This is a genomic window from Actinoplanes sp. NPDC049548, assembly GCF_040676695.1.
Lineage (GTDB): Bacteria > Actinomycetota > Actinomycetes > Mycobacteriales > Micromonosporaceae > Actinoplanes.
In genome coordinates this window covers 281,375-336,442 of record NZ_JBFAPM010000008.1, presented here as the reverse complement: position 1 = coordinate 336,442, position 55,068 = coordinate 281,375, and the positions used below count along the sequence as shown (strand labels likewise).

Below are 55,068 nucleotides of genomic sequence, written 5' to 3'. Positions count from 1 at the left end.
CGACGATCACCGTCATCCAGGGTTTCCTATGTCTCGACACACCGGTTTCCGATGACCTGAGACATGGGTTTCCTATGTCCTGAGCCAGCACACTGCCGGGCGCGCCAGCAGCTCACCGCCTTGATCATCGATCATGGGTCCGTCTTCCGACGCTTACGTGCCCGATGCATGCCCGATGCCCGGTCGGTGCCGAGCGCGTCGAGGCGCTTCGCGTCCTGGGCGTCCCGCCCGTCGATCGGTCGGACACGTTGCCTCATTGTGACGCTCGCATCAGATAGCCCCGAGTCGGACGTCCAGTGGATGGTCGTGGCGCGGCGTGTCAGTTGATCGCCGGCGACAGCGTCGGTGCCGCGCGGTGGCTGGAGGGCCACTCCTGCTTGCGGGCGTACATCGCCATGTCGGCGCGGCCGAGCGCATCGCGTGCGGACTCACCGGGTGCGGCCAGGGCGTAGCCGACGGAGCCGTGACTTTGCAGGGGTCCGGTGCTCAGGCCGAACGGCGCGTTGAAGGCCGCGGTGAGCCGGGCCGCCGCGGCCGCTGCGGTGGTCTCGTCCGCGCCTGGCAGCAGCACGGCGAACTCGTCGCCACCCAGCCGGGCTACGGTCGCGGTCGGGTCGGCGTGCTGCCGCAGCCGCTGCGCCACGCCCTGCAGCAGCTCGTCGCCGGCGTGGTGACCGAGGGTGTCGTTGACCGCCTTGAAATCGTTCAGGTCGATCAGCATGACGGCGTACGGCTCCCCGCTGTCCGCGACGGCGGCGGCAAGCTGCTGATACATCAGCCGGTTGGGCAGACCAGTAAGCGTGTCGTGCGACGCCAGGTGGTGCAGGTGCTCCTCGTAGCGGCGCTGGTCGGTGATGTCGCGCACTTCGACGAGCACCCCGGAGGCGCCCGGGATCTGCTCGGCCAGCGGCTGCACGTCGACCACCACGCGGCGCCGCTCGCCGTCGTCGCGAACGAGTTCCAGCTCGGTGTTCTCCAGGTGGGTGTCGCCGCCGCGGGTGGCGACCGCGAGCGTCACCGGCGTGCCGTTGAGGTCCTTCAGGGACAGCTTGTCCAGCCCGCTGGCGTCGGAGCCGACGCTCATACCGGTGATCCTGGTAGCGGTCGGGTTGGCGAAGGTGACCGCGCCGTCGGTGTCGGTGACGACGATGGCGCTGGGCATACGGCTCAGTACCTCCTCCAGCAGCATCCGCTGCTGGGCCAGCTCCCGCTGGCCGCGCAGCATCAGGATGCGCACGGTGTACGCCATCATCGGCGAGACGATCAGGCCGATGACGGCGCCGCCGTCCACCGGCGAGTCGGTGAGTCCGACGGCCGTGGGCACCACCGACAGCATGACGAAGACGGCCACGATGGTCAGCAGGCGCGACAGAGACGCCAGCACCGAGCGGAACTGCGCCATGGCGAACAGGAGGGGCTGCAGTGAGTCCTGGGTGCCGAGGAGCACGGACACCCCTACCAGAGCCACGCCTTCCAGCGAGTCCATCCACAGCGGCAGCGGCGCTTTACGCCTGTACTCGACGATGCGCAGGGCGCCTATCGCAGCCACGATGAGCAGCGCGGACAATGGCCGGAAGCCCTCTATCTCCAGGTCCATCGCCTGCGGGAACTGCCCCCAGACCTGCAGCAGGACGTACAGCAGGAAGAACCGCTGGGCCATGCGCAACGGCTGTTCACCACGTCCCACCAACCACCGACGCGCTGATCGTGGCCATGTCATCGGCATCCCCATGGCACCATGGTCAGCAGCGACGGATGACATGGAGTCAACAGCACGGAGCACTTCGGTTGCAGCGGTTAACGTCCGTCTTCGACCTCTGCAGCTCGTCCTCGACGATCCACGCATCGCCCATGCCGACCGAACCGGGGCCGCTCGCGCCGCCCACCAGGGTCTGGCCTTCGCCGGCCCGCTGGACGACGCGGGACATCACGAAACCCGACACCGGGAGAGCCGACCGGTCGTTTCGGCACTTACGCCACCCTGGAATCCTCGCTCAGGCCGCGACCCGGTCCCGCCCTCCGCGCTTGGCCTGGTAGAGGTTGGTGTCGGCGGCTTGGAACAGATCGGCACCGGTCATGCCGGGGCGCAGCATCGCCACGCCGGTGCTGATGCTGATAGGAGTTCCTGGCGCTATGGGTTCGAAGTCCGTGAGAGCGACCGCCGTGCGGATCCGCTCGGCGACCTCCACCGCAGCCTCCAGGTTCGCGTTCAGGACGATGGTGAACTCGTCGCCGGCGTAGCGGAGTGCGGTGTCCTGGCCGACCCGGCAGTGCGCCCGGAAGACGCTCGCGAGGGCGCACAGGACCGCGTCGCCGACGGTGTGCGAGTGAGTGTCGTTGATGCTCTTGAACTTGTCGACGTCGATGACGAGCAGGCTGACCGGGAGCGTGACCGCGCCTGTGTCGATTTCCCGCAACAGCTGGTCGTGCTGGCGGCGGTTGCCCAGCCCGGTGAGCGGGTCGCGCAGCAGCGCCGCGGCTGCGCGCATCCCTTCGACCTCGAGTTCCTCACGTTGGCGAGCCTGATGCAGCATGGCGACGCGGTGCAGCCGTTGCTGCCACAGTTGCCGCGCGTGCTCGCTGAGCGCCTCCATCAGGTCGGCGGTTGCCTCGGCGCCGTGTACCTCACTGGCCAGGACGGCAAGCTCGTACTTGGCGATCCGCAACTCTTCGGGGGATCGCTCGGCGAGTTGGCGGGCGGCGACCAGCTCTCGGCGGGCGGCGGCGAGGTCACCCTTGGCGCGCCGGCCTATCCCCAGCGCGAGGTGGGCCGCCCACGCCGGCAGCCAGAAGACGCGTGAGCGCAGTGCGGCCACGATCGGCTCGGCGTCGGCGATCGCCTGGTCGGTACGGCCCAGTTTGGCGAGGGCCAATGCGCGGAGGGCGACGATCTCCCGGGCGTCGTCGGTGAGTTCTGTGTCGGCGTTGGCGGCCAGCCAGTTCGTGGCGATCTCGGTGGCGCGGTGCAGCCGGCTGTGGGCCTCGTGGAGGTGACCGAGCTGGTCGAGGCGCACACCCCAGATGAGCAGCAGGGTGATGTAGATCTGCTCGAAGAAGGTGCCGGGAACGCGGCCGTAGACCGCGTAGTGTTCGGCTTCGCGTTCCGAGGCCGCCGCTGCTACCTCGTACAGGCCGGCGGCCTGGGCTGCCTGGGCGTAAGTGCCCAGCGCGACGCCGTAGTAGCCCGCACGGCGGGTGGTGTGGTCCAGCAGCATCCCGGCGCGGGCGAGGTACCGCATGCCTTCGGTGAGCCGGCCGGCTCGCAGGTACACCCCGGCCACGTCGGCCAGCGTCTTGGCCTCGCCCACGACGTCGCCGGCCGCCTTGCGGAGCGCCAGCAGGACCTCTCCGGCCGCCAGGGCATCCTCGATGTGGTCGAGGTCCTCATGGGCGAACAACCGGCCCTGGAAAAGAAATCCGAGGGTACGGTCGTCGCCGAACGCGCGGACCAGTGGCTCGAACTCGTCCGCTGCCGCCAGCGCCTGTTCCTGGCGGCCGGCCCAGAGGAGCTCGCCCACCAGCTGCGCCAGCCGATTCAGCGGGCCCTGCCGCGAAACCGGTACCGGCAGCCGTCCCTCCGCAGCCATCCGCACTCCCGACATCCGCGCGCTTCCGCACTGACAGCGTTAGTCCTACCAGAGTTGTATCGGCCACCAGCCGAACCTCTTGAGGCGTTTCCGGGGACAGCCCATAAGTGCGTACGACCAGGTCGATCATGGTTGATATCATCCGGGCCGGATGACGGGGGCCGTGCACCGGCCGCGGAGAGATGTCGGGTAGGTCCGTATGGCGATGCTGGATAGGGTACGCGGCGAATTCATCGATATCGTCGAGTGGCTCGATGACAGCCGCGACACGATCGTGTGGCGGTTTCCGCGGTACCACAACGAGATCAAGATGGGCGCCCGTCTCGTGGTCCGGGAGTCTCAGGTCGCCGTTTTCGTGAACGAGGGCACGATCGCGGACGCGTTCGGCCCCGGCACGCACATCCTGCACACCCAGAATCTCCCCGTACTGTCCACTCTCAAGGGTTGGAAGTACGGGTTCGAGTCGCCTTTCAAGGCCGAGGTGTACTTCGTCAACACCCGGCAGTTCACGGACCTGAAGTGGGGCACCCAGAACCCGGTCATCGTCCGGGATCCGGAGTTCGGCATGGTGCGGCTGCGCGCGTACGGTGCGTACGCTCTGCGGATCAGTGACGCTCGCCGGTTTCTCACCGAGCTGGTGGGCACGAACCCGGATTTCCGTTCGGACGAGGTCTCCGGATATCTCCAGCAGCTGATCGTGAGCAGGCTGACCTCGGCGCTGGCCACCGCTCACGTCTCCCTGCTCGACATGGCGGCCCATCAGGAGGCCATCGGCGCGCAGCTCACCGAGGTGCTCGCCGAGCAGCTCGCTCCGATGGGTCTTCGGATCCCGACCGTCATCGTGCAGAACATCTCGGTGCCGCCCGAGGTGGAGCAGGCGCTCGACCGGCGTACGCAGATGGGCATCATCGGCGACCTGCAGCGGTACACGACGTTCCAGACCGCCAATGCCATCGAGGACGCCGCCCGGAACCCCGGGGCCGCCGGGCTGGGGACGGGGCTGGGCGCCGGGCTCCTCTTCGGTCAGCGACTCGGTGGAGCCATGGAGGAGAAACCCGTGCAGCCGCCGCCGTTGCCGGTGACACCTCAGTGGTACGTGGGTGCGGACGGCAGACAGCAGGGACCGTTCGACGTCGGCACTCTCACCGGACAGGTGAACGCCGGTGCGGTCACCCGGCAGACGCTCGTGTGGCGGGCCGGGATGGCTCAGTGGGCCCAGGCCGCCGACGTACCCGAACTTGCGCCCCTGTTCGCCCACACGCCGCCCCCGATGCCCCGATGACCGGCCCGGGGAACCCCACCGCCGTCTCCTCCAGCTGCCCGTCCTGCGGGGCCGGGATGGAGGTCGACCACGAGGCGGGCGTCATGCGGTGCCCGTACTGCCGTCGCGAGGTCCTCATGCCGGCCTCGCAGGCCGCTCAGACCGGCTGGCCCTTCGGCGCGCCGGGCGCGAGCATCCCGCAGATCACCATCAGCACCAAGGCGTTCACGCAACCGCCCGAGGTCGTCCGTCGCCAGAAGGTGGCGGCGGCGATTCTCGGTGTCGGCATGCTGGTGGCCGCCGGAGCCGTTCTGGTTCCGGTTCTCTGGTCCGGCTCGTCGTCCTCGTCGCTGAACACGAGTCTTGGCGCGGTACCGACCGAGCAGGTGAAGGAGGTGGCCGTCGGCGCCACGACGAAGGTTCAGGCGTTCGAGGCGACGGTCCGCAGCGTCGACTGCACCAAGAAGGCGATCACGAAGAAGGACGACCCGGCGACCTCGTTCGACGACACCATGACGGAGAAGGCCAAGGGCAAGTTCTGCGTGGTCTCCTTCTCCGTGAAGAACGTGGGCGCGAAGACGGACAGCTATCCGACGTGGGGCCTCGAGGCTACGAGCCCCACGGAACGCGTGCTCTACCGGAACACCCTCGCGGAGAGCTACGTCAACAAGGAGAGCGACAACCTCGGTCAGCCGATCGATCCGGGGAAGACCGTCGACCAGCGGCTGGTCTATGACGTGCCGGCCGACACGAAACTCGCGTACCTCAAGATCTATGACGGCATGCTGTCCGACTCCACGATCAAGGTGAAGTTCTGATCACAGCGGGCGCGCTGCGGCGATCGGCCGGGTCTCCACCCCGTACGTGTTCGACTCGCCGCTGTTGACGCTCCACCGGTAGCCGGCGAACCGGCCGGCGGCGTCGGCGTAGAAGAACATGTGGCCGATGCCGACGCCCTGGAAGTTCAGGGACTTCTGGGGGTCGCCGTCCTCCCAGACCATGCGGGTGTCCGGGAAGTCCTTGTAGGTGGCCCTCTGGTACTCGCCGTGCGCCTCGGCGGTGCAGTCGACGATCTCGATCGGGTACTGGGCGACACCGGGGTGGTCTGCCGGGCCCCCGGCGTACGGCGCCTTGACCTGGCGGACCATCACGATGTGGCCGGTGTTGTCCTGGGGCGTGCCGTTCTCGGTCGTGGAGTAGTCGATGGCGATCAGGTCGCCCGGCAGGAGATCGGTGATCTTCTCGACGCGGCGCATGCGGGGACCGGGGTTCCCGGCGAAGGCCTTGCGGTAGTCCTCGGCCTCGGGTGACGGGTCGTCGTCGAACCAGGTCCGGAAGTACTCGTTGGTCGCCCAGGGGTAGGTGTGCTTGAGGACGCCGGTGATGAACGACGCGCACCGCGCCCGGGCGATCCAACCGGCCGGATCGGCGAGGTCGGCCGGGTTTCCCCACGCGAACTCGGCCGCCGAGTGCAGGACGTACTGGTTGTTGTCGCGAGCCTTGCGGCCGGAGATGACCAGGACCTGGTCGTCGGTGAGGGCCCGCTGGTAGACGCGGACGTCGGAGATCTGTCCCCGCCACCAGTTGACCGTCGCGCCCTGCCACATCGCCTGACCGATGTGCAGGCTGCCGGTGGCCGCCCAGGAGATGGTGGTCGGGACCGGCTGCCCGGGGGCTCCGTTCACATACAGCTTCACGACGCCGTTGGCGCTGACCCCGGTCAGGTGTACCCACTTGCCGGCCTCGGCGGCGGTGGGCGCGACGGCCGACACCTTCACCGTCCCGGCGGCGTCGCGCACCTTGAACGCCCAGCCCAGGTCGGGATCGTACTGGAGCAGGAAGCGGCTGTTCTGGCCCGAGTCCTGGCTGACCGCCGTGTACATCCGGTCCAGCGCGGCGAGGCGGACCCAGGCCGAGACGGTGAACGGCGCGGTGGTGTTCACTGCCGCGGTCGTCTTCGCGTACGCGGTGGAGGTGCCGTCGAGGCTCAGCTCGCCACCGGCGCGCCACTCGGCGGTCCAGCCGGCGGTCGTCCCCAGGCTCAGCGTCCGACCCGCGCCGCTGTGGTCCGAGGCGGCGCCGGCGAGCGGCCAGTGTCCCGCGATGCCCTCGGGCAGGTACCCGGCGGCGAGCAGGCGCTGGTACTGCACCATCTGCTCAGCCTGCAGCAGGTGCGGGGCGGTAAGAGGGGTGAAGGGCTGGTCCAGCGGTTCGGCGAGCGCCGCACCGGGTGCCTGCGCGGCACCGGCCAGGGCGCCGAGGCCGGCCAGGGCCGTGCCGCCGACCAGGTGCCGTCGAGTCAAACGCATGCGAATCCCCCGATTCTCCTGAGCAACGGCGGGAGTCTAGCGGGCAGCCGCCAGGTGGGCGTTACGGCGCTCGATCAACTTCACCATGTACGGCCCCAGCACCGCATGACTCACCATCCCGACCGGAGCTACGAACTCGATGACGTCGCGCATCACCGTGACCTCCGCCTCGGGGTCCCACTGGAAGGTGTGCTCGTGCCACCACCGCCGGAACGGTCCTCGCACCTGCTCGTCGACGAACCGCAGCGGCCGCTCGTACGCCGTGATCCGGGACGTCATCCGCCACCGCACCCCGAAGTGGCGCGCCGACCACGTCACCTCGTCCCCGAGCTTCATGGGCCCGCTGCGCACGCCGCCCACGACCCGCTCGCCCGACTGCGCCATCGAGGCCATGTGGGCGTCGACGTCCAGGCTGAGGTCGAACAACTCCTCCGGCGCCGTGGGCACGGCGGTCGTCAGCTGGAAGCGGGGCACGGGTCGTAACTGACCAGGAGCATGTCTCGGTGGGCGGGCTCGTCGTCCGCCGGCGAGATCGGGGAGGTGTAGTGCAGCAGCGCCCGGTCGTCGAGGTAGAGCGAGTCCAGCGGATGCTCCAGCACACCCTTCAGCAGGTGCGTGCCGTCCTCCGCGCGCACCTCCGTCTCACCGCCGACGACGTTCTCGCGCTTCATCAGATGCATGGAGACGTACGCGAATCCGTCGCGATGCACGCCCTCGGGCACCGGCTCCCCGACCACGTCCCGCGACCCGACGATGCGCACCAGGTGGATGTTCACGTCCCACCCCGCCCCCGCCGGCGGCAGCTGGGCGATGTTGAACCGCAACAGCTCCAGGAGGAACGGGTTCTCACCGGCACGGGGAGTGACCGGCGCGAACGTCCGGTCGGTGCCGCCGAACAGCCTGTTGTCCTTCTCCGACTGGTAATACGGGCCGTCGGGCAGGCGCGTGATCTCCCCGCCGGCGCAGCGGTAGCGCGCATGCCGCCGGAAGCGGTAACGGTGCGGCTCGGCCAGGTAGGGGTCGGCGGGGAGGTCGTCCCAGGCCGCGGCCAGCTCGGCCAGCGCGGCCGGGTGCCCGGGACCGAGCCGGAGGTCGCGCCCCCGCAGGAGGCAGTAACCGCGCTCGGCCAGGTCGGTGGTGATGGATGGACGTGCTGAGATCACGGTCGTCGCCTCCACAGCGGATCTTCCCCATAGTACGGCGTCCGCCGAGGTCAAACGGCTTCGGGCGGCTCTTCGCCGGGCTCGCGTACCCGCCAGGAGATGTCGAAGCCCTGGTGCGGGAGGATCGCGTACGCCATGGTCCAGATGCTCTGCGTCCGGTCGCTGTGCACCTGCTTGCTGAAGGCACGCCAGGGTGCTCCCTGGAAGGCGGAGACCTCGAGCTCCTCGTCGTGCTCGATGTCGAGCTCCACGCTCTCGGTGGCCTGCAGCGCCCGCCAGAAGTTGACGTCGTTGGCGCGCTGGATCTTCGTCCGCCGCACCATGATCATGATCTCGTCGCCGGGGTCCACCCGCGGCGTGGGGATGTGGTACTCGATCGCGCTGCCGAGCCGCTCGGCGTACTGCGCGAGCTTCTCCTCGTCGAGCGTCTGGTCGTCGTCGGAGCCCACCCCGTCGGCGCGCAGGCGGTCACGCTGGCGGCTGGGCTGCAGACGCACCTCCGTGAGCCGGCCGTACCCGGGGAACCGGTCCTCGTAGTTGAAGTCCGACATGCAGTGCAGGTCCAGCACGCGGGACTCGGGCGAGGTGTTGCACAGCCTGTACCGCTCGAAGACCTTGATGCTGACGAACTCCGGCGCCTCGGCGAGCCGATGGATCTTGAGGCTGAGCCGGTAGTCGCGGTTCACCACCGGCACGTCGATGATCTGGCGCTGGATGGAGAGGAACACCGGCTCGGTGATCTTCTCCGCGAGCAGCGCCCGCACGCTCCCGCGTTCCAGCACGTTCTCGAGCATCCGCTCGGAGATCTCCCGCTGCTCCTCCGACAGCCGGCGCACGAACCGCTCCATGTCCCGGCGCGACGAGCGCTCCCAGGTGGCGAGCACGATGCCGGCCAGCAGGATCGTGGTGCTGACGTCGGACCAGATGCGGTCGACGACAGGCAGGTTCGTCTGCAGCTTCACGGTCTCGCGCAGGGTGTACAGCAGCAGGTAGGAGACGACCGAGACACTCAGCAGCACACCGGGGACGACCCACTGGTTGTTGCGCGCGTTCAACCGACCTCCCGGGCGACTCGCCTGCCGTCCACAGTGGCAGGGAAGGGCAACCTACCGCTCCTATTCGGAACACGGGAGATCCGGGCCGAACGGGTGCCGGCCGGCCGGCTCCGGGCCAGCCGCGCCGCATGCCGTTCCGCGAGCCCGTGTCCCCGGCGACGCTTGCGGCCCGGCCGGGCCGCCGCGGCGACTCCGCTTCCCCCATCACCCTTGCCATCGTCCGACGCTATCGGCCGCCCCTGACAATGTCGGTGGCCCCGGCCGGCCGGTCCCACTCGATCACGTGCCGGTGCATCCAGCCCATCATCTTCTCGGGGTCGTAGAACGCCCGCATCGCCAGCGGGAAGAGCAGATCGCGGAGCAGCCGCCCGACCGGCCCCGGCGCCTTGTCCCGGTTGACCCGGGCAGTCTGGGCGATCACCCGCTCGACCCGCGGCCGGCGCAGTGTCTCGTACGCCGCGAACGCCTCCGCCACGGGAAGGTCCCGCAGACAACGGGCCAGTTCGACGGCGCTCTCGATGGCCAGCGACGCCCCCTGTCCGGAGCTCGGCGAGGTGGCATGGGCGGCGTCCCCGACGAGCGCGACGGGTCCGCGGTGCCATACCGGCACGGGCGGCATGTCCTGCAGACCGCCGACGTTGACGAGGTGACCGGAGCCGGCTCGATCCAGGATCCGCAGGGCCGGCAGGCGATCTCCGGCGAACAGCTCGCGCAGCCGGCGCAGCCATTCGGCGTCCGGGATCGCCCGGGCCTGCGTAGCCGTCATCATCCGGGCCGAGGGCACGTTGGCGAACCACCCGGCCGTCCCGTCGTCGTCGATGCGATAACCCAGGAACGCCTTCTTCCCGTACGCCAGGTGCATCGCTCCCTCGGTGCTCGGCAGACCGACGTCGGGCACCCATCCGCCGAGCCCGATCAGTCCTGTGTAGCGGGGTTGCGGGGCATGGGGATCGAGCAGGGTGCGCACGGTGGACCGGATGCCGTCCGCCCCGACGAGCACGTCACCCTCCGCGGTGGTGCCGTCCGCGAAGGTGGCCGCGACGGAGTCGCCGCGGTCGGTGTATCCCGTCAGGCGCTTGCCGTACCTGATCTGCACGCCCTCGCCCACCGCCACGTCCAGCAGGGTGCGGTGCAGGTTCGCCCGGATGAACGTCCGGCTGGCCGGCAGCCCGGGCAGGTCCTCGAACGCCCCGAGCCTGCGGCCGGCTCCCGTCTCCATGACCATCCGCGGCGTGGCCGTGCCGACCGCGGCCACCGGCCCGTCGATGCCGATCGTGGCGAGGGCGGCCATGCCGTTCGGCGCCAGCATCAGCTCCCCGCCGATGCCGTCCGCTTCTTTCCCGTACGCCTCCAGCACCGTGGCCGTGAATCCGGCTCTGTGCAGGGCCACCGCGGCCACGGCCCCGGCGATTCCGCCCCCGACGATCAGTGCTTCGCGCCTCGCGCCCATGAGAAAATCCCCCGTCATATCAATTATCTCGGCCAGCCGAGATACTAGTGAAGGCGAGATACTTGTGTCCACCCCGCGTTCCGCCGCGGAACAGGCGATCGTCGAATCGACCCGCCGCGTCATAGCGTCGGCGGTCCTCTTCAGTCACCAGGTGGCGGAACACCTCAAGCTCGGGCCCAGCGACGCCCAGTTCATGACGCTGCTGGACATCCACGGCCCGCTCACCCCCGGCCGCCTGGCGGAGCTGACCGGCCTCAAGACGGGCACGGTCACCGGAGTCCTGGATCGCCTCGAGCGGGCGGGCTTCGTCCGCCGCGACCGCGACCCGCACGACCGCCGCAAGGTCATCGTGTCGCCCGAGGTGGCCCAGATCGCGAAGCTGATGGCACCGCACTACCAGGGCCAAGCCGATCGGATGCGCACGGTGCTCGGCCGCTACGACGACGACCAACTGGCCGTGATCGCCGACTTCATGGCCGCCGTCGCCGCGCAGGACTGACCGGACCGGTGATACTACGGTTGACGTAGTATTCCGCCGGCCGGTACGTTGCGGCCATGCGGCTGTCCGAACCCACCTTCTTCATCGTCACCGCGCTGGCCGGTGAGCCGTTGCACGGCTACGCCGTCATGCTCGCGGTGCGCGAACTTTCCGGCGGGCGGCTTCACCTGCGCCCCGGCACCCTCTACGGCGCGCTGGACCGGCTCACCGAGGAGGGTTTGCTCGCCGTCGACCGGGAGGAGGCCGTCGACGGGCGGCTGCGCCGCTACTACCGGCTCACCGACGCCGGAGCGGCCGCCCTGGAGGCCGAGATCCAGGTGCTGCGGGCCAACGCAGCGACCGCCGCGGCGAAGCTGCGCGGCCGCAACGCCGGGCCGGCCGTGGCAGGTGGCTGGTGACCGGGACCGAACGGCTGGCCCGGACCTACCGGCGGCTGATGTGGGCGTACCCGCGCTGGTACCGGCAGGAGCGAGGGCTGGAGCTGCTCACGACGCTGCTGGACGACACACCGCCCGGGCGTACGCGTCCCGGCGCCGGCGACGTCGCCGATCTGGTGCGCGGCGGCCTGGTGGCCCGGGTCCGACTGCCTCGCGGATCCGGGTACCGCGTCGTCGCCGTGCTCATCACGGTCGCCGCCGCGCTGATGGGGGCCGCGCTCGGGGTGCGGCTCGGTCCGTACCCGGGACCGCCGGACGAGGCACGTGCCGTCGGGGCCGCGCTCGTCGCCGTGCCACGGCAACCGCACAACGTGCCGGGTCCGGTCGTGCACTGCCCGGCGATGTGCCCGGACACGCCCGCCGGAGACGACGTCGTCTCGTTCGACCAGCAGCCCGACCACACCGACACGGTCGCCATCACGTACGCCTTCGCCCGGGACGACGCCGCGGTCACCGTCACTCACGGGCAGCAGCGGCTCGCCGCGGCGGGATGGACCGTCGGGCCCGTGCGGGCGCAGTCGGACGGCTTCACGTCGCTCGACGCCACAAAGGACGGCCTGACCCTGTCGATGACGTCGGCCGACGACGGTTCCGTGGTCGTCTCGGTGGCCAAGGACTTCTCCGCCGCGGCGGCGACCGCCCTGGCGCTGGGGGCGACCGGCGGCCTGCTCGCCGGCTGGCCGACCGCCGTGTGGCTGGTGCAGCGGTACCGGCGCCATCGCCGGCGACGCCAGGCGCTCGTGCTGGTCACCGGCATCCCGGTGCTCGTCCTCGCCGGGATGTGCGCAGCCCAGGCCACCCTGCTCACCGTGGCGATCGGCCTGGACGGTTTCACGCCGAAGGACATGCAGATCCCGGAGCTGGTCCTCACCCTGCCCGCACTGATCTACTTCCCCGCGCAGGTGGTGGTGGTCCTCGTGGCCTTGACGGCGACGGCACTCGCCGTGCTGCCCGGTGGCAGGCGGACGCCGCACGCCTTGGTGAGCGCGTGACGCGAGAGTGTGACATTTTTGCCGCTCCGGTGGATCACCCTGTAGGACCGATGCATGCTCCAAGCCGCAGGAGACCGCATCGGCTGGCGTGACCTGCCCGCTCCCGTACGCGAGAAGGCCGAGCACCTGATCGGTGACCGGGTCGCCACCGCGGTGTCGCAGCGTGGCGGCTTCTCCCCTGGAACCGCCGACCGCGTGGTCACCGAGCGCGGCCACCGGGCGTTCGTCAAGGCCGTCAGCGTGCACCTCAACGTGACGTCGGTGGAGCTGGCCCGCCGCGAGGCTCACGTGACCGGTCAGCTGCCCGATGCGGCGCCCGTGCCCCGGCTCCTCGGCAGCTTCGACGACGGCGAGTGGATCGTGCTCGTCCTGGAGGACGTCGACGGCCGTCATCCCCGTACCCCTTGGGTCGAGGACGAGATCGACGCGACCGTGACCGCGCTGCGCGACCTGGCCCACCTCCTCACGCCGGCGCCGATCGACGGTGTGCCGCAGGCGGGCCGGCGGCTCGCGGAGCAGTTCGCCGGGTGGGCCGCCCTGCAGGCCGACCCGGTGCCGGGCCTGGACCCATGGGCCGCCGCCCACCTGGACGAGCTGCGCGCGGCCGCGGACCGCGGCCTCGAGACCCTGCGGTCCGGCGCGACGCTCGCGCACTGCGACATCCGGGCCGACAACCTTCTGGTACGCGCAGACGGCTCGATCGCCGTGGTCGACTGGCCGTGGGCCTGTGCCGGACCACCGTGGCTGGACACGGTCCTGCTGGCGATGAACGTGATCGTGCACGGCGGCGACGGCGACCGGCTCCTCGCCGGCATCGATCCCGGCCACGCCGCCGACGTGTGCGCGGGTTTCGTCGGATATCTGATGCAACGCTCGCGGCATCCGTCGCCCGGGATCCCGCACGTCCGGGCCTTCCAGCGGGCCCACGCCGACGCCCTGCTGCCCTGGCTGCGGGAACGTATCCCCTGGTGAGGTCACGGCCTGACCGGCAAGTGGGACCTCCGGCACACCCGCGGGGTACGGGCAATCCGGGGCATTAGGCTGGGACGCCTGTGAGCTGGGCTTCGGCGTGGCGGCCCGGACGATTCGATTCCTCAAGGAAACGGAAAGTGATGATCGACCAAGCCAAGGTACGAGTTCTGCTGCTCGAGAGCATCCACCCCGACGCGGTGTCCCGGCTCGAGGCAGAGGGTTACCAGGTCGAGTCCGTCCGCAACGCCCTCGACGAGGTCGAGCTCCTCGAGCGCATCCCGGGCGTGCACCTGCTCGGCATCCGGTCCAAGACGCGCGTCACCGCCAAGGTGCTGGAGGCGGCCGACAGCCTCGTCGCGATCGGCGCGTTCTGCATCGGCACGGACCAGATCGACCTCGCCGCCGCCTCGCAGGCCGGCATCGCCGTCTTCAACGCCCCGTTCTCGAACACCCGCTCGGTGGTCGAGCTTGCCCTCGCCGAGATCATCGCGATGACCCGCCGGCTCACCGAGAAGAACGAGCTGATGCACAAGGGCGTCTGGGACAAGGCGGCCAACGGCAGCCACGAGGTCCGGGGCCGGCGGCTCGGCATCGTCGGGTACGGCAACATCGGCACCCAGCTGTCGGTGCTCGCGGAGAACCTCGGCATGCACGTGTCCTTCTACGACACCGCCGACAAGCTCGCGCTCGGCAACGCCCAGCGGTGCAGCTCGCTCGACGAGCTGCTGGAGTCCGTGGACGTGGTGACCCTGCACGTCGACGGCCGCCCCGGCAACTCGGGCTTCTTCGGCGCCGAGCAGTTCGCCAGGATGCGCCCCGGCTCCATCTTCCTCAACCTGTCGCGCGGCATCGTGGTCGACCACGTCGCCCTGCGCGAGGCGCTGACCAGCGGGCACCTGACCGGCGCCGCCGTCGACGTCTTCCCCAAGGAGCCGAAGGGCCGCGGCGACGAGTTCGTGTCCGAGCTGCGCGGGCTGCCCAACGTCATCCTGACCCCGCACATCGGCGGCTCCACCGAGGAGGCGCAGTCGGACATCGGTGACTTCGTGGCCAACAAGCTGGCGCACTTCGTGCAGGAGGGCAACACCACGCTGAGCGTGAACCTGCCCAGCGTCGCCCTGCCCGCCCAGACCGGCATGAGCCGCATCATCCACGTGCACCAGAACATGCCGGGCGTCCTGGCACAGGTGAACAGCATCCTGGCCGAGCACAGCGTCAACGTCGAGGGGCAGCTGCTCAGCACCCGCGGCGACTACGGCTACCTGATCACGGACATCAGCGGCAGCTACAGCGAGGACGTGCTCGACCAGCTGCGCGCGATGAGCCAGACGGTCCGGCTCCGCGTCCTGTCCTGAAGGACCCGGCCCGGGTGACCTACTTGGCGGTGTCGATCGACAGGAGGGTCACCCGGGCCTCGGCCTCGACGTCGTAGCGGTCGTTGGTGGCCCAGTCCTTCGGGGTCACGGTCGAGCCCGGCGGCACGTCGCGCAGCGTCCTCGTGCCCGCCGCGACAGTCTTGGCGCCGCCCTTCAGCTGCACCCGGACCGGGTTGCCGGCCGGTGAGGTCATGGCGAGCTCGTCGACCGCGCCGGTGACCTTCAGCGGTACGGTGCCCGCCGCCTCGGGCAGCTGGATCGCCGTACGCCGGGCACCACCCGCCACGTCGATGCCGGCGACCTTGCCGCCCTGCAGGTTGAGGATCTGCTCGTCGGCGGCACCGGAGAAACGCAGCGTCCAGGTCACCTCGGCGGAGAGTACGACCTCGACCTCGCCGGTGTCCCCGTCGCCACCCGGGGTGAGCTGCAGCCGCACGCTGTCCTGGGTCACGGCCGGCTCGGGCAGCACGCCGGAGCCGGGGCCGGTGGTCATCCGGTACAGGTCGTTGCCGAGGTCCTCGCTGCGGACGGTCACCCGGGTCACCGCGCTCACCAGCTCGAAGGCGGCCGCCGTACGCCCGTCCAGCGGCGCGGACACGGTGCGCTTGTCGCCGCGTCCGGCACCGAGCTCCAGGACGGACGTGAGGTCCTTGTCCGGGCCGGAGAAGTACGTCACGCCCGCGACCGTGGCGCCCATCAGCACCGCGACGGTGAGCACCGCACCGGCGACCATGACACCGCGGCCGCGGCGTGGCTCGGCCGGCATCCCGGCCGGGGAGACCGGCGCGGCGGGGTGCCGGGGTGCCCGGTGCTGGCGGATCTCGTGACCCGGCCCGTTCAGGATGTCGCCGATGCCGTCGTCCGCCCCGCCGGCGACGTGGGACAGCGGTCGACGGGCGGGGCCGGGCGCCGGTTCCCGGGACGGCGAGGGCAGCGGCCGCCGGGAGCGGTCGAGCACGGACTCCGCGGTGATCGACGCCGGCGGTCGCTTCTGGCCGAACCAGGCGTCCGCATCGGACGGTCGTTCCGCCTGGACCGGCTCGGTGGCGCTCCAGCCGGGCGGCACGGCGCCGTCCCAGCCGGGCGCCACGGCGCTGTCCCGACCAGGCGGCACGGTGGTCTCCCAGCCGGGCGGCACGGTGTTCTCCCGGGCGGACGGCCCGGTGGTCTTCCGGCCGGGCGGCACGGTGGTCTCCCCGGGCGGCACGGTCGAAGCGGCATCACGGGCAGATCGCATCGGAAGCGGCATGTCGGGCGTCGCGGGCGCGGGCGACGTGGGCCGCCCGTCGCGCCAGTTGCCGCTGATCGGACCGGCGCTCACACCGAACGACGTGCGCCCGGACGTGGCCGGCGGTGCGGGTCCGAACTCGGGTTCGGGCGCAGGTTGCCGCCTGCCCTCGGATGTTGCGGCGAACGCGTTCCAGCTCCCGGAGTCGGCCATGGTGTCCTCTACCTCGTCACGGAGCGGGTTCGGCGCGGAGGGGCGGCGGTAGAGCGAGTCCTTGTCCCGGTTGGCCCAGCCGGCACCGGAGTTCGACGGTAGATCCGCCAGCGCCACGGACACATCGGACGAATCTACGACCGGTCGTTCCACGCGAAGCCTCCCGCCCCACACCAGCGCCATCCCTGTACAAGGCGCTCCGGCGAGTGGTACGGATCCCGCGGCTTAGCGGATGAGTGCAACCGTGAATTACTCTGCGTTATGTCCGTCCGGGCGCAGCAGGCCCCTGCGGGTGGCCACGGCGACGGCCTCCAGCTGGCTGTGCGCGCCGAGCTTGCCGAGCACCGCCTTCACATAGCCACGGCACGTGTGCACGCTGATACCGAGCCGGCGGGCGATGGCGCGCGGGTCGAGGCCGGAGCCCATCAGGACCAGCACCTCGTGCTCACGCGCGGTGAGCCCACCGGCACGCGGTCCCACGACGGGCGCGGTGCTGCGCAGCAGACGGGCGAGAATGTCCGTCGACACCGTCATGCCGCCCCCGTGGGCGGTGCGGATCGCGTTCATCACGTCACCGAGCGGGCCGTTCTTCGACAGGAAGCCCGACGCTCCCGCGGCGGTCGCACGACCGACCAGAGCGGACTCGTTGTTCGCGGTCAGTATGACGAACCGCGTGTCGGGCTGACGGTGTCGCAGCAGCTCCGCGATGGCGATGCCGTCGGCGTCCGGAAGGTCCGGATCGAGGAGAACGACATCCGGGCGTACCTCTTGCACCATCCGGATGGCCTGCTCACCCGTTCGCGCATGTCCCACGTAATGCAGCTCGGGCTGCCCGGCCAGCGCCACACCGAGCAACTCGGCGAACGTCTGGTGCCCGTCCACCACGAGCACCGTGATCGCCTCGCTCACCATTCACGCCTCCTGATCCGCCAGCGCTGGAAGTCTATGTGTCCCCCGCGCCAAGCCAAGGCGTACCAACAGTCTGACAGCCCATCCGAGCCAAACCGATCGCAGTGGCCGCCTGCCGTGCGGATGAGACCGAGCGGCCGCCATAACTCGTATCTTCGGTGGAACCTACCCCTTGCTTTCGGGGTTCCGTTCACCGCGGCGGGGGCTTGTCGCGCGACCGTCCCCCCTTCAGGGTTGTACGCCATGTACGAAATCCAGCTCTTCGGTCGTCTCGAGGTTCGCACGCGCGGCGTGCGGCTTTCCGGCTCCGATCTGGGCGGCGCGGAGCCGCGGCAGATCCTGGCGTTGCTCGCACTGCACGGCGAGATGCGCACGAGCGAGCTGACCGAGCTGCTGTGGGGCGGCCCGGGCCATGAGGACAAGGTGGAGGGTCATCTGTCCCTTTTGCGCCATCGGCTGGACCCGGGCGGCGACGCCGGCGACTCGGTGATCACCGCGACCCCCGGCGGCTACGCGCTGGTGGCCGACCGGGTACGCGTCGACGTGGCCCGCTTCGACGAGCTGGTGGCCGCGGCGTCGGGCCGTACGGCTAGCCGGGCCTTGCGCCCCCTGACGGCCGCCGGCCACCTGGCCGCCCGCCCGTTGCTGGAGGACGTCGAGCTGCCGCGCTGGGCGGCCGAGGTGCGCGAGCGCTACCGCCGCCGCTTGGTGGAGGCGGTGCTGGACGCCGGTCGCCGCGCGCTCACGGCCGGTGACTTGCGGACGGCGCGGTGCCTCGCGGAGCAGGTGCTGGAGCTCGACCCGCAGTGCCCGATGGGCCGCGCCCTGGCCGACGCGGCGCGCGCGGCCGGTGAGGCCCATCACGAGCCCGCCCACGGAACGGCCGCATTCGCCGCATAAGCCCCGGCCCTCGCCCACCACGCGGTTAAATACCGCGCACGCCCCCCGGTACGCCCGGACAATCGCCGGGTGCGCACCGAGCTTCTACCCGTACCGCTGGCTCCGGAGATCTCCCTGCACCTGGCCGGCAGCGACACCGGGCTCTTCGACACGGCAGGCGGCGAGTTCCGCAGCGACGTCCCACCGCCGTTCTGGGCCTTCGTCTGGGCCGGCGGGCAGGCCCTCGCCCGTTATGTGCTGGATCATCCGGAGACGGTGGCGGGCCGGCACGTGCTGGACGTCGCCTGCGGGTCGGGGGTCGCGGCGATCGCGGCGGCCCGCGCGGGAGCGGCGAGCGTCCGGGCGGTGGATCTCGACCCCGCGGCGGTCGAGGCGGCCCAGCGCAATGCCGCCGCCAACGACGTGCCGGTCCAGGTACGGGCCGCGGACGTCACCGAAGCCGGACCGGCCGACGTGATCCTGGCCGGCGACGTCTTCTACACCGGCAGCGTGGCCGAGCACATGAGCGCCGCGTTACGCCGGTCCGCCGCCTCGGGTGCCCTGATCCTGGTTGGCGACCCTGGACGCGGGTATTTCCCGAATCGGCTCTTTGTCCGCAAGGCGGAGTACAGCGTGCCGGTCCCGGCGGCGCTGGAGGAGGCGGAGACGCTGGTCACGGGGGTGTGGGAGATGCGGAACACAATGCTTTCATCAAACAACAAGTTGTAGAGTGCACGCATACGACGGAAGGTGCGTGCATGGAGACCGCGGACGCGACCGGGCGGCTGGCCGACGAACTCATCCGGTTCTTCCGCCTCGGCCCGCGCGCCAAGGGCATTCTCAACACCGGAGACCTCGGTGCGGAGTTCTCGGCGCTGATGCTGCTGTTCCCGCTGCGTCACCTCGGTCCGATGCGGGTCACCGACCTGGCCGAGGTCAAGGGCGCCGACGCGTCCACGGTCAGCCGGCAGGCGGCTCAGCTGGTGAAGGCGGGCCTCGCCCGCCGGGAGTCCGACCCGGCCGACGGCCGCGCGTCCCGGCTGGCCGTCACCGACGCCGGGCGAGACGCCTGCGCCCGGCTGCACCAGGCACGACACGCACTGCTCAGCGAGGCGCTGGGCGACTGGCCGGCCGAGCGCGTCCACGCGTTCGTCGACCTCTTCGAACAATTCAACAGCTCCGTCGAGGCGCTCCTGCGCCGCGACCCAGCCGTATCAGCACGGGAGAACGCGTGAGCAACTCGAGCACCACCGCAGCGGAGGCGGCCGGGCCGGGGCCTGCCGCGAAGGGCGCGCCGCCCTCAGCGGACTTCACCCATCGGCAGATCATCACGATTCTGGCCGGCCTGATGATGGGCATGTTCCTGGCCGCGCTGGACCAGACCATCATGGCGACGGCGACCCGTACCATCGCGGACGACCTCAACGGCTTCAACCTGCAGGCGTGGGCGACGACGGCATTCCTCATCACGTCGACGATCTCCACCCCGCTCTACGGCAAGCTCTCCGACATCTACGGACGCCGGCCGTTCTTCCTCTTCGCGATCGGCATCTTCATCGTCGGCTCCATGCTCTGCGGGCTCTCGCAGAACATGTACGAGCTGGCGGCCTTCCGGGCGATCCAGGGCGTCGGCGCCGGCGGCCTCATGTCGCTGGCCCTGGCGATCATCGGTGACATCGTCCCGCCCCGCGAGCGCGCCCGGTACCAGGGCTTCTTCCTGGCGGTCTTCGGCACCGCCAGCGTCATCGGCCCGATCCTCGGCGGCTTCTTCGCCGGCGCCGACAAGATCCTCTGGGTCGACGGCTGGCGCTGGGTCTTCTACCTCAACGTGCCGATCGGCATCGCGGCCATGGTCGTGGTCGCCCGCGTGCTGCACCTGCCGCACCACCGCACCGACCACCGCATCGACTGGCCCGGCGCGCTCGCGCTCATCATCGGCCTCGTGCCGCTGCTGACCGTCGCCGAGCAGGGCCGCGACTGGGGCTGGGGCTCCGGCCGGGCCATCGCCTGCTACGTGGTCGGCGCGGTGGGCCTGGTCGCGTTCGTGCTCGCCGAGCGGGCGTACAAGGACGAGGCGCTGCTGCCGCTGCGGCTGTTCAGCAACCGTACGGTCGCCGTCGGCGCGTCCTCCAGCACGATCGTGGGCATGGCGATGTTCGGCGGCCTGATGACCGTCCCGCTGTACCTGCAGATCGTCAAGGGCAGCTCCCCCACGCTCGCCGGCCTGCAGATGATCCCCTTCGTGATCGGCATCATGGCCGGGTCGATCACCTCGGGCCAGCTCATCGCCCGCACCGGCCGCTACCGGATCTTCCCGATCATCGGCAGCATCCTCATGGCGGCGGCCCTCGCGCTGTTCGCGCTCATCGGCGCCGACACCCCGCTGTGGAAGACCATGCTGATCATGGTGCTGATGGGTCTCGGCCTGGGCGGCAACATGCAGCCGATGATCACGGCGGTGCAGAACGCGGTGTCGCCGCGCGAGATCGGGGTGGCCACCAGCTCGGTGACGTTCTTCCGCTCGATGGGCGGCACCCTGGGCACGGCGATCTTCCTGTCCGTGCTCTTCAACGTGCTGCCGGGCAAGCTCGCCGACGCCGGGTTCCCCACCCGCGGTGGCGGCGGCGACCTCAGTGACACCTCCTTCATCGCCAAGTTGCCGCCGGCGCTCGGGCACGCCTTCAAGGTCGGCTTCGCCGACGGCATCCACGTCGTCTACCTGATGGCGCTCGCCGTCATGCTGGTCGGCCTCGTGGTGGTCTTCTTCCTGCCGGAGATCCCGCTCTCCCAGCGCTCGGCGCAACAGCAACGCGCTGAGGACGCCGCGGCCGCCTCCGCAGCCGCCGGCCCTGCCGGAGCGCACTGACGAAAGACCGCACAGGGTACGGGCGCAGCACGCGCTCGTACCCTGTGTCGTATGCCAGTAGTGAAGATCAACGCGATCGACGTCCCCGAGGGCGCGGGCCCCGAGCTGGAGAAGCGCTTCGCCGCCCGGCAGGGCGCGGTGGAGAACGCCAAGGGCTTCCTCGGCTTCGAGCTGCTCCGGCCGGTCAAGGGTGAGACCCGCTACTTCGTCTACACCCGCTGGGAGACGGAGGAGGACTTCCAGGCCTGGTCGTCGGGCATGGGCCGAGCCGCCCACGCCGGCGAGCGCGCCCGCCCGGTCGCCTCCGGCGCCGCCCTGCTCGAGTTCGAGGTCGTCCAGCAGGTCTCGAAGTAGGGGACGCCCGTCAGCCGTCGGCGTTGCGGGCCGCCGCGGCGATCAGGCGCTCGGCGACCTCCTCGCGGGGCAGGCCGAGCCGCTGCGCGGTGTCCCGGAGCACGTCGTAGGCCTCCCGCACACCGCAGCCGCGCTGCGCGATGATCACGCCGGCGGCCCGGTCGACGGTGGTGCCCTCGCGCAGGGCCTCCCGCCGATGCACCTCGCCGACGAGCACCTCGGCCTGGTTGACCACCGCCATCGCGGTCAGCAGGGCCTCCGCGTCGACGCCGCCGGGCCGCCCGGTGAAGAAGGTGACCGAGCCGACCGCCGAGCGCGGGATGTCGAGCGGCACCGAAGCGACGCCGTGCACGCCCTCGGCGCGGGCCTGCCCGGCGAGCTCCGGCCAGCGGGCGTCCGCGGCCAGGTCGTGGACGGTGACGACGGTACGGGTCCGGGCGGCCTCGAGGGCCGGTCCGTCGCCCGTCGCGTACTGGAGGTCGTCGACGTTCAGCCCCTGCGGGCCGGAGGCGGCCAGCGTGGGCGGGCCGCCCTCGCCGATCAGGGCGACGGAGCAGCGCACCGTTGCGGGCAGGGCGGCGGCCACGAAGGCGGCCAGCCGGTCCAGGGCCTGGGGGACGTCGTCGGCGCCGAGCAGCCGTACGGAGAGCTCGTGCAGCAGCCCCGCCATCTCGACGGGATGCGGTGCCGCCGGCTCGGCGCCCCGGCCGCGGGAGGTCTTGCCCGACACCGGCCGACGGGTCTTGGCGCTTCCCCGCAGGCCCCGGCGCCGGCGGCGGCGAGGGGTGACGTCGTCGGCGCCGGCCACCGGCTCGATCGAGATGGTGGCCTCCGGGGTGCTCCGCACCTGGGTGTCGAGCCGGCGAGGATCGGACGCGTCCGTGGAGGTCGCGCGGCGACGCGCCGCGAGGCGCCGTCCGGTGCTCCGTTGCGGGGCAGACATTTGCCCGATATTGCCATGCGGATCCGTGAACACGAAAGTGGTGTCCTCTAACGGGTGCCGTCGGCGGGCGTAACCGTCTGGTCCGACGTGCGATGTTCCAGGAATGTGCTCGGCGCGGCGCCCGGAAGCTCCTCGCGCTCGTCGGACTCGGCCAGGATCGCCTCGGCCTGGCTCTGCGGGTCGGCGCTCCCGGCGCTGCGTTCCTCCGGCAGCAGGTCGGCCGCCCGGCGCTCCACGCGATCATCACTCATGTCCGCCGGGATACCCGCGATCATGAGGGCCGAAAACAAACGTCGCTCCCGGCCGGGGCCGGGAGCGACGTTAAGGTGCCGGTGTGCAGGTCGCCTCGCGGCGAAAGGCTCAACGCGGCTCCAGCCGAACGGTAGTCCGCGAAGGCAATGGGTGAGGCCCGGGGACACTGGGCACACCGACATCTGTGCTCAACGGTCGGCAGTCCGACCCCATTCCAGAAGCAATTGTGACCTGGACCACATGATTGTGCGGGCGTCCGCCGGGTAGTCCGGAGCTGTGAGCGATGACCTGCGCGTACTCGACGAATACCTCGACGAGGCCTACTCCGGGCAGGAACGCCTGAGCAGCGCCGATCTGCAGCGGGGCGCGATCGCGGCGGACCTGCCCGCGGCGGCCCTCACCCGCATCGACGCGCTGCCCGAGGGCGAGTACGCCCAGGACGAAGCCGCCGAGGCCCTGCGAACCCTGGACGCCTGAGGAGCGACATGACCCAGCAGAACGAACGCCTGCCGGCCTTCGGTGACTCCGACGGCACCCCCGACGGGGACAGCGACTTCGCCGGCGAGCACAACGACACCGCCGTGGAGCCCGCGATCATCGACGACGAGGACTCGGGTGAGACGGAGAGCCCCCGCGGCTGGTCCGGCATGGACGGCGACGGCCCGCCCTGAGGGACAGGGACAGCGAGACGGCCCCGGCTTTCGCCGGGGCCGTTCTTCGTTGCCTCAGGCCAGCGCGCGGCCGTTCAGCGCGGGCTGGGACGGCTCGGGCTCCGGGTCACCCTCGGCCGCCTCCTTCGCCAGCGAGTACGCCATCTGCAGGAAGTCCGACGCCGCCGTCGCGGTGAACACCGTGGCGGCCAGCCGGGTCAGCCGCGGCGCGAACACCAGGCCGCTGGTCAGGCCGGTGGCCACCCAGACCGCCAGGCAGAACGGGCAGCTGATCAGCTCGCCGATCGAGTGGCGGATCGGGCTGCCCTCGTCGCGGACCTCCTCGTTCAGCTCCGCGCTGCCGCCCGGCTCGGAATAGCGCGTGAAGGGCGCCCGCAGCGGGCTGGTGACCGAGTCCTTGGCGATCAGCCGGCTGAGCTTGTGGGTGGCGATCGAGATGAGCACCACGTCGGCCACGGCCGGGCGCTCCGGCACCGTGCGCCCCGTCGCCTTTGCGACGACGGCAAGGCTGCCGGCGAGCACGCCGAAGGCGCCCATGGTCGCCGCGTACCCCTCGAGGGGGCGGTGTTCGTGGGGGGCGTACTGGCGCCGCAGGCGGGCGAACCGGCCGCGTACCGAGGAGGTCATGCGTACGGGTTCCTCTCAGAAGTCCTGGGTGAGCCGGTGCGGGTCGACCTCGCGGCCGGGGTGCCGGGCGAGGTACTCGGTCTCCAGCTCCGCCGTGCGGCGCAGGTGGTTGGCGAGCGCCGCGTCGGGTCCGTGCCGCAGCGTCTGCAGCCGGGTCCGGTGCAGGCTGCCGAGCTCACGGATCAGGTCCTCGTCGGCGAGCCCGGCCGGGTCGATGCCCTGCTCGGTGCCGACGCGGTCGTCGACCTCGTGGTCGCTCATGATCTCTCCCCTCTCGGTGCTTCCCGCAACGGTTGCCCGTGCCGCCTGGTGTCAAACCCCAGCCGGATACGCTCGACCCATGAGAGCGCTGTTGAGGCCGGCGTGGCTGGTGCGCCACGTCGTCGCGCTCGTGCTCGTGGCCGGCTTCCTCGGCCTGGGCTGGTGGCAGTTCAGCCGCGCCACCGGCGGCAACACGCTGAGCTGGGGCTACACCTTCGAGTGGCCGGTCTTCGCGCTCTTCGTGGTCTTCCTGTGGGTGCGTGAGGTCCAGCAGGAGCTCCGGGCCGGCCGGCCGGCTCCCGAGGAGCCCGGCGACTCCCCCGCGGTGGCGCCCGACCCGGCTGCGCCCGTGACGGTACGCCGGCCGGTGCGCGTACGCGTGTCCTCGCAGCGGGTGACCGCCGACGACCCGGAGCTGGACGCCTACAACGACTATCTCGCCTGGCTCAACGCCCACCCCGGGGCCCGGCCCGGCGACTACCCCGGACGCAAGAGCAGCACCAAGTAGAAGGACGTGGACCGTGCAGGGAGCCCTCACCCGCTACCGGATCATCGCCTGGATCGTCGGCGTGATCCTCATCGTGCTCGTGCTGGTGGGCATGCCGCTGAAGTACGCCGGTGACAACGACACCGTGGTCGCGGCGGTGGGACCCGTGCACGGTTTCCTCTACATGATCTACCTCGCGGCCACCTTCGACCTCAGCCGCCGGGCCGGCTGGCCGCTGGGCCGGATGCTGCTGGTGATGCTGGCCGGCACCATCCCGTTCTTCTCGTTCTGGGCGGAGCGGGTGGTTTCTCGCAAGTGGGCCGTTCAGTCGATGGACACCCCGCCCGCGATGGCGCGGAAATAGTAAGGGTGACGCAGCGAACGCAGGAAAGTGCGTTCCGTTATCGGGATCATTCCCCATTTACGGGGTAATTGGCGCACGTCACTCTTCGGGCTCTTGAATTAATCGCGATCGCCGATAAGTTGGTGCGGTTGGTCCGGTCCGCAGCCATCACCCTCACGGTGGCGCCGGCCAACGCCGCCGAATCCCTCGACGGCGGACACGGTGTCCCCATCCCCCGGGGCCGCCCTGCCCGTCTCGGCGAGCCGGGGAACCACCGAAGTCAGCACCTGGGGTGAATCCGCGCGAGCGGTAGGGCCTTCTTCCCGCCCGAATCCGTCAGCTAACCCGGTAGGCGGCCCAGCGGAAGAAAGGCCACGTTCCGTTGCCACACGCCCGCACGAGGCTACGCACCATGGTGGTCGCCGCCCTGGCGATCGTGATCACCGGCACCGTCGCGCCGGCCGCGCACGCGGCGCCGTCGACCGGTGACATCAACAAGAAGATCGAGAAGGCGTCGAACGAGCTCGAGGACGTCGTCGAGTCGTACAACAAGATGAAGATCAGCCTGAAGAAGACGCAGGACGACGAGAAGAAGCTCGCCGCGTCTATCGGGCCCGCCAAGGAAGCCCTGAAGGTCGCCGGCGCGCAGATGAACGTCATCGCCTCATCGGCGTACAAGACCGGCAAGGTCGGCACGATGAACGTCGTGCTGGAGGGCAGCAGCAACCTGATGGACCGCATGTCCATCCTCGAGCAGCTGTCCCGCAGCCGGCAGCGTGACATCGACAACTACACGGCCACGACGCAGAACTACGACCAGCGGCAGGCCGCGCTGAAGGCGACGCAGGACAAGCAGGCCGCCGAGGTCAAGGAGCTCGCCGCCCGCAAGAAGAAGATCGAGGGCCAGCTCAAGGACCTGTACGCCATGCGCAAGGCGGCGTTCGGCAGGGCGACCCAGACCGGCTCCCGCTACACCGGCGCCGTCCCCTCGGTGTCCGGCGACGCCGGCGTCGTGGTCCGGTTCGCGTTCGACCAGGTCGGCAAGATGTACGAGTACGGCGCCGACGGTCTGGCCACGTACGACTGCTCGGGCCTGACCTCCCGCGCCTGGAGCCAGGCGGGCAAGTCGTTGCCGCACAACGCCGCGGCACAGTACAGCGCCACCCGGCGGATCAGCCGCTCCCAGCTCCAGCCCGGCGACCTCGTGTTCTACCGCAGCCTCGGGCACGTCGCCCTGTACGTCGGCGGCGGGAAGATCATCGACGCCTCCCGCGCGGGCGAGCCGGTGAAACACCGAACCATCGACATCATGACCCCGTACGGCTACGGCCGCGTGACCTGATCGCGCCGTCCCCACACGTCAGAAGGCCGGTGTCCCGCGAGGGGCACCGGCCTTCGGCGTTACGGGGGATGGAGAGCTACGCGGCCTGGAGGCCTTCGGCGCGGGCCAGCTCACGCAGCCGGCCCAGGGCCTGGATCTCGAGCTGGCGGATGCGCTCGCGGGAGAGCGAGAACCGCGACGCCACCTCGGTCAGCGAGTGCTCGCGACCGTCCTCGAGGCCGTACCGGGCGCGCATGATGCCGGCGGAACGGTCGTCGAGGTGGTTGAGCAGGCCCTCGATGCGCTGGCGCTCCAGGGCGGTCAGCACGATCTCCTCGGGCGACGGGGCGTCGCTGTCGGCGACCAGGTCACCGAGGTTGGTGTCGCCGTCGTCGCCGACCGGGGTGTCCAGCGACACGGTGTCCTGGGCCCAGCGGGTCAGCTCGCTGACGCGCTCCACCGTCACACCCAGCGCCGCGGCGATCTGCTCGGGCTCCGGGTCGGCGCCGAGCTCGCGGACGAGCTGGCGGGTGACGTTGCGCATCCGGTTGACGTCCTCGACGAGGTGCACGGGCAGGCGCACGGTGCGCTCCTGCTGCGCGATCGCCCGGCTGATCGCCTGGCGGATCCACCACGTCGCGTACGTCGAGAACTTGTAGCCGCGCTCGTAGTCGAACTTCTCGACGGCGCGGACCAGGCCGGTGTTGCCCTCCTGGATCAGGTCGAGCATCGGCATGCCCGACCGCACGTACCGGCGTGCGATCGAGACGACCAGGCGGAGGTTCGCGCGGATGAACAGGTCCTTGGCCCGCTCGCCCTCGACGACCAGCCGCTCCAGCTCCTCCCGGCTCACGCCGCGACGGACGTCACCGCTCTCGAGCAGGTGCTCGGCATAGAGGCCGGCCTCGATTGCCTTGGAGAGGTCGACCTCCCTGGCGGCGTCCAGAAGCGGCGTGCGGGAGATCTCGTGCAGGTAGACGCCGACGAGGTCGCGCTCCTCGGCGACTTCGTCCGTCCGCATCACGGTGTTCTTCTCCACGTTGCCCACGGTCCCCTCATTGCCTTCACTAACCCTGTTACGGGCAATTCCTGCGTCCATCAGCCCTCCCCGTAACGTCCGCAGTTCGTGCATTGCGGTGCTGACACCTACACAACAAGTGGCGCCCTGCACTGATTCCGGCTGGTGGGTCGAAAGTGTCACGAATGCCTGAGCGTCACCTGAGAGCCGCGTGCATACTTACTGAAGAGGGCTCTCTGTGGAGGCATTCGGAGCCGTACCCGGCGTCGGATGCGTGCACTGACGCATACCCCTCGCCCGATACATGACACCATCAGCCCCTCATCCGTCACAGCGACGGGCGTCACGGATTGCCTTGCGACGCTCGTCACTACCCAGTACGGCTCGGTAGCCAATTGGGTTCACGTCCAGCATCGACAGGTTGCCGCCAAGCTTGAACCAAACGCCACGGCGAAGATCCCGGCGCCGGTAGGACGCGGGACCATCTGCCACCATGCGGCACATCGCGCCGCAGATCACTAGCCCGTCCGGGTGACCCCCGCTCGGGCGACCACCGGCTTCCCTAGGCCTTACCGCCCCGGCGCCGGACCACACAGACAGTGACGCAAAACACAGCGATACCGTGGCCGCATGGCGGATCGCAGTGCGGTGGTGACGGGCGGGACAGGCGGGCTCGGTGGTGCGGTGATCGAGCGGCTCCGGGACGAGGGATGGCGGGTGGTCGCCCCCGTACGGGCGCAGGGGACGGCGCGGCTCCCCCAGGGCGTGACGAGCGTGGCAGCCGACCTGACCGTGCCGGAGGACGTGGCGGCCGCCGTGACGCTCGCCACGGCCGAGCCCGGAGCGCCCCTCAAGGCAGTGATCAACCTCGTCGGCGGCTTCGCGATAGGCGGGCGGGTGCACGAGACGCCGGTGGACGACTTCGAGGCGATCCTGCGGCTGAACCTGCGGCCGACGTACCTGGTGACCGCGGCGGCCCTGCCCCACCTGGTCGCGGCGGGCGGGGGTTCCGTGGTGTGCGTCTCGTCCCGCACAGCGGTGGCGCCGTTCTCCGGGGCGGCCGGCTACGCCACGGCGAAGGCGGCGGTGCTCGCCTTCGCCAACGCCGTCGCGGTGGAGTACCGCAAGGACAACGTGCGGGCCAACACGGTGCTGCCCAGCGTCATCGACACGCCGCTGAACCGCCGGGACCAGCCGGACGCCGACCACACGCGGTGGGTCACCCCGGCGGAGCTCGCCGGCGTCATCGCGTTCCTGGCCGGGGACGCCTCCGCGCCCACGAGCGGCGCGAGCATCCCCGTCTACGGCAGGGCTTAGAAGACCTCCGCCAGCTGCAGCGTCACCGCCGTCGCGGCGGCCGCCAGAGTGGCGGCCACGAGGATCAGAGCACGGGCGTGCGACACCAGCGCGGCGGGCCGGGGCCGCGTCGGGATCGCCGCCACCGCGACAGGCGCCGGCGCGGGATCGAGGTGCGCCAGCAGGGCGGCCTGGACCTGCTCCGGAGTGCCGTTCGCGTCGATCACGACGAAGCCGGCGTACTCGGGCACGGCCCGGTAGGCCGCCGCGGCCGCCCGCAGGTAGTCCATCTCCTCGTGGTCGTAGCCGCGGCGCTCGATCCGGTCGTAGGCCACTGTTGGGTCGACCGCCAGCAGGAAGGTGAGGTCCGGCTTCGGGAAGATCCGGTACGCCAGCCGTGCCCGCCGCTCGGCCCGGTTCAGCCGCTCGGGCCGGGGGTTCTTCGCGTGGGCGCGGATGCTCGCGTACTGGCAGACGGCGTAGCGGTCCATCACGGCGATCTCACCGGTCAGCCGGCGCCGCAGCAGGGTCCGCAGGATGGCCAGCCAGCGCAGGACGGACTCGACGAGAAGCATCGTGCGCCGGCCGAGCAGGTGTTCGCCGTCACGCCGGCCCAGCGCGGTGGCGAGGCGGCCGAACCACCGGCGCCCGCCGGCGTTGCGGCGGTACGTCGCCGGCAGGCCGCGGTCCGCCAGCGCGGTCGCCAGCAGGTGCGCCTGGGTCGTCTTGCCGGAGCCGTCGATGCCGACGAGGGCGATGGTGCGGGGCCGGGGAACCATACCCACCGACGGTAGCCGGTGCTGTCACCGACGGTTCGCCACGTGGAGGCCGCTCTGGGCGTACAAAATGGGTCTTAGCAGTGGAATTTGACCTTGGGACCGGGTCTGCTCGCGTTACAAGGGTGGCCTTGAGGGGTAGTCGTTCCGACTGGAAACGGACACCGCATCGACACAGGGAGACGCCATGCCGCACCGGGTGGACGAGGGCCTGGTCAACACGCTCAAACGGGTGGCCTCGGTGCTCAAACAGGCCGAGGTCCCGTTCGCCCTCGGCGGCAGCTTCGCCGTGTACGCCCACGGCGGGCACTCCAGCGACCACGACGTCGACTTCCTGATCCGCGAGCAGGACAAGGAACGGGCGCTGGCCGAGCTCTCCGCGGTGGGCTTCGAGGTGGAGCAGCCGCCGGAGGACTGGCTGGTCAAGGTGTTCGACGAGGGCCGCATGGTGGACCTCATCTATCGACCGGTGGAGTCACCGGTGACCGACGCCACCCTGCGCGACACCGTGATGCGCCCGGTCGAGGCGATCCACATGCCCGTGCTGTCGGCGACCCAGCTGATGGTGCACAAGCTGCTGAGCTACACCCAGCACTACTGCGACTTCGCCACCGGCCTGCCCGTGGCCCGGTCGCTGCGCGAGCAGATCGACTGGGACCGGGTACGCGAGGAGACGGCGAAGTCGCCGTACGCCGAGGCGTTCCTCGTGCTGCTGGACCGCCTCGAGGTGGTACCGGAGCAGGGCGCACAGCTGACCGTGGGGGGATGAGATGACACCACAACTCGACGAGTACGTGGAGGCGGAGATCCAGCGTCTCCTGACCGAGAACGGCGCGGTCGCCGAGCAGGGGATCACCCTGCAGCGCCGGGAGCACCTGCTGGTGCTCGGCGGCGAGGTGGAGAGCGCGCAGCGCCGGGACGAGATCTGCCGGCAGATCACGACGAAGTTCCCGGACGTGGAGATCGCCTGTGACATCGGCATCGTGCGCGCCGCGGCGCCCAGCGAGGTGGAGGAGATTTCATGATCCGGATCGCCGCCGTGGGCGACGTCCACGTGGACAAGGACGTGCTGGGCCGCTACCGCCCCGCGCTGGAACGCCTGCCGGACGTCGCCGACGTCCTGCTGGTCGCGGGCGACCTCACCCGGCACGGCACGGTCGAGGAGGCCACGTGCATGGCGACCGAGTTCGGTGGGCTCGGCGTGCCGGTGGTGGTCGTGCTCGGCAACCACGATCACCAGAGCGACCAGCAGGACGAAGTGGCCAAGGTGCTGACCGACTCCGGGATGACGGTGCTCGAGGGCGACGGCACGGTGCTGGAGCTCCACGGCCACCGGCTCGGGATCGCGGGCGCCAAGGGCTTCGGCGGCGGGTTCGCCGGGGCGTGCGCCAGCTCGTTCGGTGAGCGGGAGATGAAGAACTTCGTCGGCACCACCGAGGCGATCGCGGAGCGGCTGGGTGCGGCCCTGCGCGGGCTCGAGTGCGATGCGCTGGTGGCGCTCACGCACTATGCACCGGTGCCCGAGACGCTGGTGGGCGAGCCGCTGGAGATCTATCCGTTCCTGGGGTCGTACCTGCTGGGGCAGGCCATCGACTCGGCGCCGACCGCGCTGGCGCTGCACGGGCACGCACACCACGGTTCCGAGCGGGGGCGGACGCCGGGCGGCGTACCGGTTCGCAATGTGGCGCACCCCGTCATTAAGCAGGCCTACAACGTCTATCAGCTCTTGTCGGACAAAGTGGACGCTGAGCTGGTGTCAGCCTGAGTCTTCCCTTCGAAGCCCCGTCCTAGCACAGGACGGGGCTTCGTCGTGTGTGTATCAGGTTTTCGATTTCGCGCGGTCGGGTATCAGCTGACCATGGAACTTTTGCTCTGGATCCTCGCAGTCGTACTCGTGGTCGCCGGCATCCTCGCGCTGTTCCGGCGGCAGATCCTCTGGGGCGTCGTGCTCATCGTCGTGGGCCTGCTCGTCGGCCCGGGCGGCGTGAGCATCTTCAGTTAACGCCCTGTCCCCCCGGCAGTTTCCTGACCGGTCCCTCCGACCGCACCGGGGCTGCCGTATGGCTACCTCTCGCAGGCAGCCATACGGTGGCCCCGGTTCACTATGTAGTGACACGCACACGAAGTGCGATGTCGTAGATCGGACTCATGGCTCAATCCTTGCGAAACGATCCCCCCGACGTTTGCGAGGAGTCCCGGCTGTGGCCGAGGTCCATCACTTCACCTACGGTGCCTTCAACCCGATCGCCGCCTACCTGGTGGCTCTTCTGGGTTCCTTCGTCGGCCTGCTCTCCACCGGCCGTGCCCGATCGGCGCGTACCCGGAGCAGACGCACGCGTTGGCTGATCATCGCTGCATTCTCCATCGGCGGCGCCGCCATCTGGCTCATGCACTTCACCGCCATGCTCGGCTTCGACGTGCCGGAGAGCCCGGTCCGCTACAGCCCCGCCCTCACCATGGTCAGCCTCGGCCTCGCCGTGGTCGCCGTCGGCTTCGGACTGATGGTGGTCGGACACGGCCGGCGCAGCCTCCCCCGGGTCGTCACCGCAGGCGTGCTCACCGGCGCCGGCGTCATGGGCATGCACTACACCGGCATGGCGGGCATGCACGTCTACGGCACCATCCACTACAACCTCGCGCTGGTCGTCGCGTCCGGCATCATCGCCGTCGTCGCGTCGACCACGGCGCTGTGGTTCACCGTCACCGTCCACGGCTGGCTGCCGATGCTCGGCGCCGCCGCGATCATGGCGCTCGCCGTCTGCGGGATGCACTACACCGGGATGGCGGGAATGTCCGTGGAGCTCAGCCACGACCTGGCCGGCGGCGCCACCGGCATCCGGCCGCTGCTCATGATCGTGCCGATCACCCTGGTCAGCGCCGCCACCATCCTCGGGGTCGCGCTCAGCGGCCTGCAGGCCATGACCGAGGAGGAGTTCACCGACGGCGCCGGCATCCGCCGCCGCGGCGTGCACGCCGAGAACCCGCACCCCTGGTCGCTGAAGCAGGCGTCGATGTCCGCGATGCGGCGCAAGCCCGGCAGCCGCCCGTCGCCGCGCCCGGTGCCGCCCCGCCCGGTGGTCACGGATGAGCCGCTGATCGACGTTCCTTCCTGATCGCGGCCCCGCGCGCGGACCTCGTCGGGTATACCTGTTCGGCATGGCGCCAAGGATGCTGCTGTCGATGCCGCTGCACGCGATCACCGAGGTGTACGGCGAGTCGGGCCTGCGGGAGAGGTTCCTGCTGGAGATCGAGGACCTGCCGGCCGGCGACCGGCGGCAGCTCGAGGACGCACTGGCTCTCGCGTCCCGGCTGCACGCCGACGACCGGCGGGTCCGCGAGCCCTACCTGAACCACCTGCTGCGGGTCGCGATCCGGATCATGCGTTACTACGGCATCCGGGACGTGGACGTGCTGACGGCGGCGCTGCTGCACGACGCGGTCGAGGACCACCCCGCCGAGCTGGCCGGGCTGCCCGAGGGCCTGGGCCACCAGAAGCTGACCGAGGCGGCGATCGCCGAGCTGGCCCGGCGCTACAACCCGCGGGTGGCCGGGCTGGTCCGCTCGGTCACCAACCCGGAGTACGACCCGGAACGCGACAAGCACGAGCAGTACCGCACGCACGTGGCCGCCAGCCTCGAACAGGATCCGTGGGCCCGGATCATCAAGGTGAGCGACTTCACCGACAACGGCGTCGGGATCATTCACACCACGTACGACAAGGCGCGCAGCTCGGCGATCAAGTACCGTCCACTGGTGCCGAAGCTGCGGGAGCTGGTCGGACGGCCGGACACCCCGCTGTCGGTGGCGGCCAAGGACCACATCCTCGATCAGCTCGACCTCGCCGAGGAACGGTTCGCCGCCATCCTGGACGGTTAGCCTGGGGAGTATGCCCTCCCCCACTGAATGGTGGCGCAGCGCCGTCATCTACCAGATCTATCCGCGGTCGTTCGCCGACGGCAACGGCGACGGCATGGGCGACCTGCCCGGCATCACCGCGCGGCTGCGTGACCTGCGCGACCTCGGCGTGGATGCGGTGTGGCTGTCGCCGTTCTACCCGTCGCCGCAGCACGACGCCGGCTACGACGTGGCCGACTACCGCTCGGTCGACTCGCGCTTCGGCGACCTCGGCGACGCCGACAAGATGATCGCCGAGGCCAAGGCGCTGGGCCTGCGGGTCATCGTCGACCTGGTGCCCAACCACACCTCCAGCGAGCACCCCTGGTTCCGCGCCGCGCTCGCCGCCGGCCCGGGCAGCCCCGAACGGGAGCGCTACATCTTCCGCGACGGCCGCGGCCCGGACGGCAGCGAGCCGCCGAACGACTGGTGCAGCGTCTTCGGCGGTCCGGCCTGGGAACGGGTCCCCGACGGCCAGTGGTACCTGCACCTGTTCGACGTCACCCAGCCGGACCTGAACTGGGGCGACGACGGGGTGCGCGCCGAGTTCGACGCGATCCTGCGCTTCTGGCTCGACCGGGGCGTCGACGGCTTCCGGGTGGACGTCGCGCACGGCCTCATCAAGGACGCCGAGCTCGCCGACTACGAGTACGCGGGCGAGGTCCTCGGCGGCCTGGCCCCGGAGGGCGCCCCGCCCCCGCCGATGTGGGACCAGGACGGGGTGCACGAGATCTACCGGCACTGGCGGGCGGTGCTGAACACGTACGACGGCGACCGGATCCTCGTCGCCGAGGCTTGGGTGCAGCCCGCGGAACGCCTCGCGCACTACGTCCGGCCGGACGAGATGCACCAGGCGTTCAACTTCCAGTACCTCGACACGCCCTGGAGCGCCGACCCGCTGCGCGACGTCATCGACACCACGACCACCGCCAACGCCGCCGTCGGCGCCCCGACCACGTGGGTGCTCTCCAACCACGACGTGGTGCGGCACGCTACCCGGCTCGGCTACCCGGTCGGCGAGCCGCGGCGGCACGGCATCGGGGTGGACGACCCGCAGCCGGACGCGCCGCTGGGGCTGCGCCGGGCGCGGGCGGCCTCGCTGCAGATGCTGGCGCTGCCCGGGTCGGCGTACCTCTACCAGGGCGAGGAGCTGGGGCTGCCCGAGCACACCGCGATCCCCGACGAGCTGCGGCAGGACCCGGCGTGGGAACGCTCCGGGCACAGCGAGCGCGGGCGCGACGGCTGCCGGGTGCCGATCCCGTGGGAGGCGGACGCCCCCTCGTACGGCTTCGGCCCGGCCGACGCGAGCTGGCTGCCGCAGCCCGCCTCCTGGGCCGAGTACGCCCTCGACCGCCAGCGCGACGTGCCGGGCTCCACCTACGAGCTGTACCGGTCGGCGCTGCGCCTGCGGGCCGAGCACGGCCTGGGCACGGGCACGCTGAGCTGGCTCGACACGCCCGCCGACGTGCTGGCGTTCCGCAACGGCGACGTCCTGGTGCTGACCAACTTCGGGGACGCCCCGGCGGAGCTGCCGCTGGGCGCGCGGGTGCTGCTGGTCAGCGAGCCGCTCGACGAGGACGGCCGGGTTCCGCAGGACGTGACGGTCTGGGCTCGCGCGTAGCCGTCCCATCCGCATAGGTGGCCAGGGCCGCATGGGTGTCGTCCATGTCCCTGGCCACCGTCCGGCTCGCCAGCCAGTACATGATCCCGGTCGGGACGAAGAAGAACTGGAACGCCGCCAGGCCGACGGCGTAGTTCAACGGCGGCGGGAAGGCGCCGGCCAGCGCGCGGAAGGCGACACCGACCAGCGCGTTGCCGCCGGCGCGTCCCACCCCGTTGACCAGGTTGCCGAGGCTGTAGACGGTGCCGCGGTGCTCGGGCGGGTTGACGTCGGCGATCAGCGCGTACCAGTTCGGTGAGTTCGCCGAGGTCAGCGCCAGGGCGAAGACGGCGGTGAGGAGGCTGAGGCCGACCGACGGCTCGGTCCACACGTCGGCGAGGACCGTCTTGATGATCGCGCCGGTGCTGCCGCCGTCCGGCACGTCGATGCGGAACGGCACGAAGTAGAGGACCACGTAGAACGGCACGGCGGCGAGGATGCCGACCGCCGCGACCAGGGCGCGGCCCCGGGGCGTCCGCCGCTGCAACCGGTCGCCGGCCAGGCCGCCGAGGATGGAGAAGGCCCCGCCGAGCTGGAACAGCGTGGCGAAGACGCTGCCGACGACGATGGCGGTCGGCGTGGAGTAGCCCTGGTCCTCGGCCCGGGCGCGGAACAGCACCGGCAGCCAGACCAGCGAGCCGAACGCCACCTGCGCGGAGAAGCCCTGCAGGATCAGCCAGACATTGGTACGCCGCCCGAGGATCTTCGGCAGGTCGTCGCGGTGGATGCGCTCGTCGTACTCGACGCCCTGCAGCTCGGGCTGGCTGTCCCCGCGCGGCACGTCGTAGGTGAAGAAGTACGCGATCGTGGCGACCAGCCCGGCGGCCGCCGCGACGAGGAACGGCCGGCGCCAGTCGTCCGCGCCGAGCACGCCGCCCACCAGCGTCCCGCCGATCGTGCCGACGCCCTGCGACAGGCCCCAGAAGCTCATCACGAGCCCCCGCCGCCGCGGCGAGATCAGGTCGCTGACCACGGCGAAGCTGACACTGGCCACGCCGCCCAGGCCGATCGAGGCGAACACCTGGGAGCACAGGAACGACGGGTAGCTGCCGGCCAGCCCGGACCACACCGTGCCGAGCACCCAGATCGCGGTGCCGGCGATCAGGACGGGCTTGCGGTCGGTGCGGTCGCCCGCGTACGCCCAGCCGACCGCCGCCACCGCGCTGAGCAGGAACATGATCGTGGTGGCCAGCGCGATGTGCGCCTCGCCGACGCCGAAGTCCGCGCCGATGCTGCCGTAGAGGGGCGGCACCAGCCCGATCGCCACGTTGTCGAGCGACGCCAGGATGACGAAGACCACGACGCTGTACGCGCGATGCGCCGGGCCACCCTTCACGCGGTGAAGGTTAGCGGGCGACGCGGTCGACGACCCTGTCACGGGCGGCCGCGTACTGCTCCCGGATCAGGGGGACGCTGCGGTCCTCGTACACCTCGGGGGTCTCGGCGGACCAGGTCGGCGGGGCGTCGCCGCCCGTGATCACCCACGCGGCCTGCCGGGCGGCGCCGTCCGCGACGTACTCGCCCGGGGGCGGGACAAGGACCGGCAGCCCGAACAGTGCGGGGGCGATGCGGCGTACGGCCTCGCTGCGAGCACCCCCGCCCACCAGCACGATCCGGTTGGCGGTGGCGCCGTGGGTCACGAGCGCGTCGAGCCCGTCGGCCAGCGCGCACAGCATGCCCTCGACCGCCGCGCGAGCCAGATGGGCGGGATCGGACGTCCGCAGCGTCAGGCCGTGGATCGCTCCGGTCGCGTCCGGCCGGTTCGGCGTTCGCTCCCCTTCCAGGTACGGGATCAGCACCAGTCCGTCCGCCCCCGCCGGCGCGGACAGCGCGAGCCGCGACAGCTCGCCGTGGTCCACCCCGAGCAGCCGGGTGGCCGCGTCGAGGACCCGTGCGGCGTTGAGTGTCACCACGATCGGCAGGAACCGGCCCGTGGTGTCGGCGAACCCGGCCACCGTCCCGCTCGGGTCGTCCGGGGCGACGTCCGAGGAGACGAAGACCGTGCCCGACGTACCGATGGAGACCACGACGTCTCCCGGCAGCGCGCCGGCGCCGAGTCCCGCGGCGGCGTTGTCCCCGGCGCCCGGCCCGAGCGGCGCGCCGTTCGGCAGGTGACCGGCGATGCCGGTGGGACCGAGCACCTCCGGGACGTGGATACGCCGGCCGAACCCGAGCTCGAGCAGGTCCGGCCGGTACTCGTTCGTCGCCGCCGACCAGTAGAGGGTGCCGCTGGCGTCGCTGCGGTCGGTGCGCAGCGTGTCGAGACCGCGGGCGCCGGAGAGCTTCCAGGTGAGCCAGTCGTGCGGCAGGCACACCGCGGCCACCCGGGCGGCCGCTTCCGGCTCGTGGCGGGCCAGCCAGCGCAGCTTGGTGAGGGTGAAGCTGGCGACCGGGACGATCCCGACGGCGTCGGCCCAGGCGCGACGGCCGGCCTCCCCGCCGCCGAGATCCTCGATGAGCTCGGTGGCGGCCGCGGCGCTGCGGGTGTCGTTCCACAGCAGCGCCGGGCGCACCACGTCGCCGTTCTCGTCGAGCACGACCATGCCGTGCTGCTGGCCGGCCACCGACGCGGCGGCGACGTCGTCGAGCCCACCCGCCTCGTCGATGGCCTGCTGCAGCGCGGCCCACCAGGCGTCCGGATGCACCTCCGTGCCGTCGGGGTGGCTCGCCCGGCCCTGCCGGACCAGCTTGCCGGTCTCCGCGTCGCGGATGACCACCTTGCAGGACTGGGTGGAGCTGTCGATCCCGGCGACCAGAGTCATGGCGCTCCTCAGGCTTTGAGAAGGTGGTCGATGGCGAGCTGGTGCAGCTTCACGAAACCGTAACCCTGCGCGCCGGCCGCATCGACGTCGAACTCCTCGAAGGCGCTCTTGTCATTCAGCAGATCCTGATAGGTCTCCCCGTCGTTCAGGGTCGGCTGTGACAGCTCGAGCACCTTGGACTCGGCGAGGGCCGCCTGCACCTCGGGGTCGGCGCGGAAGGCCGCGGCGCGCTCCTTGAGCATCAGGTACATCCGCATGTTGGCCTTGGCCGACTCCCACACGCCGGTGTAGTCCTCGGTGCGCGAGGGCTTGTAGTCGAAGTGCCGGGGGCCGTCGTAGCGCGGGCCACCGCCGGGTGCGCCGTTCTCCAGCAGGTCGACCAGGGCGAACGCGTTGAGCAGGTCGCCGTGGCCGAACACGAGGTCCTGGTCGAACTTGGGGCCGTGCTGGCCGTTGAGGTCGATGTGGAACAGCTTGCCGTGCCACAGCGCCTGGGCGATGCCCTGGGCGAAGTTGAGGTTCGACATCTGCTCGTGGCCGACCTCGGGGTTGATGCCGAACAGCTCGGGCCGCTCCAGCTCCTGGACGAACGCGATGGCGTGCCCGGCCGTGGGCAGCAGGATGTCGCCGCGGGGCTCGTTGGGCTTGGGCTCGATGGCGAAGCGCAGGCCGTAGCCCTTGTCCTCGGAGTACTGCGCGAGGAGGTCGAGGCCCTCGCGGTAGCGGTCGAGCGCCGCGTTGACGTCCTTGGCGACGTCGTACTCGGCGCCTTCCCGGCCGCCCCAGAGCACCAGCGTCTTCGCCCCGAGCTCGGCGGCGAGGTCCATGTTGCGCAGCACCTTGCGCAGGGCGTAGCGGCGGACGTTGCGGTCGTTGCTGGTGAAGCCGCCGTCCTTGAAGACGGGGTGGGTGAACAGGTTGGTGGTCACCATCGGCACCACCATGCCGGTCTCCTCGAGCGCCTTCTTGAAGCTCGCGATGATCCCGTCGCGGGTGTGCGCGTCGGAGCCGAACGGCACCAGGTCGTCGTCGTGGAAGGTGATGCCGTACGCCCCCAGCTCGGCGAGCTTGTGCACCGCCTCCACGGGGTCCAGCGGGCCCCGGGTCTCGTCGCCGAACGGGTCGCGGGCCTGCCACCCCACGGTCCAGAGGCCGAAGGAGAACTTGTCGTCGCGGGTGGGCTGGACGGACACGGTGACCTCCACGAGAGGGATTTGTTTATTGGTTGAATTATTTGGCGGCCGTGTGGCATTGTCAAGGGCGTGCCGGCCCGCCTGATGACTGCAAGCAGTGTTCCCGTCCGGCAGTCGAGCGTGCGGGCCCATAATCTCGCGCTGGTGCTGCAAACTGTGGCGAACAGCGCAGATCCGATATCTCGGGCAGCGGTGGCCGCCGCCAGCGGACTGACCCGGGCAACCGTCTCGGCGCTCGTCGACGACCTGATCGCGGGCTCCCTGCTGACGGAGGTGGAACCCGCACCCCGCACCGGCGCCGGACGCCCCGCGGCGGGCCTGCGGCTCGCGCCCGACGGCCCGGCCGGGGTGGGGCTCGAGATCAACGTCGACTACCGGGCCGCCTGCGTGGCCGACCTCACCGGCCGCGTCCGGCACCGCCTCGTCGAGCCCGGCGACCAGCGCCCGGATGATGCCGCCACCGCGCTGGCGGGCATCTCCCGCCTCGCCCTGCAGGCACGCCGGCTGGCCGAGGCCGACGGGCTGACCGTGGCCGGCGTGGCGCTCGCCGTCCCCGGCCTCGTCGCCGGCGACGGTATGGTCCGCGTCGCCCCCAACCTCGGCTGGCACGACGTCACGGTGGGCGACCTGGCCGACGGCCTGCCGGTCACCGTCGACAACGAGGCGAACCTCGCCGCGCTCAGCGAGCTCGCGGCCGGCGGCCTGCCGCCCAGCTTCGTCTACATCTCCGGCGAGATCGGCATCGGCGCCGGCATCGTCCTCGACGGCGCGCTGTTCCGGGGCGCACGCGGCTGGAGCGGCGAGATCGGGCACCTCGCCGTCGACCCCGACGGACCGCCCTGCCGCTGCGGCGCCCGCGGCTGCCTCGAGCAGTACGCGGGCCAGGAGGCGATGCTGCGCGCGGCCGGGGTCGCCACGGTGGCCGAGCTCACCGGCGCGGACCTCACCACCGCCGGCCGCGCACTCGGCACCGCCATCGCCGCCGTCGTGAACCTGCTCGACATCGGCACGGTCGTGCTCGGCGGCATCTACGCACCGCTGCTGCCCCTGCTGCGCCCGGCGATCGGCGCGGAGGTGGACCGCCGGGTCCTCACCGCGGAATGGTCACCCGTCGAGCTGCGCGCCGCCCGGCTGGGCCCGGACGCGGCGATGCGCGGCGCGGCCGGCGCGGTGATCCGATCGGTCCTCGAGGACCCCGCCGGCTGGCTCGGTCGCGCTTGACCGCCGCCGCCTCAGGCGGTGCGGGCCTCGGAGTCCCCCTCGGCGGACGCGGACGCGCTGAACTCGGTGAGACCGCGGATGAGGGCCGCCCGGCCCGCCGGGCTCATCCGGCCCAGCACCTCGGCGAGGATCTCCCGGCGGGTGCGCCGCAGGTCGTCCAGCAGCTGCCGGGACGACGGCGTCAGGTAGAGCGCGATCTCCCGCCGGTCGGCCCGGCCCGGCACGCGTTCCACCATTCCGGACGCCACGAGGCGGTCGCAGAGCCGGCTGGCCGACGACAGGATCATCTTCAGCTGGCCCGCGAGCCCGCGCAGGTTGATGCCCTCGGTGCGCTCGACCACGAGGAGGGCGTTGAGCTGGGGCCAGGAGAGGCGGGGCGTGGCCCGCTCGCGAGCGGCGTCCCAGGCGGCCAGCAAGGCAGGCGCGGCGTCGTCGACCGCCGCGGCATGGAGTGGCCCATCCGGCCCATGGTGTTCGGCCATGGTGCAGCCGAGACTACCCGTACGGTGCACGGTGTGAAGGGGGTGCGAGCGTGTCCGATCGCCTGACCGCCGTACGACGCGCGCTGGCGGACGCCACCGCCGACCGGGTGGTGGAATGCCTCGCCGAGGTCGTCGGCAAGGAGTACGCGGTCAGCGACCTCGATCTCCTCCTGGTCGACTACCGGCTCGCCGCCCTCATCCCGCTGCTGGACGGCGCCGCGGTGACCCGGCCGGGCGACCCCGCGTGGCGGTGCTTCGACCACCAGGCCGAGGTCGCCGCGGGCCACGTCGCGTACCTGCCGGTCAGCGCGCGCGGCGAGCGGATCGGGGTGCTGCGCTACTCCCCCGCCGCCACCACGGCCGAGGACCGCGCGGAGCTCGCGGAGGTCGCCACGCTGCTCGCCCACGAGCTGATGGCCGCGGGCGCCGGCACCGACCGGTACGCGGTGGCCGCCCGCACCCGCCGGCTGACCCTGGCCGCCGAGATGCAGTGGGAGCTGCTGCCGGGGCGGTGCCGGATCGGGCCCTCGTTCAGCCTCGCGGGTCAGCTCGAGCCGGCGTACGCGGTCCGCGGCGACGGTTTCGACTGGGCGGAGGACGAGGGCCGGCTCTGCCTGACCGTGCTGAACGGCATGGGCGACGGCATGAACGCCGCGATGCTCACGTCGCTGGCGGTGCACGCGCTGCGCAACGCCCGCCGCGCCGGGCTGAGCCTGGCCGACCAGGCCGCGCTCGCCGACCAGGCGATCTTCTCGCAGCACCGGGGCGAGGCACACGTGGAGGCCTTGCTGCTGGAGCTGAACGTGGCGACCGGCGAGCTGCTCGTGGTCGACACGGGGTCGCCGCGGATGATGGTGCTGCGCGACGGCGACGTGCTCGACCTGCCGATGGAGGCGCAGTTCCCGCTCGGCATGTTCGAGTCGTCGGACTTCGAGACGCAGAGCGTCCAGCTGCAGACGGCGGACCGCCTCTTCATCGTCAGCGACGGCGTGACCGAGGCCGTCGGCCGCAGCGGGCGGTACGGCGAGACGGCCCTGCACCGGTTCATGCGGCGTACCGCGCCGATGGCACCGCTGCAGGCGGTGCGCTCGCTGCTCGGGGATCTGCGCGTCTACGTGAGCGCGGACCTCGAGGACGACGCGGTGGCCGTCTGCCTGGACTGGACCAGGCCCGGGCAGTGACGAAGCCGCCCCACCCGCCAGTGGTGGAGCGGCTTCGTCAGGTGTGAATCAGCGGGCGGCGCCGGACCTGGAGGAGATCGCCTCGAGGAAGATCTCGGAGATCTTCGCGGGGTCCGGGGCGATGAACACGCCGCCGGCGCTCGTCGCGCTGGTGATCGCCTCGAGCTCGTTCGCGTCGACCCCGTCCCCGATACCGATGATCACCATGCGGACCGGACGCTTCGGGTCGGCGAGCTTCTTGAGCTCGGCGATCAGCGTGGCCCGGCTGATGCCGTCCGGGTTGTCGTTCTTGCCGTCGGTGAAGAGCAGCACCGAGTTGACCCGGCCGGCCTGCCAGCTGTCCTGCACCGACTTGTACGCCGCGAGCGCCGTGTCGTACAGACCGGTGTCCCCGCCGTCCTTGGGCTTGATCTGGGAGATCGAGGCCTGGAGCTTGGCCCGGCCGGACGTCAGCGGCGTGATCGGCACGATCTCCTTGTAGGGCTTCGAGCCGTCCATCTCGGTGGAGAAGACCCACGTGCCGACCGCCCACTTGTCGTCGAAGAGGGCGAGACCCTGCGACGCGGCTCCCCGCGTCACCGCGGCCCGGTCGATGCCTCCGGCCGTCGGCACCTTCGTCTTCATCGAGCCCGACACGTCGAACACCGCGAGCACCCGGCCCGGCAGCGTGATGGCCGCCCAGCTGCCCAGCGCCTGGTTGATCGAGCCGGCGTCGCGGCCCGCGGCCGCCGTGCCCTCGGTGCCGTTGGCGGCCGAGGTGGCCGCCGGGGTGGCCTTCGGGGCACCCACCGGCGCGGCGAAGCCGGCACCCACGGAGCCGTCAGGAGCCCGCAGGCCCACCTTCGCCAGCTCGTTCTTGAAACCGGGCTGCTGCAGCGCCTCGCGCAGGCCGGTGGCCGCCGCCGACTTGGTCAGGTCGACCTCGGGCATGACCGCGAACGGGTAGTCCAGCGACGGCGGCTGCGGGTCGAGGTAGAGCGCCGCGAGCGGCACGACCGGCTTCTCCGCGTTGAAACTGACGACGTCCTCCTCGGACAGCGGCGCCGCGCTGATGCCGCTGGCCAGGTCGGCCGGGTCCGTGGAGGTGGGGAACTTCTGCAGCAGGTCCTCGCGCAGCGACGAGCTGCCGGCGGCCAGCGCGCGCAGGGCGCCCACCTGAGCGGCCTTCGCCTCCGGGCCACCACCCGCGGCGCTGCCCAGCGCGAGCAGGCCGGCCAGGCCGGCGGCGTCGCGGGTCGGGTCGACGATGCCGGTACGCAGCGAGTTGCCGGTCGTGATCCGCTTGAGCAGGTCGCCCCAGCCGAGCTTGCGATCGGGCCAGCCGACGCTCTGCGCCACCGGCTCCGGCATCGCGACGACGACCGGGCTGGTCGCGATCGACTTGCCGTCGGTGGGCACGAAGCCGGAGGCCTCCGACCGGAGGCGCATGAGCCAGGTGGTGGAGTCGGCGATCCAGACGTCCGGGACGGTGGCCGACTTGCTCGCCGCACCGAGGCCGGTGAGGGCCACGCCGTGCTTGAGCGCGATGGTCGAAGCCATCGTGGCCGGGTTGACCCCGGAGACACTCACGGCGACGCAGGTGCCGTTGACCTCGGCGCCCTTGGACGTCCACTGCTGCGCGGCCTGCTCGACGGCGGGCGCGATCTCCGTCGCGGCCGCGACGGTGAGCTTGATCTGACCTGAGCAACCTTTGTCGGCGAGACGCTGATAGCCAAGCCAGGATCCGGCGAGGACCACCACGATCGCCATCGCGGACGCGACGACGCCGGCTCCTCGGAGGTTGAAGTTTCTGCGATGGCGGCCTGACACGCGCTCCATACTGCGCATCGCGAGACCCGAATGCCATATACGTTCGGACGAAACTTACTCGGATTGGAAATTCCGCATACTTATTTGACCGTGTGTGACGTAGCCGTCTCGATGCGTGTCTAAGACCGCGCCTGGCTTGCGGTTTTTCCGCAAGAGATCACGACACTCCCGCGGTGCCCGGTCCGGCCTGCGCCGCCGTCCACCGCAGAACGCAGGTCGGGCTGCCCTCCGGCACCGGGTCGCCCTGGGCCCACGGGATGCCGGTGTCCGGATCCAGCCGGAAGACGGTGACGTTATGTGAACGTTCATTCGCTACGTACAGGTGATCGGCGATCAGGGCGATGTGCCGCGGCCACTCGCCGCCGGTGGCCACCTCGGCCACGAGGGTGCCCCCGGACGGCTCCCAGGCGAAGACCGAGACGGTGTCGGGGCCGCGGTTGGCCACGTACACGAAGCGGCCGTCCGGTCCCGTGACGACCTCCGACGGCTGGTTGGGCCGCACGGCGCTGGTCACGTGGCCGCCGGCGCGCTCCAGGGCGCCGCTGCCGCCCGGGCGGAACCAGCTCAGGTCGCCGGTCAGCTCGCCGACCACCAGCACCGCGCCGTCCGTCGTCCGCAGCAGGTGCCGCGGGCCGGTCCCGGGCGCCGCCTCGATCGCCGCCCCGACCAGGGTGAGCCGGCCGGAGACCGGGTCGAGCCGGGTGTGCCAGACACGGTCCGAGCCGAGGTCGCAGACCAGCACATCGGAGCCGTGGCGGTCCGGGGCGACCATGTGCGCGTGCGGGCCTTCCTGCCGGTCGGCCACCGGACCCTTGCCGTCGAGGTTCAACAGGTCGCAGCGCGGGCCCGGGACACCGTCGGCGTCGAGCGGGTGCACCGCCACGTCCCCGCTCGTGTAGTTGGCGACCAGCAGGTGCCGGCCGTCCGCCGTCACCGCGAGATGACACGGCGCGGCACCGCCGGTCGGCTGCACCGCCAGCGGGGACAGGGACGCGTCCTCGGCGACCGCGAACGCGCTGACCGTGCCGGCGTCGAGCTCGTTGGCCGCGTACAGGACCGGGAGGCTGGGGTGCCGGGCCAGGAACGACGGCGACGGCGTCCGCGCGACCACACCGAGGCGGGTCAGCGCACCGGTGGCGCCGTCGCGCCGCAGCAGCGCGATGCCCTCACCCTCGCCGCCGGTCTCGCCGGTGTAGCAGCCCAGGAAGACATACTCGTCGTTCGCGCCCATACCCCGATCCCACCACACCCGTACGGCGGGCGCGCGGACCCCCGTCCGACCCGCGCGGCCCACCGCGAGTCAGGCGTTGAGCATCTCGTAGACGTCCTCGGTCGCCTTCTGCTGCTCGTCCGGCGCGGGTTCGGACAGGGACTCGGTCGCGCCGTACCGGTCGTGGGTCACGACATACTCAGCCGCCGGGATCTTGACGACTGCGCTGGTCAAGCGGCCCTGGCCGTCGACAGTAGCGGTGAAGGGCACGGTCTTCGCCCGCTCACCGAGCGTCTTCAAGGTCGGCTCGTCGACGATCTCGGCGTCGCCCTGCCTGGTCAGGTCGGCGGTGCCGGCGTACGTGCCGGTGCCGGTGCGCTGGACGTCGACAATGGCGGCGAACACCGCACCCACCGCGCCGGCATCGGTGTCGCCGTCGTACGCCAGCGGCGCGTCCTCGGCGTCCTTGATCCTCGCGGGGTCGAGCAGCATCCACTTCTTCGGCAGCGAGGGCAGGCCCCGCGTACCGGTGAAAGCGACTTTGATCCATGACTTCCGGTCACGACCAGGAACTTCATCGTCAGGGTGAAGCCGGCGTCCGGGTCCTTCTGGCTGAGCTCGATGCGGTAGCTCCTCCGGCCCGCGTCGAGCACACCCTGCATCGGCTGGGTGCCGCCCGTGACGCGGAAGTGGAAGGCGCCGGTGCCTGCGTCCGGCACCGCCTCCTGAAGCTCCTGACGAGGTGTGGGGTGGGCGGCTTCCTGCACGGCGTCCGCCACGCCGCACCCACCGGCGGCCAGGACGCCGAGGGCGGCGAGTGCACCGGCCAGTCGCGTCTTGCGAGCGTTCATCTCTTCGTCTCTCTCGGTCGGAAGGGGTCGATGCACTGCAATGTGGGGGACAGTGCTGCCGTACGGCTGCCGCTATGCTGCTGCCGGCTGCCGTTCCGCTGCCGTTTCGCATCTGCGCTGCTGGCGAGGGGGATCTCGTGGTCGACGCCTTCCAGATCCTCGGCGACGTCCGTGCCCTGCGCGCCAGCGTGGCGCTCGACCTCGGCCCGGCGAAGCAGCGCGCGGTCCTGGCCGTCCTGCTGCTCACCGCCGGCCGACCGGTCCCCGTGCACCAGATCGTCGACGCCGTCTGGGGCGACGAGCCCCCGGAGAACGGCGCCAACGTCGTCCAGAAGTACGTCGCCGGGCTGCGCCGCGTGCTGGAGCCCGACCGCTCGCCCCGGACGCCGGGAGAGCTGCTGGCCCTCACCGGCGCTGGTTACGTGCTGCGCGCGGAGCCAGGCGCCGTCGACGCCGAGCGCTTCGAGACCGCGCTGGCGACCGCCTCGGTCCAGCGCAAGGCCGGACGGTACGCGGAGGCGGCGGAGACCCTCCGGCAGGCGCTCGGCCTCTGGCGCGGCGAGGCGCTCGCGGGGCTGACCGGGCCCGTCTTCGACGCCGCCCGCACCCGGCTGACCGAGGCCCGGGCCACCGCCTGGGAACGCTGGGCGGAGGCCGAGCTGGCCCGGGGCAACCACACGGGCGTCATGCCGGATCTCGTACGCCTGGTCGAGGAGTTCCCCCTCCGCGAGGGCCTGCGGGCGCAGCTGATGATCGCCCTGCACCAGGGCGGGCGGCAGGCCGAGGCGCTGGCCGCGTTCCGCGACGCGCGGGAGTACTTCCTGGCGGAGTTCGGGGTCGAGCCCGGCGAGAAGATGCAGGAGACACACCGGCGCATCCTGCGCGGCGAGGCCTTCTACGCGGAGCCGGTCGACCCGTGGGCCGACGGCGACGAACCGGTCCCCGCGCCTCCCCCGCCGACCTTCGTCCAGCAGTACGTGCCACCGGACGTCACGGTGGCGACCCCGCCGCCCCCGCCGCCGTGGGCAGTGCCGCCTTCCCTGCCGAACCCGCCGCCGAAGCGGTTCCCGATCGGCGAGGTGGTCGTCGCGTCACTGCTGCCGATCCTCCTGTGCTCGTTCGGCAGCTGGATCTACTTCGTGTACGCGGGGTTCCACCGTCGCGACCGGCGCCAGTTCGTCGTCGCCGGCGCCTACGCGGTTCTCTTCGGGGTGGCGTGCGTGTTCGCGGCGATCGACCCGACGCCGGTGGAGAGCCAGGATCTGAGCACGGCCGAGTGGATCGGCTTCCTCATGTTCATGGGGATCGCGGTGGCGGCGGCCGTGCACGGCGGCGTCCTGGCGGCGCATCCGGGCGACACGCCCCGCGGCCGGACGCTGCGCGAGCAGGCCCGCCAGTTCGCCGCGTTCGACCCGGCCCGGGCCCGGCAGCTGGGCGTGGGCCGCCCCGACCTGGTCCGGCCGTTCGACGACGGGGGGCTCGTCGACCTCAACCACGCGCCCGGCCACGAGCTGGCCCGGTTGCCCGGGGTCACGCCCGAGGCGGCGCACCGGATCGTGATCGGACGCTTCGAGCGGCCGTACGCGCACCCGGAGGAGCTCATCGTGTGCGGCCTCGTGACGGCTCGCACGATGCACCGGATCGGCTCACGGCTGATCTGCATCCCGCCGGCGCAGACCCCCGCACAGGCACCCTGGGCCGGTCCCCGGGTGTGGCGCTAGCGGGCGCCGGCCGCCGAGAGCTGCCGGCGGGCCACGTACTCCACCAGCTCGATGAGGACGTTGCGGGCGGCGAGCGGCTCCCGGGCGTCGAACTCGACCACCGGCACGTCCGGGTCGAGGTCGAGGGCGCGGCTCACCGCCTCGGCGCCGAACCGGCGCTCGTCGAAGCAGTTGACGGCCACCACGAACGGGGTGCCGCGCTGCTCGAAGTAGTCGATGGAGGGGAAGCAGTCGGCGAGGCGCCGGGTGTCCGCCAGCACCACCGCGCCCAGCGCACCCTGCGACAGCTCGTCCCAGAGGAACCAGAAGCGGTCCTGCCCGGGCGTGCCGAACAGGTAGAGCTGCAGGTCCTCGGTGATCGTGATGCGCCCGAAGTCCATCGTCACCGTGGTGGTGCGCTTCGCCTCGACCCCGGCGGTGTCGTCGGCGCCGTCGGCACCGGTCAGCACCTCCTCGGTCTGCAGCGGCCGGATCTCGCTGACCGAGCCGACCATGGTGGTCTTGCCCGCACCGAAGCCGCCGGCGATGAGGATCTTGAGCGCGACCGGGATGCGCGAACGCGCGCCGTCACGGTCAGAGCGCACGGAGTCCATTGACAACCGCCTTGAGTACGTCGACGTCATGCGGCTGGGAGGCCGCGGGAGGCTCGTAGAGCGAGATGAGTCCCGCCGAGCGTAGATCACCCAGCAGAACCCGGACGACCCCGATGGAGAGGTCCAGTTTGGAGGCTAGTTCCACGACGGACGTCGGCTCCCACGCCGCGCCGACGATCGCATGATGCTCCGGTTGCAGCGCGGGTGACGGAGGTGCGTCCGGCATGGTCGCGACCACGAAGGCGACCAGGTCGAGCTCGCCGCCGGCCGGCGCCACCCGGCCCTGCGTCATCGCGTACGGGCGGACGACCGGACCCGCGTCGTGGTCCAGCCAGTCGTGCGGCGCGCGCCTCGGGTCAGCGGGCATCGGACCCGGGAAGCCGCTCCGGCGCGTCCATCGTCTGGCCGACCCGGGTGACGATCATCGCCATCTCGTACGCGATGAGCCCGAGGTCGGCGTCGCTGCCCGCCACGACCGCCAGGCAGGCGCCCAGCCCGGCCGCCGTGACGAAGAGGAACGCGTCCTCCATCTCGACGACGGTCTGGCGCACGGGCCCCGCGCGGAAGTGCCGGCTGGCGCCCTTGGCGAGGCTCTGGAACCCGGCGGCCATCGCCGACAGGTGCTCGGCGTCCTCCCGGCTCATCCCGGCCGACGCGCCCAGCAGGAGACCGTCGGCGGAGAGCACGACCGCCTGCCGCGCCGTCGGCACCCGCTCGACGAGGTCGTCGAGGAGCCAGGTGAGGTTGCCGCTCTGGTTCGTCGTCTGTGCCACTTATGCGTCCTTCTCCGGCCGATGGATCTGGTGGTTCCCGTCGGGAGCGCTGTCGGTGGTGCCGTCGGGCCCGGCCACGGAGCTCGGCACGGCCGGGATGGTGACGGTAGCCGCCTCGGACCAGGTCGGCTGCCCCGCCGTCCGTTGTTTGTCAGTTTCGGCGAGGTCTTCGTCACGCTTTCCGGCTTCCGCCGAGGGGCCGGGGGCGCGCCGGGCGAGGGCGGCCGCCTCCCGGCGCCCTCTCGTCGTGCCCCGCTGCAGCGCGCTCATCAGCGAGCGGACCTCCTCGGGCGACCGTGCCGTGGCGGCTTCCGCACGCTCGGCGACCGGACCGCGGAGCTGAGGCGCCAGGCTGGCCTGCCGGACCCGGCGAGGCAGCAGAGCCTCGTCGGCCGGCTCGACCGCTCCGGCCGCCGGCCGCTCGGGTTCGGGATCGGCGGGCCTGACGGGCTGCGGCGACGGGACCGGCTCGGCGGGCTTGACGGTCTCTGGCGGGACCGGCTCGGCGGCCCGGCGCTGGGCGGGGATGCGCGGCGCCGGCCCCGGGGCGCCCGGCGCGGGCAGCAGGGCCGGTCCCTCGCCGTGCAGCAGGCTCGACGCGCCGGTTTCGTGGCCATTGTGGTGGTTGCCGCCGGACGGCCAGTCGACGTCGAGGCCGTCGCCGGTCACCAGCGGGATCTGCGCGGTGATGTCGCTCGCGCCGGTCAGCCCGGTCGGCGAGGTGAGGTTCGGCGGAAGCTGGGCCGGCGGCCCGGCCGGTCCCCCGTGGCGGCGGCGCGGCACCGTGCGGCGCCGCTGGACCAGGCCGTCGGCGCTCAGTTCCCCGACGACCGCGCTCGGGGTCGGCCCGGTCACCGGACGGTCGGCGTCCAGCGCCTCGTCGGTGGCGGCTGTGACCGTACCCTCGAGAACCTCCGCCGGATGCTCCCACGAGCCGGCTGCCTGCTCCGGGGCCGCGGGCAATGCCGGGGCCCCCGGGCCCGGCGGCGCGGCGGTGATCAGCTCGCCGGGGATGAGCACGACCGCGGTCACGCCCCCGTAGGCGCTGGGCCGCAGCGAGACCTTGATGCCCTGCCGGGCGGCGAGCCGCGCCACCACGAACAGGCCGAGCCGGGCGCTGTCCGCCGGGTCGAAGTCCGGCGGCTCGACCAGCTTGCGGTTCGCCTCGGCGAGCGCGTCGGCGGACATGCCCAGCCCGCGGTCCTCGATCTCCACGGCGTACCCGTTGGGAAGCACCTGGCCGACCACCTGGACCCGGGTCTGCGGCGGTGAGAACGAGGCGGCGTTCTCCAGCAGCTCGGCCAGCAGGTGGATGACGTCCCCGACGGCCCGGCCGAGCACCGCGGAGGACTCCACGGAGACGATGTCGACCCGCTTGTAGTCCTCCACCTCGCTGATCGCGCCACGGACCACGTCGATCAGCGACACCGGGTTGCGCCAGCCGCGGCCGGGCGCCGCACCGGCCAGGATGACCAGGTCCTCGGCGTGCCGGCGCATGCGGGTGGCGAGGTGGTCGACCCGGTACAGGTCCTCGAGCTCCTGCGGCTCGGTCTCCCGGCGTTCCATCTTGTCCAGCAGCGCGAGCTGGCGGTGCAGCAGCGTCTGACTGCGCCGGGCGATGTTGAGGAAGACCTCGTTGATGCCGCGGCGGACGTCGGCCTCCTCGACCGCCGACTGCACCGCGGTGCGCTGCACCTCGTTGAAGGCGCGGCCCAGCTGGCCGATCTCGTCCCGGCCGTACTCCAGGGGTGGCGTCTCGGCGTCGACGTCGACGGGCTCGCCGCGCTGCAGCCGCCGGACCACCGTGGGCAGCCGCTCCCCCGCCATCTCGAGGGCCTCGCGGCGCAGCCGGATGAGGCGGCCGACGATCGAGCGCCCGACGCGCACGGAGACGAAGACCGAGACGACGAGGGCGGCGAGCCCCAGCAGGCCGGCCACGCCCAGCCGGGCCAGCACGTTCACCGCGACGGGCTTCGCGTCGTCGGCCAGCGAGTCGGTGGCGTTGATCTCGAACGCGCGCAGCTGCTGGGCCGTCGTGTCGTACGCCGGCTGCCACGCGTCGGCGCCGACCGGGGACGGCGCGCCCGCCCGGCTGTCGGCGACGATGAGGTCCTGCAGCTCGCGCAGCCGGCCGAAGGCGGTGCCGTTGCTGAGCCGCTGGTACGCCCCGCGGTCGCGTTCCGGCAGGTCGTTGACGCCCTGGGCCAGCAGGAACCGGGACGTGCCGATGGCCTGCAGCACCTCGGTCCGGGTGTCGGCGCTGAACTGCCCGGCCGCGTGCGTGGCGGCGAGCAGGGAGTCGACCCGGCTCAGGTACTCCTGACCGCGGCCCAGCGTGATGAGGGCCCGGATCTCCCGGTCCACCTGCTCGTCGCCGAACGTGGCGGTCGCGGCGAACATCTGGAAGCCGCTGTCCACGATGCCGTTGTAGAGATTCTGGGCACCGACCAGGTCGACCTCGCGGCGGTCGATGTAGCCGCGGGCGGCGCCGAGGCCGTCGAGGTCCGTGAAGATCTGCCGGATGCGGGACTCCAGCGTGTCCCCGGCCGCGCGGCGGGCCTGCTCGCTGCCGGCAGTACGCCGGAAGTCGGCCGCCGCGCGGTCGGTGGCCGCGCGCTGGGCCGTGAGGTCGGCCGGTGAGCCCTTGGGGTCGGCGAGGAAGACGACCGAGAGCCGCCGCTCGCGCTGGATCTCGCCCATGAGAACCTCGCCCGGGGTGCCGACCGTGTCGAGCAGCGTCTGCGCCGACAGCAGGTTGACCGCCGGGCCGGCGGTGATTGCCGTCGCGAAGACCCAGAGCGCCAGCAGGGCGGTGAGCGGAACCGCCACCAGCGCGATGATCTTCGAACGGATCGACCAATTGCGGGTTCTCATCAGACTCCGCCCGAGGGATGTGCGGGACGACGCCCGCGGCTCCGGCGATGGTTGACGTGTCAACGACCATCGATGAGCTGCGTACGCCCTGGGCAGAATACGGAACCGGCGCGATCCGAGCCAGTTCCGCGCCGTGCCGGATCGCTCGCACAGGATTGACGACCCTGGTTGGGTGGGAATACCAGCGGGTGAAGAAGGAGGCGGCCCGATGTCCCCCACAGTCGTGATCATTCTCATCGTCGTCGTGCTGCTGGTGCTCGCCGCGATCGCATTCGGCGTCCGTGCCAGCCGCCGCAGGAAGTTGCAGAAGACCTTCGGACCCGAGTACGACCGCGTCGTCGCTGACGCGGACAGCCGCACCGCGGGCGAGCGGGAGCTGGAGGAACGCCAGAAGCGGCACGCCGAGCTGGAGCTCAGGCCGCTCTCGGCGGAGAACAAGGCCCGCTACTCCGTGGCCTGGGAAGAGGTGCAGATCCAGTTCGTGGACGCCCCGGAGCAGGCCGTGGCGACCGCCGACGAGCTGGTGACCCGCCTGATCGCCGAGCGCGGCTACCCGACCGGCGACTACGACGAGCAGCTCGCCACCCTGTCCGTCGAGCACGCGCGGACCCTGGAGCACTACCGCGACGCGCACGCGATCAGCGAGCGCAGCCGCAACGGCGAGGCCGACACCGAGGACCTCCGGCAGGCGCTCGTGCATTACCGCGCGCTCTTCGCCGACCTGCTCGGTGAGAACCCGGTCCGGTCGGAGGGAGCCACGGCCCCGAATAGCGAGCCGAAGCTTCCGTCGCAGAAGATCAATGACCACGACAGCGACGTCGCGGGCTCCCGTCCCGACGCCACGAGCCGCTGAGGAGTCCGACGATGCGCTTCTTCTCCAACGACGCCCGCGAGTCCACCGACGACCCGGCGACCGGCGACCGCCCGGAACGGGTGCAGTCCGAGCCGGTGGCCGTGCCCGGTCAGCGCCCCCAGTCCCCCTGGTCGGACGCCCCGGGCGAGGAGGCCCGCGACAACGCGCCGCAGAACCCCGACGACGACCCGGACCGCACCCAGTTCCACGAGCCGAGCCCGCAGCCGACGGCGTTCGGCGCGGCGACGGTGGGCGGCGCGGTCGCGGCGTCCGCGACGGCGAACCCGATCAACGACCGGTGGGACGCCACGGACCGCACCACCGACGCGGCCTCCGGAGTGGCCGACGACCGCAGCGTCGCCCCCGGCGACGGAGTGGCCGACGACCGGGGCGCCGTATACGGCGACAGAGTGGCAGACGACCGGGGCGCCGCGGGCGGCGTGCCCCGTGACGGAGTGGCCGATGACCGCGGCGCCGCGGGCGACCGCTCCTCGGAGGACGTGGTCGACGTGGCCCTCGACGACCGCGGCACGTTCGACGACCCGCAGGTCAAGGACGCGGCAGCGACGCGGGCCGACGACGCGCACCGGGACGACACTGCACTCGATAACGAGGCGACGCACAGGGATGACGCCACGCTCAAGGACGACGCCGCGCTCAAGGACGAGGGCGGCTTCGAGGACCCGAAGGCCGTCGACCCGGTGACCGAGGAGCCGCTCGCCGCCTCCGAGGGGAGGCACGCCGAAGCCGACGAGACCCCGGCCGAGGCCGCCCCCGTGGCCGCCGCGCCCGCCCCCGCCGCCGCGAACGAGCCCGACACCTTCTTCGCCGCCGCCGACGCGCAAGCTCTCCAGGAGCGGTGGCGCGACGTCCAGCTCCGCTTCGTCGACAGCCCGAAGGAGGCCACCACCGAGGCCGCCGCGCTGGTCGACGAGGCCGTGGAGAAGCTCGCCGCCGGCCTGAGGTCGCGCAAGGACGGCCTCGGCGGCGAGAGCGACGACACCGAGACGCTGCGGGTCCAGCTCCGCGGCTACCGCGACATCCTGAACCGCATTCTCGGTCTCTGACCAACCCGCGGCCCTGGGAGACTGGGCGGGTGCGCGCCGCCCGCCTGGTCTCCCTGCTGCTTCTGTTGCAGACCCGTGGCCGGATGACCGCGCAGGAGCTCGCCGACGAGCTCGAGGTCTCCGTCCGCACGATCTACCGCGACGTCGAGTCGCTGGGCGCGGCCGGCGTGCCGGTCTACGCCGACCGCGGACCGGCCGGCGGCTACCAGCTCCTCGACGGCTACCGCACCCGGCTCACCGGGCTCACCCGCGAGGAAGCCGGTTCGCTGTTCCTGGCCGGGGTGCCGGGGCCCGCCGCCGAGCTCGGCCTCGGGTCGGTGCTGGCCGCCGCGGAGCTCAAGCTGCGGGCCTCGCTGCCGGGTGAGCTGGCCGACCGGGCGGATCGGGTACGCGAACGCTTCCACCTGGACGCCCCCGGCTGGTTCCGCGCGGACGAGCCCACCCCGCACCTGGCGACCGTGGCGGACGCGGTCTGGCGGGAACGGCAGCTCGAGGTCCGCTACCGGCGCTGGAAGGCCCCGCGCGAGGTCAGCCGCACGCTGTCGCCGCTGGGTGTGGTGCTCAAGGCCGGCCGCTGGTATCTGGTGGCGTCGTCCGGCGAACGGGTCACGGCGTACCGAGTCGTCAACATCCTCGAGGCCGCGGTGCGCGAGGAGCCGGTGGTCCGGCCCCCGCAGTTCGACCTGGCTGCCTTCTGGCAGGAGTGGACCGAACGGTACGAGCGCAGCGTCTACACGGGTGCTGCGACCGTACGGATGAAGGCGGAAGCCCTCGACCGGATGGCATTCGTCTTCCCGCCCGAGATGGCGCGGATGGCCCGGGCGAACGCCTCGGAGCCGGACGCCGACGGCTGGCTGACCACGCAGGTGCCCATCGAATCCGTCCGGCACGGCCACATCGAACTGCTGAAACTCGGCGCGGACGCTGAGGTCCTGGCCCCGCCGGAGCTGCGGGCGTGCTTCGCGGCGACCGCCCGCGGCCTGGCGGCGACATATGCCGACGTCCGCGAGGCAGGATCGTCGGCATGACGATGCCCGAGGACCTGCTCGCCCACAACCGGCAGCTGATCGCCCAGTTCCGCGCGGACGACGGCGCGTCGATGCAGGGCCGCCCGCTGCTGCTGCTCACGACCCGCGGACGCAGGAGCGGCCAACAACGCACCAGCCCGATGATGTACGTCGAGGACGAGGGCCGGTTGCTGGTGATCGCCTCCAACGCCGGCGCGGCGGACCACCCACAGTGGTACCGCAACCTGCTGGCGGACCCGTCCGTGACGGTGGAGCTGCCGGGGCGTACGTTCCCCGCCCGGGCGACCCCGCTGAGCGGCGAGGATCACGAGCGGACGTGGGAGCGGATCGTGCGGCAGTTCCCGTTCTTCG

The 55,068-nt window shown here is 71.5% G+C and carries 58 protein-coding genes and 1 riboswitch (1 of these 59 running past the window's edge); of the genes, 32 read left to right on the top strand and 26 right to left on the bottom strand.

What is annotated here, in order from left to right:
• Positions 1-319: 319 nt before the first annotated feature.
• Positions 320-1,687 carry a diguanylate cyclase gene (locus tag AB0J80_RS19020; protein WP_364706288.1) on the bottom strand — a complete coding sequence of 456 codons (1,368 nt, stop codon included), beginning with the start codon at positions 1,685-1,687 and terminating at the stop codon, positions 320-322.
• A 307-nt stretch (positions 1,688-1,994) separates the two neighbouring features.
• Entirely contained in the window at positions 1,995-3,587 is a 1,593-nt protein-coding gene (locus tag AB0J80_RS19015; RefSeq protein ID WP_364706285.1) for a GGDEF domain-containing protein, read from the bottom strand.
• Positions 3,588-3,786: 199 nt separating this feature from the next.
• Between AB0J80_RS19015 and AB0J80_RS19010 the strand changes: the two genes are divergently transcribed.
• A complete protein-coding gene (locus tag AB0J80_RS19010; RefSeq protein WP_364706283.1) occupies positions 3,787-4,869 on the top strand; it encodes an SPFH domain-containing protein in 1,083 nt (360 codons plus the stop codon).
• Positions 4,866-5,666 (top strand): DUF4352 domain-containing protein, encoded by an 801-nt coding sequence (locus AB0J80_RS19005; RefSeq protein WP_364706280.1) that lies wholly within the window; start codon positions 4,866-4,868, stop codon positions 5,664-5,666. Before AB0J80_RS19010 ends, AB0J80_RS19005 begins: the two co-directional genes overlap by 4 nt.
• Here AB0J80_RS19005 and AB0J80_RS19000 read toward each other — a convergent pair whose 3' ends face one another.
• From AB0J80_RS19000 to AB0J80_RS18980, 5 genes are all read right to left on the bottom strand, one after another.
• A complete protein-coding gene (locus AB0J80_RS19000) occupies positions 5,667-7,157 on the bottom strand; it encodes a LamG domain-containing protein (RefSeq protein ID WP_364706278.1) in 1,491 nt (496 codons plus the stop codon).
• 36 nt (positions 7,158-7,193) lie between these two features.
• The gene (locus tag AB0J80_RS18995) at positions 7,194-7,631 is read right to left on the bottom strand and encodes an SRPBCC family protein (RefSeq protein WP_364706275.1); all 438 of its coding nucleotides are present in this window, start codon (positions 7,629-7,631) and stop codon (positions 7,194-7,196) included.
• Complete coding sequence (locus tag AB0J80_RS18990; RefSeq protein WP_364706272.1) at positions 7,613-8,320, bottom strand: 2OG-Fe dioxygenase family protein; 708 nt, start codon at positions 8,318-8,320, stop codon at positions 7,613-7,615. Before AB0J80_RS18990 ends, AB0J80_RS18995 begins: the two co-directional genes overlap by 19 nt.
• A 50-nt stretch (positions 8,321-8,370) precedes the next feature.
• On the bottom strand, positions 8,371-9,375 hold the full coding sequence (locus AB0J80_RS18985) for a hypothetical protein (protein ID WP_364706270.1): 1,005 nt from the start codon (positions 9,373-9,375) through the stop codon (positions 8,371-8,373).
• A 226-nt stretch (positions 9,376-9,601) separates the two neighbouring features.
• Entirely contained in the window at positions 9,602-10,825 is a 1,224-nt protein-coding gene (locus tag AB0J80_RS18980; RefSeq protein ID WP_364706267.1) for an FAD-dependent monooxygenase, read from the bottom strand.
• Positions 10,826-10,889: 64 nt separating this feature from the next.
• Here AB0J80_RS18980 and AB0J80_RS18975 point away from each other — a divergent pair, with 64 nt between their 5' ends.
• The 5 genes from AB0J80_RS18975 to serA all read left to right on the top strand — a co-directional run bounded on the left by AB0J80_RS18975 (position 10,890) and on the right by serA (position 15,080).
• Positions 10,890-11,324, top strand: coding sequence for a MarR family transcriptional regulator (locus tag AB0J80_RS18975; RefSeq protein ID WP_364706264.1), 435 nt, complete (start codon positions 10,890-10,892; stop codon positions 11,322-11,324).
• Between the two features lie 56 nt (positions 11,325-11,380).
• Entirely contained in the window at positions 11,381-11,722 is a 342-nt protein-coding gene (locus AB0J80_RS18970; protein ID WP_364706262.1) for a PadR family transcriptional regulator, read from the top strand.
• Complete coding sequence (locus AB0J80_RS18965; RefSeq protein WP_364706259.1) at positions 11,719-12,753, top strand: hypothetical protein; 1,035 nt, start codon at positions 11,719-11,721, stop codon at positions 12,751-12,753. Before AB0J80_RS18970 ends, AB0J80_RS18965 begins: the two co-directional genes overlap by 4 nt.
• 54 nt (positions 12,754-12,807) lie before the next feature.
• Positions 12,808-13,725 carry a phosphotransferase gene (locus tag AB0J80_RS18960; protein WP_364706256.1) on the top strand — a complete coding sequence of 306 codons (918 nt, stop codon included), beginning with the start codon at positions 12,808-12,810 and terminating at the stop codon, positions 13,723-13,725.
• Positions 13,726-13,865: 140 nt separating this feature from the next.
• A complete protein-coding gene (gene serA, locus AB0J80_RS18955; protein ID WP_364706320.1) occupies positions 13,866-15,080 on the top strand; it encodes a phosphoglycerate dehydrogenase in 1,215 nt (404 codons plus the stop codon).
• Between the two features lie 19 nt (positions 15,081-15,099).
• Here serA and AB0J80_RS18950 read toward each other — a convergent pair whose 3' ends face one another.
• Together AB0J80_RS18950 and AB0J80_RS18945 are read right to left on the bottom strand one after the other, a co-directional pair.
• A complete protein-coding gene (locus tag AB0J80_RS18950; RefSeq protein ID WP_364706254.1) occupies positions 15,100-16,665 on the bottom strand; it encodes a hypothetical protein in 1,566 nt (521 codons plus the stop codon).
• A 126-nt stretch (positions 16,666-16,791) separates the two neighbouring features.
• Complete coding sequence (locus AB0J80_RS18945; RefSeq protein WP_364706251.1) at positions 16,792-17,454, bottom strand: response regulator transcription factor; 663 nt, start codon at positions 17,452-17,454, stop codon at positions 16,792-16,794.
• Positions 17,455-17,694: 240 nt separating this feature from the next.
• Between AB0J80_RS18945 and AB0J80_RS18940 the strand changes: the two genes are divergently transcribed.
• The 5 genes from AB0J80_RS18940 to AB0J80_RS18920 all read left to right on the top strand — a co-directional run bounded on the left by AB0J80_RS18940 (position 17,695) and on the right by AB0J80_RS18920 (position 21,550).
• Positions 17,695-18,351, top strand: a complete 657-nt coding sequence (locus AB0J80_RS18940) for a hypothetical protein (protein WP_364706249.1) — start codon at positions 17,695-17,697, stop codon at positions 18,349-18,351.
• A 69-nt stretch (positions 18,352-18,420) separates the two neighbouring features.
• Positions 18,421-19,059 (top strand): 50S ribosomal protein L11 methyltransferase, encoded by a 639-nt coding sequence (locus AB0J80_RS18935; RefSeq protein ID WP_364706247.1) that lies wholly within the window; start codon positions 18,421-18,423, stop codon positions 19,057-19,059.
• A gap of 29 nt (positions 19,060-19,088) precedes the next feature.
• On the top strand, positions 19,089-19,565 hold the full coding sequence (locus AB0J80_RS18930; protein WP_364706246.1) for a MarR family transcriptional regulator: 477 nt from the start codon (positions 19,089-19,091) through the stop codon (positions 19,563-19,565).
• A complete protein-coding gene (locus AB0J80_RS18925) occupies positions 19,562-21,196 on the top strand; it encodes an MDR family MFS transporter (RefSeq protein WP_364706243.1) in 1,635 nt (544 codons plus the stop codon). Before AB0J80_RS18930 ends, AB0J80_RS18925 begins: the two co-directional genes overlap by 4 nt.
• Positions 21,197-21,247: 51 nt before the next feature.
• Positions 21,248-21,550, top strand: coding sequence for an antibiotic biosynthesis monooxygenase (locus AB0J80_RS18920; RefSeq protein ID WP_364706240.1), 303 nt, complete (start codon positions 21,248-21,250; stop codon positions 21,548-21,550).
• Between the two features lie 10 nt (positions 21,551-21,560).
• On the opposite strand, the gene AB0J80_RS18915 is transcribed toward AB0J80_RS18920, so the two are convergent.
• Both AB0J80_RS18915 and AB0J80_RS18910 read right to left on the bottom strand, forming a co-directional pair.
• A complete protein-coding gene (locus AB0J80_RS18915; RefSeq protein ID WP_364706239.1) occupies positions 21,561-22,493 on the bottom strand; it encodes an ANTAR domain-containing protein in 933 nt (310 codons plus the stop codon).
• 47 nt (positions 22,494-22,540) lie between these two features.
• Positions 22,541-22,744 (bottom strand): hypothetical protein, encoded by a 204-nt coding sequence (locus tag AB0J80_RS18910; protein ID WP_364706236.1) that lies wholly within the window; start codon positions 22,742-22,744, stop codon positions 22,541-22,543.
• Positions 22,745-23,021: 277 nt separating this feature from the next.
• Between AB0J80_RS18910 and AB0J80_RS18905 the strand changes: the two genes are divergently transcribed.
• Positions 23,022-23,222 carry a hypothetical protein gene (locus tag AB0J80_RS18905; protein ID WP_364706234.1) on the top strand — a complete coding sequence of 67 codons (201 nt, stop codon included), beginning with the start codon at positions 23,022-23,024 and terminating at the stop codon, positions 23,220-23,222.
• An 8-nt stretch (positions 23,223-23,230) separates the two neighbouring features.
• Entirely contained in the window at positions 23,231-23,416 is a 186-nt protein-coding gene (locus AB0J80_RS18900) for a hypothetical protein (RefSeq protein ID WP_364706231.1), read from the top strand.
• Between the two features lie 54 nt (positions 23,417-23,470).
• Here AB0J80_RS18900 and AB0J80_RS18895 read toward each other — a convergent pair whose 3' ends face one another.
• Together AB0J80_RS18895 and AB0J80_RS18890 are read right to left on the bottom strand one after the other, a co-directional pair.
• The gene (locus tag AB0J80_RS18895) at positions 23,471-24,043 is read right to left on the bottom strand and encodes a DUF1360 domain-containing protein (RefSeq protein ID WP_364706228.1); all 573 of its coding nucleotides are present in this window, start codon (positions 24,041-24,043) and stop codon (positions 23,471-23,473) included.
• 15 nt (positions 24,044-24,058) lie between these two features.
• Positions 24,059-24,304, bottom strand: coding sequence for a DUF6158 family protein (locus tag AB0J80_RS18890; RefSeq protein ID WP_364706225.1), 246 nt, complete (start codon positions 24,302-24,304; stop codon positions 24,059-24,061).
• A 79-nt stretch (positions 24,305-24,383) separates the two neighbouring features.
• Here AB0J80_RS18890 and AB0J80_RS18885 point away from each other — a divergent pair, with 79 nt between their 5' ends.
• The 3 genes from AB0J80_RS18885 to AB0J80_RS18875 all read left to right on the top strand — a co-directional run bounded on the left by AB0J80_RS18885 (position 24,384) and on the right by AB0J80_RS18875 (position 26,476).
• Positions 24,384-24,812, top strand: coding sequence for a hypothetical protein (locus AB0J80_RS18885; protein WP_364706222.1), 429 nt, complete (start codon positions 24,384-24,386; stop codon positions 24,810-24,812).
• Between the two features lie 13 nt (positions 24,813-24,825).
• Positions 24,826-25,155 carry a DUF3817 domain-containing protein gene (locus AB0J80_RS18880; RefSeq protein ID WP_364706219.1) on the top strand — a complete coding sequence of 110 codons (330 nt, stop codon included), beginning with the start codon at positions 24,826-24,828 and terminating at the stop codon, positions 25,153-25,155.
• 220 nt (positions 25,156-25,375) lie between these two features.
• Positions 25,376-25,504: riboswitch (cyclic di-AMP (ydaO/yuaA leader) on the top strand.
• A gap of 42 nt (positions 25,505-25,546) precedes the next feature.
• Positions 25,547-26,476, top strand: a complete 930-nt coding sequence (locus AB0J80_RS18875; protein ID WP_364706217.1) for an NlpC/P60 family protein — start codon at positions 25,547-25,549, stop codon at positions 26,474-26,476.
• Between the two features lie 76 nt (positions 26,477-26,552).
• Here AB0J80_RS18875 and AB0J80_RS18870 read toward each other — a convergent pair whose 3' ends face one another.
• Positions 26,553-27,554, bottom strand: coding sequence for a sigma-70 family RNA polymerase sigma factor (locus AB0J80_RS18870; protein ID WP_364706215.1), 1,002 nt, complete (start codon positions 27,552-27,554; stop codon positions 26,553-26,555).
• 549 nt (positions 27,555-28,103) lie between these two features.
• On the opposite strand from AB0J80_RS18870, the gene AB0J80_RS18865 reads away from it, so the two are divergent.
• Entirely contained in the window at positions 28,104-28,790 is a 687-nt protein-coding gene (locus AB0J80_RS18865) for an SDR family NAD(P)-dependent oxidoreductase (RefSeq protein ID WP_364706212.1), read from the top strand.
• Here AB0J80_RS18865 and AB0J80_RS18860 read toward each other — a convergent pair.
• Positions 28,787-29,548, bottom strand: a complete 762-nt coding sequence (locus AB0J80_RS18860) for a thymidylate kinase (protein ID WP_364706211.1) — start codon at positions 29,546-29,548, stop codon at positions 28,787-28,789. The genes AB0J80_RS18865 and AB0J80_RS18860 overlap by 4 nt on opposite strands.
• Before the next feature lie 184 nt (positions 29,549-29,732).
• Here AB0J80_RS18860 and AB0J80_RS18855 point away from each other — a divergent pair, with 184 nt between their 5' ends.
• The 7 genes from AB0J80_RS18855 to AB0J80_RS18825 all read left to right on the top strand — a co-directional run bounded on the left by AB0J80_RS18855 (position 29,733) and on the right by AB0J80_RS18825 (position 35,060).
• Entirely contained in the window at positions 29,733-30,314 is a 582-nt protein-coding gene (locus AB0J80_RS18855) for a nucleotidyltransferase (RefSeq protein ID WP_364706208.1), read from the top strand.
• A gap of 1 nt (position 30,315) precedes the next feature.
• On the top strand, positions 30,316-30,570 hold the full coding sequence (locus AB0J80_RS18850) for a hypothetical protein (protein WP_106130395.1): 255 nt from the start codon (positions 30,316-30,318) through the stop codon (positions 30,568-30,570).
• Entirely contained in the window at positions 30,567-31,310 is a 744-nt protein-coding gene (locus AB0J80_RS18845) for a metallophosphoesterase (RefSeq protein WP_364706205.1), read from the top strand. Before AB0J80_RS18850 ends, AB0J80_RS18845 begins: the two co-directional genes overlap by 4 nt.
• 93 nt (positions 31,311-31,403) lie before the next feature.
• Positions 31,404-31,547: a GPGG-motif small membrane protein gene (locus tag AB0J80_RS18840; protein WP_364706203.1), complete on the top strand. Its 144-nt coding sequence runs from the start codon at positions 31,404-31,406 to the stop codon at positions 31,545-31,547.
• 199 nt (positions 31,548-31,746) lie between these two features.
• On the top strand, positions 31,747-32,658 hold the full coding sequence (locus AB0J80_RS18835; RefSeq protein ID WP_364706200.1) for an MHYT domain-containing protein: 912 nt from the start codon (positions 31,747-31,749) through the stop codon (positions 32,656-32,658).
• A 43-nt stretch (positions 32,659-32,701) separates the two neighbouring features.
• Complete coding sequence (locus tag AB0J80_RS18830) at positions 32,702-33,421, top strand: HD domain-containing protein (RefSeq protein WP_364706198.1); 720 nt, start codon at positions 32,702-32,704, stop codon at positions 33,419-33,421.
• A gap of 10 nt (positions 33,422-33,431) precedes the next feature.
• On the top strand, positions 33,432-35,060 hold the full coding sequence (locus tag AB0J80_RS18825) for an alpha-amylase family glycosyl hydrolase (RefSeq protein ID WP_364706196.1): 1,629 nt from the start codon (positions 33,432-33,434) through the stop codon (positions 35,058-35,060).
• On the opposite strand, the gene AB0J80_RS18820 is transcribed toward AB0J80_RS18825, so the two are convergent.
• From AB0J80_RS18820 to xylA, 3 genes are read right to left on the bottom strand one after another with little or no spacing between them, the layout of a single operon-like run.
• Positions 34,996-36,435, bottom strand: coding sequence for an MFS transporter (locus AB0J80_RS18820; RefSeq protein ID WP_364706193.1), 1,440 nt, complete (start codon positions 36,433-36,435; stop codon positions 34,996-34,998). The two genes, AB0J80_RS18825 and AB0J80_RS18820, sit on opposite strands and share 65 nt — an antisense overlap.
• Before the next feature lie 10 nt (positions 36,436-36,445).
• Entirely contained in the window at positions 36,446-37,861 is a 1,416-nt protein-coding gene (gene xylB / locus AB0J80_RS18815; protein WP_364706191.1) for a xylulokinase, read from the bottom strand.
• Between the two features lie 8 nt (positions 37,862-37,869).
• Complete coding sequence (gene xylA, locus AB0J80_RS18810; RefSeq protein ID WP_364706188.1) at positions 37,870-39,054, bottom strand: xylose isomerase; 1,185 nt, start codon at positions 39,052-39,054, stop codon at positions 37,870-37,872.
• Positions 39,055-39,246: 192 nt separating this feature from the next.
• Between xylA and AB0J80_RS18805 the strand changes: the two genes are divergently transcribed.
• Positions 39,247-40,275, top strand: coding sequence for an ROK family protein (locus AB0J80_RS18805; RefSeq protein WP_364706185.1), 1,029 nt, complete (start codon positions 39,247-39,249; stop codon positions 40,273-40,275).
• Between the two features lie 11 nt (positions 40,276-40,286).
• Here the strand turns inward: AB0J80_RS18805 and AB0J80_RS18800 are convergent, their stop codons facing one another.
• Positions 40,287-40,757, bottom strand: a complete 471-nt coding sequence (locus AB0J80_RS18800; RefSeq protein ID WP_364706183.1) for a MarR family transcriptional regulator — start codon at positions 40,755-40,757, stop codon at positions 40,287-40,289.
• Positions 40,758-40,807: 50 nt separating this feature from the next.
• On the opposite strand from AB0J80_RS18800, the gene AB0J80_RS18795 reads away from it, so the two are divergent.
• Positions 40,808-41,938 (top strand): PP2C family protein-serine/threonine phosphatase, encoded by a 1,131-nt coding sequence (locus AB0J80_RS18795; RefSeq protein WP_364706181.1) that lies wholly within the window; start codon positions 40,808-40,810, stop codon positions 41,936-41,938.
• Between the two features lie 48 nt (positions 41,939-41,986).
• On the opposite strand, the gene AB0J80_RS18790 is transcribed toward AB0J80_RS18795, so the two are convergent.
• The 3 genes from AB0J80_RS18790 to AB0J80_RS18780 all read right to left on the bottom strand — a co-directional run bounded on the left by AB0J80_RS18790 (position 41,987) and on the right by AB0J80_RS18780 (position 45,449).
• On the bottom strand, positions 41,987-43,687 hold the full coding sequence (locus AB0J80_RS18790) for a substrate-binding domain-containing protein (protein ID WP_364706318.1): 1,701 nt from the start codon (positions 43,685-43,687) through the stop codon (positions 41,987-41,989).
• 217 nt (positions 43,688-43,904) lie between these two features.
• Positions 43,905-44,978: a lactonase family protein gene (locus AB0J80_RS18785; RefSeq protein ID WP_364706179.1), complete on the bottom strand. Its 1,074-nt coding sequence runs from the start codon at positions 44,976-44,978 to the stop codon at positions 43,905-43,907.
• A gap of 69 nt (positions 44,979-45,047) precedes the next feature.
• Complete coding sequence (locus AB0J80_RS18780) at positions 45,048-45,449, bottom strand: hypothetical protein (protein WP_364706177.1); 402 nt, start codon at positions 45,447-45,449, stop codon at positions 45,048-45,050.
• Positions 45,450-45,945: 496 nt separating this feature from the next.
• Here AB0J80_RS18780 and AB0J80_RS18775 point away from each other — a divergent pair, with 496 nt between their 5' ends.
• A complete protein-coding gene (locus AB0J80_RS18775) occupies positions 45,946-47,529 on the top strand; it encodes a BTAD domain-containing putative transcriptional regulator (protein ID WP_364706176.1) in 1,584 nt (527 codons plus the stop codon).
• On the opposite strand, the gene AB0J80_RS18770 is transcribed toward AB0J80_RS18775, so the two are convergent.
• Genes AB0J80_RS18770 through AB0J80_RS18755 form a run of 4 tightly spaced genes read right to left on the bottom strand, consistent with a single transcriptional unit; the run spans position 47,526 to position 51,769 of the window.
• On the bottom strand, positions 47,526-48,122 hold the full coding sequence (locus AB0J80_RS18770) for an ATP/GTP-binding protein (RefSeq protein WP_364706174.1): 597 nt from the start codon (positions 48,120-48,122) through the stop codon (positions 47,526-47,528). The two genes, AB0J80_RS18775 and AB0J80_RS18770, sit on opposite strands and share 4 nt — an antisense overlap.
• On the bottom strand, positions 48,103-48,489 hold the full coding sequence (locus tag AB0J80_RS18765; RefSeq protein ID WP_364706173.1) for a DUF742 domain-containing protein: 387 nt from the start codon (positions 48,487-48,489) through the stop codon (positions 48,103-48,105). The genes AB0J80_RS18770 and AB0J80_RS18765 overlap by 20 nt, the downstream gene beginning before the upstream one ends.
• Positions 48,479-48,895 carry a roadblock/LC7 domain-containing protein gene (locus AB0J80_RS18760; RefSeq protein ID WP_364706170.1) on the bottom strand — a complete coding sequence of 139 codons (417 nt, stop codon included), beginning with the start codon at positions 48,893-48,895 and terminating at the stop codon, positions 48,479-48,481. Before AB0J80_RS18760 ends, AB0J80_RS18765 begins: the two co-directional genes overlap by 11 nt.
• Entirely contained in the window at positions 48,896-51,769 is a 2,874-nt protein-coding gene (locus AB0J80_RS18755) for a nitrate- and nitrite sensing domain-containing protein (RefSeq protein WP_364706168.1), read from the bottom strand.
• A 208-nt stretch (positions 51,770-51,977) separates the two neighbouring features.
• On the opposite strand from AB0J80_RS18755, the gene AB0J80_RS18750 reads away from it, so the two are divergent.
• The 4 genes in view from AB0J80_RS18750 to AB0J80_RS18735 are tightly spaced (at most 29 nt apart) and all read left to right on the top strand, a layout consistent with a single transcriptional unit that may run on beyond the window.
• Positions 51,978-52,622 (top strand): hypothetical protein, encoded by a 645-nt coding sequence (locus AB0J80_RS18750; protein WP_364706165.1) that lies wholly within the window; start codon positions 51,978-51,980, stop codon positions 52,620-52,622.
• 11 nt (positions 52,623-52,633) lie between these two features.
• Positions 52,634-53,689, top strand: coding sequence for a hypothetical protein (locus tag AB0J80_RS18745; protein ID WP_364706162.1), 1,056 nt, complete (start codon positions 52,634-52,636; stop codon positions 53,687-53,689).
• A gap of 29 nt (positions 53,690-53,718) precedes the next feature.
• Positions 53,719-54,717 (top strand): YafY family protein, encoded by a 999-nt coding sequence (locus AB0J80_RS18740; protein WP_364706160.1) that lies wholly within the window; start codon positions 53,719-53,721, stop codon positions 54,715-54,717.
• Positions 54,714-55,068: the 5' portion of a nitroreductase family deazaflavin-dependent oxidoreductase gene (locus AB0J80_RS18735; protein WP_364706157.1), read on the top strand. It continues 62 nt past the right edge of the window; only the first 355 of its 417 coding nucleotides appear in the window; its start codon is at positions 54,714-54,716; its stop codon lies beyond the right edge, outside the window. The genes AB0J80_RS18740 and AB0J80_RS18735 overlap by 4 nt, the downstream gene beginning before the upstream one ends.

Coding starts and splice junctions, on each gene's coding strand:
- AB0J80_RS19015 (WP_364706285.1), bottom strand. CDS start 3,587: ATGGCTGCGGAGGGACGGCTGCCGGTACCGGTTTCGCGGCAGGGCCCG.
- AB0J80_RS19010 (WP_364706283.1), top strand. CDS start 3,787: ATGGCGATGCTGGATAGGGTACGCGGCGAATTCATCGATATCGTCGAG.
- AB0J80_RS19005 (WP_364706280.1), top strand. CDS start 4,866: ATGACCGGCCCGGGGAACCCCACCGCCGTCTCCTCCAGCTGCCCGTCC.
- AB0J80_RS19000 (WP_364706278.1), bottom strand. CDS start 7,157: ATGCGTTTGACTCGACGGCACCTGGTCGGCGGCACGGCCCTGGCCGGC.
- AB0J80_RS18980 (WP_364706267.1), bottom strand. CDS start 10,825: ATGGGCGCGAGGCGCGAAGCACTGATCGTCGGGGGCGGAATCGCCGGG.
- AB0J80_RS18970 (WP_364706262.1), top strand. CDS start 11,381: ATGCGGCTGTCCGAACCCACCTTCTTCATCGTCACCGCGCTGGCCGGT.
- AB0J80_RS18960 (WP_364706256.1), top strand. CDS start 12,808: ATGCTCCAAGCCGCAGGAGACCGCATCGGCTGGCGTGACCTGCCCGCT.
- serA (WP_364706320.1), top strand. CDS start 13,866: ATGATCGACCAAGCCAAGGTACGAGTTCTGCTGCTCGAGAGCATCCAC.
- AB0J80_RS18945 (WP_364706251.1), bottom strand. CDS start 17,454: ATGGTGAGCGAGGCGATCACGGTGCTCGTGGTGGACGGGCACCAGACG.
- AB0J80_RS18940 (WP_364706249.1), top strand. CDS start 17,695: ATGTACGAAATCCAGCTCTTCGGTCGTCTCGAGGTTCGCACGCGCGGC.
- AB0J80_RS18930 (WP_364706246.1), top strand. CDS start 19,089: ATGGAGACCGCGGACGCGACCGGGCGGCTGGCCGACGAACTCATCCGG.
- AB0J80_RS18920 (WP_364706240.1), top strand. CDS start 21,248: ATGCCAGTAGTGAAGATCAACGCGATCGACGTCCCCGAGGGCGCGGGC.
- AB0J80_RS18915 (WP_364706239.1), bottom strand. CDS start 22,493: ATGTCTGCCCCGCAACGGAGCACCGGACGGCGCCTCGCGGCGCGTCGC.
- AB0J80_RS18910 (WP_364706236.1), bottom strand. CDS start 22,744: ATGAGTGATGATCGCGTGGAGCGCCGGGCGGCCGACCTGCTGCCGGAG.
- AB0J80_RS18900 (WP_364706231.1), top strand. CDS start 23,231: ATGACCCAGCAGAACGAACGCCTGCCGGCCTTCGGTGACTCCGACGGC.
- AB0J80_RS18895 (WP_364706228.1), bottom strand. CDS start 24,043: ATGACCTCCTCGGTACGCGGCCGGTTCGCCCGCCTGCGGCGCCAGTAC.
- AB0J80_RS18890 (WP_364706225.1), bottom strand. CDS start 24,304: ATGAGCGACCACGAGGTCGACGACCGCGTCGGCACCGAGCAGGGCATC.
- AB0J80_RS18885 (WP_364706222.1), top strand. CDS start 24,384: ATGAGAGCGCTGTTGAGGCCGGCGTGGCTGGTGCGCCACGTCGTCGCG.
- AB0J80_RS18875 (WP_364706217.1), top strand. CDS start 25,547: ATGGTGGTCGCCGCCCTGGCGATCGTGATCACCGGCACCGTCGCGCCG.
- AB0J80_RS18870 (WP_364706215.1), bottom strand. CDS start 27,554: ATGGACGCAGGAATTGCCCGTAACAGGGTTAGTGAAGGCAATGAGGGG.
- AB0J80_RS18865 (WP_364706212.1), top strand. CDS start 28,104: ATGGCGGATCGCAGTGCGGTGGTGACGGGCGGGACAGGCGGGCTCGGT.
- AB0J80_RS18860 (WP_364706211.1), bottom strand. CDS start 29,548: ATGGTTCCCCGGCCCCGCACCATCGCCCTCGTCGGCATCGACGGCTCC.
- AB0J80_RS18855 (WP_364706208.1), top strand. CDS start 29,733: ATGCCGCACCGGGTGGACGAGGGCCTGGTCAACACGCTCAAACGGGTG.
- AB0J80_RS18850 (WP_106130395.1), top strand. CDS start 30,316: ATGACACCACAACTCGACGAGTACGTGGAGGCGGAGATCCAGCGTCTC.
- AB0J80_RS18845 (WP_364706205.1), top strand. CDS start 30,567: ATGATCCGGATCGCCGCCGTGGGCGACGTCCACGTGGACAAGGACGTG.
- AB0J80_RS18840 (WP_364706203.1), top strand. CDS start 31,404: ATGGAACTTTTGCTCTGGATCCTCGCAGTCGTACTCGTGGTCGCCGGC.
- AB0J80_RS18830 (WP_364706198.1), top strand. CDS start 32,702: ATGGCGCCAAGGATGCTGCTGTCGATGCCGCTGCACGCGATCACCGAG.
- AB0J80_RS18825 (WP_364706196.1), top strand. CDS start 33,432: ATGCCCTCCCCCACTGAATGGTGGCGCAGCGCCGTCATCTACCAGATC.
- xylB (WP_364706191.1), bottom strand. CDS start 37,861: ATGACTCTGGTCGCCGGGATCGACAGCTCCACCCAGTCCTGCAAGGTG.
- AB0J80_RS18800 (WP_364706183.1), bottom strand. CDS start 40,757: ATGGCCGAACACCATGGGCCGGATGGGCCACTCCATGCCGCGGCGGTC.
- AB0J80_RS18790 (WP_364706318.1), bottom strand. CDS start 43,687: ATGGCGATCGTGGTGGTCCTCGCCGGATCCTGGCTTGGCTATCAGCGT.
- AB0J80_RS18785 (WP_364706179.1), bottom strand. CDS start 44,978: ATGGGCGCGAACGACGAGTATGTCTTCCTGGGCTGCTACACCGGCGAG.
- AB0J80_RS18780 (WP_364706177.1), bottom strand. CDS start 45,449: ATGCTGCTCGACCCCGCGAGGATCAAGGACGCCGAGGACGCGCCGCTG.
- AB0J80_RS18770 (WP_364706174.1), bottom strand. CDS start 48,122: ATGGACTCCGTGCGCTCTGACCGTGACGGCGCGCGTTCGCGCATCCCG.
- AB0J80_RS18765 (WP_364706173.1), bottom strand. CDS start 48,489: ATGCCCGCTGACCCGAGGCGCGCGCCGCACGACTGGCTGGACCACGAC.
- AB0J80_RS18755 (WP_364706168.1), bottom strand. CDS start 51,769: ATGAGAACCCGCAATTGGTCGATCCGTTCGAAGATCATCGCGCTGGTG.
- AB0J80_RS18750 (WP_364706165.1), top strand. CDS start 51,978: ATGTCCCCCACAGTCGTGATCATTCTCATCGTCGTCGTGCTGCTGGTG.
- AB0J80_RS18745 (WP_364706162.1), top strand. CDS start 52,634: ATGCGCTTCTTCTCCAACGACGCCCGCGAGTCCACCGACGACCCGGCG.